Annotated in this window: 57 protein-coding genes and 2 tRNA genes (1 of these 59 cut by a window edge); 29 read left to right on the forward strand and 30 right to left on the reverse strand. The window is 59.9% G+C overall.

Features of this window, described 5'->3' with window-relative positions:
- Positions 1-426: 426 nt before the first annotated feature.
- The 4 genes from ilvC to miaA are packed head-to-tail and all read right to left on the reverse strand — an operon-like array spanning position 427 to position 4,789.
- Entirely contained in the window at positions 427-1,446 is a 1,020-nt protein-coding gene (gene ilvC, locus HKD21_RS09140; protein WP_099285903.1) for a ketol-acid reductoisomerase, read from the reverse strand.
- On the reverse strand, positions 1,446-1,973 hold the full coding sequence (gene ilvN, locus HKD21_RS09145) for an acetolactate synthase small subunit (protein ID WP_194255406.1): 528 nt from the start codon (positions 1,971-1,973) through the stop codon (positions 1,446-1,448). Before ilvN ends, ilvC begins: the two co-directional genes overlap by 1 nt.
- A complete protein-coding gene (gene ilvB, locus HKD21_RS09150) occupies positions 1,973-3,766 on the reverse strand; it encodes a biosynthetic-type acetolactate synthase large subunit (protein WP_194255407.1) in 1,794 nt (597 codons plus the stop codon). Before ilvB ends, ilvN begins: the two co-directional genes overlap by 1 nt.
- Before the next feature lie 30 nt (positions 3,767-3,796).
- Positions 3,797-4,789, reverse strand: coding sequence for a tRNA (adenosine(37)-N6)-dimethylallyltransferase MiaA (gene miaA, locus HKD21_RS09155; RefSeq protein ID WP_194255408.1), 993 nt, complete (start codon positions 4,787-4,789; stop codon positions 3,797-3,799).
- Between the two features lie 41 nt (positions 4,790-4,830).
- Between miaA and serB the strand changes: the two genes are divergently transcribed.
- Positions 4,831-5,724, forward strand: coding sequence for a phosphoserine phosphatase SerB (gene serB, locus HKD21_RS09160; RefSeq protein ID WP_194255409.1), 894 nt, complete (start codon positions 4,831-4,833; stop codon positions 5,722-5,724).
- A gap of 67 nt (positions 5,725-5,791) precedes the next feature.
- Here serB and HKD21_RS09165 read toward each other — a convergent pair whose 3' ends face one another.
- Together HKD21_RS09165 and HKD21_RS09170 are read right to left on the reverse strand one after the other, a co-directional pair.
- Positions 5,792-6,253 (reverse strand): hypothetical protein, encoded by a 462-nt coding sequence (locus tag HKD21_RS09165; RefSeq protein WP_194255410.1) that lies wholly within the window; start codon positions 6,251-6,253, stop codon positions 5,792-5,794.
- A 113-nt stretch (positions 6,254-6,366) separates the two neighbouring features.
- Positions 6,367-6,909, reverse strand: coding sequence for a DUF721 domain-containing protein (locus HKD21_RS09170; protein WP_194255411.1), 543 nt, complete (start codon positions 6,907-6,909; stop codon positions 6,367-6,369).
- A gap of 10 nt (positions 6,910-6,919) precedes the next feature.
- On the opposite strand from HKD21_RS09170, the gene mutY reads away from it, so the two are divergent.
- From mutY to HKD21_RS09190, 4 genes are all read left to right on the forward strand, one after another.
- Positions 6,920-7,978, forward strand: coding sequence for an A/G-specific adenine glycosylase (gene mutY, locus HKD21_RS09175; protein WP_194255412.1), 1,059 nt, complete (start codon positions 6,920-6,922; stop codon positions 7,976-7,978).
- Positions 7,975-8,610, forward strand: a complete 636-nt coding sequence (locus HKD21_RS09180) for a hypothetical protein (RefSeq protein WP_194255413.1) — start codon at positions 7,975-7,977, stop codon at positions 8,608-8,610. Before mutY ends, HKD21_RS09180 begins: the two co-directional genes overlap by 4 nt.
- Positions 8,611-8,906: 296 nt before the next feature.
- The gene (locus HKD21_RS09185) at positions 8,907-9,179 is read left to right on the forward strand and encodes a hypothetical protein (protein WP_194255414.1); all 273 of its coding nucleotides are present in this window, start codon (positions 8,907-8,909) and stop codon (positions 9,177-9,179) included.
- A gap of 12 nt (positions 9,180-9,191) precedes the next feature.
- Positions 9,192-10,883, forward strand: coding sequence for an alpha-keto acid decarboxylase family protein (locus HKD21_RS09190; RefSeq protein ID WP_194255415.1), 1,692 nt, complete (start codon positions 9,192-9,194; stop codon positions 10,881-10,883).
- Between the two features lie 81 nt (positions 10,884-10,964).
- On the opposite strand, the gene HKD21_RS09195 is transcribed toward HKD21_RS09190, so the two are convergent.
- Entirely contained in the window at positions 10,965-12,029 is a 1,065-nt protein-coding gene (locus HKD21_RS09195; protein ID WP_194255416.1) for a transporter, read from the reverse strand.
- 241 nt (positions 12,030-12,270) lie between these two features.
- Here HKD21_RS09195 and HKD21_RS09200 point away from each other — a divergent pair, with 241 nt between their 5' ends.
- The 3 genes from HKD21_RS09200 (at position 12,271) to HKD21_RS09210 (ending at position 14,509) form a co-directional block, all read left to right on the forward strand.
- Entirely contained in the window at positions 12,271-12,648 is a 378-nt protein-coding gene (locus HKD21_RS09200; protein ID WP_194255417.1) for a hypothetical protein, read from the forward strand.
- Positions 12,649-12,757: 109 nt separating this feature from the next.
- On the forward strand, positions 12,758-14,053 hold the full coding sequence (gene ahcY, locus HKD21_RS09205) for an adenosylhomocysteinase (RefSeq protein ID WP_062107190.1): 1,296 nt from the start codon (positions 12,758-12,760) through the stop codon (positions 14,051-14,053).
- A gap of 75 nt (positions 14,054-14,128) precedes the next feature.
- Positions 14,129-14,509, forward strand: coding sequence for a DUF3597 domain-containing protein (locus tag HKD21_RS09210; RefSeq protein WP_194255418.1), 381 nt, complete (start codon positions 14,129-14,131; stop codon positions 14,507-14,509).
- Positions 14,510-14,596: 87 nt separating this feature from the next.
- Here the strand turns inward: HKD21_RS09210 and HKD21_RS09215 are convergent, their stop codons facing one another.
- From HKD21_RS09215 to sucB, 5 genes are all read right to left on the reverse strand, one after another.
- Entirely contained in the window at positions 14,597-15,772 is a 1,176-nt protein-coding gene (locus HKD21_RS09215) for a histidine-type phosphatase (protein ID WP_194255419.1), read from the reverse strand.
- A complete protein-coding gene (locus tag HKD21_RS09220) occupies positions 15,769-17,352 on the reverse strand; it encodes a TonB-dependent receptor (protein WP_322782925.1) in 1,584 nt (527 codons plus the stop codon). The genes HKD21_RS09215 and HKD21_RS09220 overlap by 4 nt, the downstream gene beginning before the upstream one ends.
- Positions 17,322-17,975 carry a TonB-dependent receptor plug domain-containing protein gene (locus HKD21_RS14390; protein WP_228121255.1) on the reverse strand — a complete coding sequence of 218 codons (654 nt, stop codon included), beginning with the start codon at positions 17,973-17,975 and terminating at the stop codon, positions 17,322-17,324. Before HKD21_RS14390 ends, HKD21_RS09220 begins: the two co-directional genes overlap by 31 nt.
- 203 nt (positions 17,976-18,178) lie before the next feature.
- On the reverse strand, positions 18,179-19,189 hold the full coding sequence (locus tag HKD21_RS09225; RefSeq protein ID WP_194255420.1) for a L,D-transpeptidase: 1,011 nt from the start codon (positions 19,187-19,189) through the stop codon (positions 18,179-18,181).
- A gap of 114 nt (positions 19,190-19,303) precedes the next feature.
- Entirely contained in the window at positions 19,304-20,416 is a 1,113-nt protein-coding gene (gene sucB / locus HKD21_RS09230) for a dihydrolipoyllysine-residue succinyltransferase (RefSeq protein ID WP_194255421.1), read from the reverse strand.
- Positions 20,417-20,583: 167 nt separating this feature from the next.
- Here sucB and HKD21_RS09235 point away from each other — a divergent pair, with 167 nt between their 5' ends.
- From HKD21_RS09235 to rho, 3 genes are all read left to right on the forward strand, one after another.
- The gene (locus HKD21_RS09235; RefSeq protein WP_194255422.1) at positions 20,584-21,231 is read left to right on the forward strand and encodes a gluconate 2-dehydrogenase subunit 3 family protein; all 648 of its coding nucleotides are present in this window, start codon (positions 20,584-20,586) and stop codon (positions 21,229-21,231) included.
- Positions 21,232-21,245: 14 nt separating this feature from the next.
- Positions 21,246-22,775 carry a GMC family oxidoreductase gene (locus HKD21_RS09240; protein WP_194255514.1) on the forward strand — a complete coding sequence of 510 codons (1,530 nt, stop codon included), beginning with the start codon at positions 21,246-21,248 and terminating at the stop codon, positions 22,773-22,775.
- A gap of 281 nt (positions 22,776-23,056) precedes the next feature.
- A complete protein-coding gene (gene rho / locus HKD21_RS09245) occupies positions 23,057-24,355 on the forward strand; it encodes a transcription termination factor Rho (protein ID WP_194255423.1) in 1,299 nt (432 codons plus the stop codon).
- Positions 24,356-24,447: 92 nt separating this feature from the next.
- On the opposite strand, the gene HKD21_RS09250 is transcribed toward rho, so the two are convergent.
- A complete protein-coding gene (locus tag HKD21_RS09250; RefSeq protein WP_194255424.1) occupies positions 24,448-24,894 on the reverse strand; it encodes a methylated-DNA--[protein]-cysteine S-methyltransferase in 447 nt (148 codons plus the stop codon).
- A gap of 461 nt (positions 24,895-25,355) precedes the next feature.
- Between HKD21_RS09250 and HKD21_RS09255 the strand changes: the two genes are divergently transcribed.
- From HKD21_RS09255 to HKD21_RS09285, 7 genes are all read left to right on the forward strand, one after another.
- Entirely contained in the window at positions 25,356-27,629 is a 2,274-nt protein-coding gene (locus tag HKD21_RS09255) for a PQQ-dependent dehydrogenase, methanol/ethanol family (protein ID WP_194255425.1), read from the forward strand.
- A gap of 34 nt (positions 27,630-27,663) precedes the next feature.
- A complete protein-coding gene (locus tag HKD21_RS09260) occupies positions 27,664-29,100 on the forward strand; it encodes a cytochrome c (RefSeq protein WP_194255426.1) in 1,437 nt (478 codons plus the stop codon).
- Between the two features lie 132 nt (positions 29,101-29,232).
- On the forward strand, positions 29,233-30,537 hold the full coding sequence (gene mnmE / locus HKD21_RS09265) for a tRNA uridine-5-carboxymethylaminomethyl(34) synthesis GTPase MnmE (RefSeq protein ID WP_194255427.1): 1,305 nt from the start codon (positions 29,233-29,235) through the stop codon (positions 30,535-30,537).
- 3 nt (positions 30,538-30,540) lie between these two features.
- Positions 30,541-32,397: a tRNA uridine-5-carboxymethylaminomethyl(34) synthesis enzyme MnmG gene (gene mnmG / locus HKD21_RS09270; protein ID WP_194255428.1), complete on the forward strand. Its 1,857-nt coding sequence runs from the start codon at positions 30,541-30,543 to the stop codon at positions 32,395-32,397.
- The gene (rsmG, locus tag HKD21_RS09275) at positions 32,394-32,975 is read left to right on the forward strand and encodes a 16S rRNA (guanine(527)-N(7))-methyltransferase RsmG (protein ID WP_194255429.1); all 582 of its coding nucleotides are present in this window, start codon (positions 32,394-32,396) and stop codon (positions 32,973-32,975) included. The genes mnmG and rsmG overlap by 4 nt, the downstream gene beginning before the upstream one ends.
- Positions 32,965-33,768, forward strand: coding sequence for an AAA family ATPase (locus tag HKD21_RS09280; protein WP_194255430.1), 804 nt, complete (start codon positions 32,965-32,967; stop codon positions 33,766-33,768). The genes rsmG and HKD21_RS09280 overlap by 11 nt, the downstream gene beginning before the upstream one ends.
- Positions 33,769-33,774: 6 nt before the next feature.
- Complete coding sequence (locus HKD21_RS09285) at positions 33,775-34,650, forward strand: ParB/RepB/Spo0J family partition protein (RefSeq protein WP_194255431.1); 876 nt, start codon at positions 33,775-33,777, stop codon at positions 34,648-34,650.
- Here HKD21_RS09285 and HKD21_RS14495 read toward each other — a convergent pair.
- A complete protein-coding gene (locus HKD21_RS14495; RefSeq protein WP_265588983.1) occupies positions 34,637-34,768 on the reverse strand; it encodes a hypothetical protein in 132 nt (43 codons plus the stop codon). The genes HKD21_RS09285 and HKD21_RS14495 overlap by 14 nt on opposite strands.
- Here HKD21_RS14495 and HKD21_RS09290 point away from each other — a divergent pair.
- Positions 34,769-34,844: transfer RNA gene (locus tag HKD21_RS09290), tRNA-Lys, on the forward strand.
- A gap of 110 nt (positions 34,845-34,954) precedes the next feature.
- On the opposite strand, the gene HKD21_RS09295 is transcribed toward HKD21_RS09290, so the two are convergent.
- Both HKD21_RS09295 and HKD21_RS09300 read right to left on the reverse strand, forming a co-directional pair.
- The gene (locus HKD21_RS09295; protein ID WP_194255432.1) at positions 34,955-35,641 is read right to left on the reverse strand and encodes a histidine phosphatase family protein; all 687 of its coding nucleotides are present in this window, start codon (positions 35,639-35,641) and stop codon (positions 34,955-34,957) included.
- Positions 35,638-37,686: a hypothetical protein gene (locus HKD21_RS09300; RefSeq protein ID WP_194255433.1), complete on the reverse strand. Its 2,049-nt coding sequence runs from the start codon at positions 37,684-37,686 to the stop codon at positions 35,638-35,640. The genes HKD21_RS09295 and HKD21_RS09300 overlap by 4 nt, the downstream gene beginning before the upstream one ends.
- A 196-nt stretch (positions 37,687-37,882) precedes the next feature.
- Between HKD21_RS09300 and rfbB the strand changes: the two genes are divergently transcribed.
- The 5 genes from rfbB to HKD21_RS09325 all read left to right on the forward strand — a co-directional run bounded on the left by rfbB (position 37,883) and on the right by HKD21_RS09325 (position 42,431).
- A complete protein-coding gene (gene rfbB / locus HKD21_RS09305; RefSeq protein WP_194255434.1) occupies positions 37,883-38,938 on the forward strand; it encodes a dTDP-glucose 4,6-dehydratase in 1,056 nt (351 codons plus the stop codon).
- 20 nt (positions 38,939-38,958) lie between these two features.
- Positions 38,959-39,825 (forward strand): glucose-1-phosphate thymidylyltransferase RfbA, encoded by an 867-nt coding sequence (gene rfbA, locus HKD21_RS09310; protein ID WP_174694242.1) that lies wholly within the window; start codon positions 38,959-38,961, stop codon positions 39,823-39,825.
- Between the two features lie 81 nt (positions 39,826-39,906).
- Positions 39,907-40,470 (forward strand): dTDP-4-dehydrorhamnose 3,5-epimerase, encoded by a 564-nt coding sequence (rfbC, locus tag HKD21_RS09315; protein WP_194255435.1) that lies wholly within the window; start codon positions 39,907-39,909, stop codon positions 40,468-40,470.
- An 8-nt stretch (positions 40,471-40,478) separates the two neighbouring features.
- Complete coding sequence (gene rfbD / locus HKD21_RS09320) at positions 40,479-41,369, forward strand: dTDP-4-dehydrorhamnose reductase (RefSeq protein ID WP_194255436.1); 891 nt, start codon at positions 40,479-40,481, stop codon at positions 41,367-41,369.
- A 111-nt stretch (positions 41,370-41,480) separates the two neighbouring features.
- Entirely contained in the window at positions 41,481-42,431 is a 951-nt protein-coding gene (locus tag HKD21_RS09325) for a glycosyltransferase (RefSeq protein ID WP_194255437.1), read from the forward strand.
- Positions 42,432-42,576: 145 nt separating this feature from the next.
- Here HKD21_RS09325 and HKD21_RS09330 read toward each other — a convergent pair whose 3' ends face one another.
- The 3 genes from HKD21_RS09330 to HKD21_RS09340 form a co-directional block, all read right to left on the reverse strand.
- Positions 42,577-43,473, reverse strand: coding sequence for a GNAT family N-acetyltransferase (locus tag HKD21_RS09330; protein WP_194255438.1), 897 nt, complete (start codon positions 43,471-43,473; stop codon positions 42,577-42,579).
- A 299-nt stretch (positions 43,474-43,772) separates the two neighbouring features.
- A complete protein-coding gene (locus HKD21_RS09335) occupies positions 43,773-44,216 on the reverse strand; it encodes an HIT family protein (protein WP_194255439.1) in 444 nt (147 codons plus the stop codon).
- A gap of 35 nt (positions 44,217-44,251) precedes the next feature.
- Complete coding sequence (locus tag HKD21_RS09340; RefSeq protein WP_194255440.1) at positions 44,252-45,736, reverse strand: sugar porter family MFS transporter; 1,485 nt, start codon at positions 45,734-45,736, stop codon at positions 44,252-44,254.
- A 120-nt stretch (positions 45,737-45,856) separates the two neighbouring features.
- On the opposite strand from HKD21_RS09340, the gene HKD21_RS14500 reads away from it, so the two are divergent.
- The gene (locus HKD21_RS14500; protein WP_265588984.1) at positions 45,857-45,985 is read left to right on the forward strand and encodes a hypothetical protein; all 129 of its coding nucleotides are present in this window, start codon (positions 45,857-45,859) and stop codon (positions 45,983-45,985) included.
- Here the strand turns inward: HKD21_RS14500 and HKD21_RS09345 are convergent.
- The 4 genes from HKD21_RS09345 to HKD21_RS09360 form a co-directional block, all read right to left on the reverse strand.
- A complete protein-coding gene (locus HKD21_RS09345) occupies positions 45,972-46,778 on the reverse strand; it encodes a metal ABC transporter permease (protein WP_194255441.1) in 807 nt (268 codons plus the stop codon). The two genes, HKD21_RS14500 and HKD21_RS09345, sit on opposite strands and share 14 nt — an antisense overlap.
- Positions 46,765-47,454 (reverse strand): ATP-binding cassette domain-containing protein, encoded by a 690-nt coding sequence (locus tag HKD21_RS09350; protein ID WP_194255442.1) that lies wholly within the window; start codon positions 47,452-47,454, stop codon positions 46,765-46,767. The genes HKD21_RS09345 and HKD21_RS09350 overlap by 14 nt, the downstream gene beginning before the upstream one ends.
- Complete coding sequence (locus HKD21_RS09355) at positions 47,441-48,316, reverse strand: metal ABC transporter solute-binding protein, Zn/Mn family (protein ID WP_228121268.1); 876 nt, start codon at positions 48,314-48,316, stop codon at positions 47,441-47,443. Before HKD21_RS09355 ends, HKD21_RS09350 begins: the two co-directional genes overlap by 14 nt.
- Before the next feature lie 75 nt (positions 48,317-48,391).
- On the reverse strand, positions 48,392-48,799 hold the full coding sequence (locus HKD21_RS09360; protein WP_194255443.1) for a lytic transglycosylase domain-containing protein: 408 nt from the start codon (positions 48,797-48,799) through the stop codon (positions 48,392-48,394).
- A gap of 105 nt (positions 48,800-48,904) precedes the next feature.
- Here HKD21_RS09360 and HKD21_RS09365 point away from each other — a divergent pair, with 105 nt between their 5' ends.
- Positions 48,905-49,381, forward strand: coding sequence for a YbaK/EbsC family protein (locus HKD21_RS09365; protein WP_194255444.1), 477 nt, complete (start codon positions 48,905-48,907; stop codon positions 49,379-49,381).
- Here HKD21_RS09365 and galE read toward each other — a convergent pair.
- The 5 genes from galE to HKD21_RS09390 form a co-directional block, all read right to left on the reverse strand.
- Entirely contained in the window at positions 49,378-50,367 is a 990-nt protein-coding gene (galE, locus tag HKD21_RS09370; RefSeq protein ID WP_194255445.1) for a UDP-glucose 4-epimerase GalE, read from the reverse strand. The genes HKD21_RS09365 and galE overlap by 4 nt on opposite strands.
- 83 nt (positions 50,368-50,450) lie before the next feature.
- Positions 50,451-50,888 (reverse strand): DUF2501 domain-containing protein, encoded by a 438-nt coding sequence (locus tag HKD21_RS09375; RefSeq protein ID WP_194255446.1) that lies wholly within the window; start codon positions 50,886-50,888, stop codon positions 50,451-50,453.
- Positions 50,889-50,999: 111 nt separating this feature from the next.
- A complete protein-coding gene (locus tag HKD21_RS09380; RefSeq protein WP_322782923.1) occupies positions 51,000-52,214 on the reverse strand; it encodes an AGE family epimerase/isomerase in 1,215 nt (404 codons plus the stop codon).
- A 57-nt stretch (positions 52,215-52,271) separates the two neighbouring features.
- A tRNA-Ala gene (locus HKD21_RS09385) sits at positions 52,272-52,347 on the reverse strand.
- 104 nt (positions 52,348-52,451) lie between these two features.
- A complete protein-coding gene (locus HKD21_RS09390; protein ID WP_194255447.1) occupies positions 52,452-53,063 on the reverse strand; it encodes a Maf family protein in 612 nt (203 codons plus the stop codon).
- A 353-nt stretch (positions 53,064-53,416) separates the two neighbouring features.
- Here HKD21_RS09390 and hemE point away from each other — a divergent pair, with 353 nt between their 5' ends.
- Genes hemE through hemJ form a run of 3 tightly spaced genes read left to right on the forward strand, consistent with a single transcriptional unit; the run spans position 53,417 to position 55,634 of the window.
- The gene (hemE, locus tag HKD21_RS09395; protein WP_194255448.1) at positions 53,417-54,490 is read left to right on the forward strand and encodes a uroporphyrinogen decarboxylase; all 1,074 of its coding nucleotides are present in this window, start codon (positions 53,417-53,419) and stop codon (positions 54,488-54,490) included.
- Entirely contained in the window at positions 54,487-55,191 is a 705-nt protein-coding gene (locus HKD21_RS09400) for an HAD family hydrolase (protein WP_194255449.1), read from the forward strand. The genes hemE and HKD21_RS09400 overlap by 4 nt, the downstream gene beginning before the upstream one ends.
- Positions 55,188-55,634 (forward strand): protoporphyrinogen oxidase HemJ, encoded by a 447-nt coding sequence (hemJ, locus tag HKD21_RS09405; RefSeq protein WP_194255450.1) that lies wholly within the window; start codon positions 55,188-55,190, stop codon positions 55,632-55,634. The genes HKD21_RS09400 and hemJ overlap by 4 nt, the downstream gene beginning before the upstream one ends.
- A 100-nt stretch (positions 55,635-55,734) precedes the next feature.
- Here the strand turns inward: hemJ and HKD21_RS09410 are convergent, their stop codons facing one another.
- Both HKD21_RS09410 and HKD21_RS09415 read right to left on the reverse strand, forming a co-directional pair.
- Positions 55,735-56,706 (reverse strand): SDR family oxidoreductase, encoded by a 972-nt coding sequence (locus HKD21_RS09410; protein ID WP_194255451.1) that lies wholly within the window; start codon positions 56,704-56,706, stop codon positions 55,735-55,737.
- A gap of 23 nt (positions 56,707-56,729) precedes the next feature.
- Positions 56,730-56,761, reverse strand: the final stretch of a protein-coding gene (locus HKD21_RS09415) for a DedA family protein (RefSeq protein WP_228121270.1). It continues 610 nt past the right edge of the window; the window shows 32 of its 642 coding nt (coding positions 611-642); the start codon falls outside the window, past its right edge; its stop codon occupies positions 56,730-56,732.

Below are 56,761 nucleotides of genomic sequence, written 5' to 3' on the forward strand. Positions count from 1 at the left end.
GAGGACCAGTTCGTCGTACGGTATCGCGTGGCTTTCGGCTTGCTCATCACTCCCAGCTACCAGTCTGGATTCATTCCGTGAATCCACTCCGAGCATTTACGCAACAAAGCCCCTGTTGGGCAAAAAATGCCCCCTTGGGCCAGGAAGCGCGCTAGTTACCGGCCCCTCCCCCCCGATGCAAGCACTTTATGGGGCAGTTCCTCAATATGTCATATATCTCCCCCGCCCCATGTTCCCATTGCATGAGAAAGAGGTTTTCCCTTTCCTGTACACAGGGCTGAGACACGGAAAAGCCACGTTCCACCCACTCCACACACAATTCGGGCGCCGGACCTCCGGGAAACGAATCCCGGATATCCTGACGCCCGACTGACGCTGATTCTGTATATTCCGAAAGAACGAATCCGCCCTTTCGGAACAGCCTGATCAGTTCTTGGTCTTGTCGACCAGCTTGCCCTTGGCAATCCACGGCATCATCGCACGCAGCTTCTCACCGGTCTTCTCGATCTGGTGAGCATCGTTGCGAGCGCGAATGGCCTTGAAGCCAACGCCACCGGACTGGTTCTCAAGGATGAAGTTGCGCACGAACGTGCCGTCCTGAATGTCCGTCAGGACGCGCTTCATTTCAGCCTTGGTTTCCGCCGTGATGATGCGCGGACCCGTCACGTACTCACCATACTCCGCAGTGTTGGAGATGGAGTAGTTCATGTTGGAAATGCCGCCTTCGTAGATCAGATCCACGATCAGCTTCATTTCGTGCAGACACTCGAAATACGCCATTTCCGGCGCATATCCGCCTTCAACCAGCGTCTCGAAACCAGCGCGGATCAGGTCAACGACGCCACCGCACAGGACAGCCTGTTCGCCAAACAGATCGGTTTCGACTTCTTCCTTGAAGGTCGTCTCGATGATGCCTGCACGGCCGCCACCATTGGCGCTGGCATAGGACAAGGCGATTTCGAGCGCATTGCCCGAAGCATTCTGCGCCACGGCCACGAGGGACGGAACGCCACCGCCACGCTGGTACTCGGAGCGAACCGTGTGGCCCGGGCCCTTCGGCGCGATCAGGAACACGTCCAGATCCGGACGGGCTTCAATGATGCGGAAATGGATGGACAGACCATGCGCGAAGGCAAGGGCTGCGCCCTGCTTCAGGTTCTTCTCAAGGCTGTCCTTGTACAGGGCGCCCTGGCCTTCATCCGGCGTCAGAACCATGACCACATCGGCCCACGCGGCTGCGTCTTCCGGGGACATGACCTTGAAACCAGCTTCTTCAGCCTTCTTGACGGCAGAAGACGTCGGACGCAGGCCGATGACGATGTCCGTCAGGCCGCTGTCCTTGAGGTTGTTGGCATGAGCGTGACCCTGGCTGCCATAGCCAATGATCGCGACTTTCTTGCTCTTGATCAGATTCAGATCGGCATCGCGATCATAATATACCCGCATCAGACAGGCTCCTTTTTAAGATGAAAGACAGAAGGACCGCGCCCGATGGCGGCAATCCCGGTGCGCGAAACCTCGGCCAGACCAAGGGGGCGCATCAACTCGATGAAAGCGTCGATCTTCTCGGGCGAGCCCGTCAGTTCGAACACGAAACTCGTAGCCGTCGTATCCACGGGCCGCGCACGGAACGAATCCGCAATGCGGAGGGCCTCCGTCCGACGCTCGCCGGACGAGACAACCTTCACCAGCGCAAGCTCACGGCCCACATACGGACCCTCTTCCGTCAGGTCACAGACATCATGTACCGGAATCAGGCGCTTGAGCTGCGCCTTGATCTGCCGGATCACCATCGGCGTACCCGACGTCAGCACCGTGATGCGCGAGAGCTTCTGCTCCGCATCCACCACCGCCACCGTCAGGCTCTCAATGTTGTACCCACGGCCAGAAAACAGACCGACCACACGGGCCAGCGCGCCACTCTCGTCCTCGATCAGGACCGAGATGACCGAATGTTGGATAATCTCCGTCATCAGACCAGCATCTTTCCTTCTTCGGTCAGTCCCGCCGCTTCGGAATCCTGATCCGGACCCAGCAGCATCTGGTTATGCGCCGCACCCGATGGGATCATCGGATAGCAGTTCTCGCCCTCCGCCACACAGATATCGGCCACGACCGGCCCATCATGCGCCAGCATCCGACGGATCACGTCATCCAACTCGCCCACATGCGTCGCCCGCATCCCGGTTGCATGGAACGCCTCGGCCAGCTTCACGAAATCCGGCAGCGCCTCGCTGTAGGACTGCGAATAGCGCGAGCCGTGAAGCAGTTCCTGCCACTGACGGACCATGCCCATATAGTGGTTGTTCAGGATAAAGATCTTCACCGGCAGACGGTACTGCGCGATCGTCCCCAGTTCCTGGATGTTCATGAGCGTGGATGCCTCACCGGCAATGTCGATCACCAGCGCATCCGGGTGCGCCACCTGCGCGCCCACGGCGGCTGGTAGACCATAGCCCATCGTCCCCAGACCACCCGACGTCAGCCAGCGGTTCGGCTTGTCGAACTGGAAATGCTGGGCCGCCCACATCTGGTGCTGCCCGACTTCGGTGGACACGAACGTATCGCGCCCCGTTTCCTTCGCCAGCTCATACAGACGGCGAACCGCATGCTGCGGACGGATGATGGCAGACGGCGTCATGTCCTGCGTGAAGCCGAATCCGTCCACACTCCGCCAGGACGCGATCTGGTTCCACCAGGTCGACAGATCCGGCGCAGGCGTCTCCCCCCAGCCTTCGAGCAGCGCCTCAAGCGTATCGCGCACATCGCCTTCGATCCGCACATCCACCGGCACGATCTTGTCGATCTGGCTCGGGTCGATATCGGCATGAACCTTGAACGAATTGGGCGAGAACGCATCCACACGCCCCGTCACGCGGTCATCGAAACGCGATCCCAGAGCGATCAACAGATCACAGCCATGCGTGGCCATGTTCGCCTCGACCGAACCGTGCATGCCCAGCATGCCCAGAAACTGCGGATCGGGAGACGGAAACGCCCCCAGCCCCATCAGCGTGGACGTCACCGGGAAACCGGTCTTGCGCGCCAGACGACGCAGAAGGTCCGACGCTTCCGGCCCGGAATTGATGATGCCACCGCCCGTGTAGAAGAGCGGACGTTTCGCCGTCTTCATGGCTTCGAGGGTCCGGGCGATCGCGATCGCATCCGGTCCACCCTGATGACGCAGCCGCTGCAACCGCGACAGTGCAGGCTTCGTCAGAGGTGCCTTGCCGACCGTGATATCCTTGGGCAGATCCACCAGAACCGGCCCCGGACGTCCCGAGCGCGCAACCTCGAACGCCTCACGCACGATCTGTGCCAGCGTTCCGGGCTCCCGGACGAGATAATTGTGCTTGGTCGCAGGGCGCGTGATGCCCGTCGTGTCGGCTTCCTGAAACGCATCATTGCCGATCAGCTTCGTCGGCACCTGACCCGCCAGACAGACGAGCGGAATGGAATCCATCAGCGCGTCCACAAGCCCGGTCACGGCATTGGTCGCCCCCGGCCCCGACGTCACCAGAACCACGCCAACCTTGCCCGTCGAGCGCGCATAGGCTTCCGCCGCATGAACGGCGGCCTGCTCGTGACGCACAAGAATGTGTCGAATCCGGTCCTGCTTGAAAAGAGCATCGTAAATCGGAAGGACAGCCCCACCCGGATATCCGAATATGACCTCCACACCTTCTTCATCGAGAACGCGCAGAAGCACTTCCGCGCCATTCAGCGCCTCGTTGCCTGTTCCTGCGTCTCTTTCAGCAGCCGTCACCGTTTCCTCCCAAGGTATGAGCGGCGGGATTTAGGACGACAACGCGGCGGCGTCAACTCGTTCCGATATAAAGTTCTCTATTTTTTCATAATCACTTTCCGAATCTTGCGCAAAATGGGTATATCTACGCAACGAAATCATCGCGCCACCCTCTTTCCCCAACGCATGATGCCGGAACCACGTCGCCTGCCGCCGCGTATAGCGCCCGATGGCAAGGACCGCGGATTTCCGCGCTTCCTCAAGCGTTTCTTCTCCTCGCAGAACGGAGGCCAGTTCAGGCACGCCATGAGCACGCATGGCAGGTAGAACCGGATCAAGCCCTCTCTCCAGCAGACGGGACACTTCCTCCAGAGCCCCGGCCTCCAGCATCTGCCCGAATCTGACATCAATCGCCCGGCGCAACCCCTCCCGCTCAGGGTCAAGCTGCACGGACACAAACCGGCACGGCGCAGGTGGCAAACCCGGCTGCGACCGCCACCAGGCCAGCCCATGCCCTGTCCCCGTCCAGACCTCCCAAGCCCGCGAAATCCGCTGCGTATCGTTCGGACGCAGACCAGACGCCGTTTCAGGGTCAACCTGCATCAGACGCCCATGCAGCGCCTCCGGCCCGATCCCTTCCGCCAGCCCCCGTGCTTCGGTCCGCGCAGCCTCTCCGGGGTCCGGCACCTCCACCAGCCCATCCGTCAGCGCCCGTAGATACATCCCCGTGCCGCCACACAGGATCGGCATACGCCCCACGGCCCACGCCTCGTCCATTTCCCGCAAGGCTTCTGACCGCCACCAGGCCACACTGCCCGGCACCGCCGCATCCAGAACCCCGTAAAGCCGGTGCGGGACAGCAGCCTCATCCGCGTCATCAGGCCGGGCCGTCAGAATCCGCAGATCGCGGTAAACCTGCATGGAATCCGCGTTGATAACCGTACCGTCAAAGCGTCGCGCAAGATCGAGCGCCAGTGCTGACTTGCCGGAGCACGTCGGTCCGGCCACAATGATCGCAGTTTTTGTTGTCTTCGGGGCGTTCATTCTCCCCTCCTGCCACACGTGCCGGACCGTTACGAGATCTCATGTCCCTTCCTGCCGTCCTGACCCTTATCGCTGACCGGAAATCCGGTCCCCTCAAACCCGAAGCCATCGACGTGGCCCGCACGCTCGTCAAAGGCAGCGCACCCATCGTCCTGTCTCCGGGCGAAGCAGTGGACATTCCCTGCCCGCCGCCGCGCCCCGGATCGGCCAGCATCGCCACGATCCGGGCGACGCTTGCGCCCTACCGCGTCGATGCACTGCTCCTCAAAACGCGTGGCCGCCGCCGCGCCGTCCTCGTCGCGGACATGGACAGCACCATCGTCACGGGCGAAACGCTGGACGAAATGGCCGCCCTGCTGGGCTGCGGCGAAGAAGTCGCAGCCATTACCCGCGCGTCGATGAGCGGCGAACTGGATTTTGATGCGGCCCTTGAACAGCGCGTGGCTCTTCTGGCCGGGAAGCCGGCTTCGGTTCTCGAACAGGTCTGGGAATCCGTCACCCTGACGGAAGGGGCCCGGGAACTCGTGCAGACCATGCGCAAGCATAATGGCCGGACGGCGCTGGTCTCGGGCGGCTTCACATGGTTCACCCAGCGCGTGGCCGAGCTTTGCGGATTCGACGAGAATTACGGCAATGAACTGGAAATCGAGGACGGCAAAATCACCGGCCGTCTCGCGGCCCCGATCCTCGGCCCCGACGCCAAGCGCGACCATCTCGAACGCCTGACTTCAGAGCGCGGCGTGCAGCTTCGTGCCGCCCTGACGACCGGCGACGGCGCCAACGACATCCCCATGCTCGCCAGCGCGGGCCTTGGTCTGGCTTTCCACGCCAAACCCAATGTCCGCCGCATCATTTCCACGCAGATCAACTTCGCTAACCTGCGCGCGCATCTTTTCGCACAGGGCTATCACGCGAAGGATTTCGTCACGGACTGACCGGGCCTCAAACCCGCAGGATACAAAAAAGCCGCCGGAGACTCTACTCCAGCGGCTTTTTTTTCGATCAGTACCCCCAGGTGTAAGGCGGCACGTCCGAATAAGAAGGCTCGGCGTAATAGCCGGGGGCATAACCCGGCGCATATCCATATCCGCCATACCCGCCACCATAACCATAAGGCGAGGCCTCGATTGCCATCCCGGTCGCGACGCCAAGCCCGACACCCAGGCCCCAGCCACCCCAGCCCCAACCGCCGCCCCAGCCCGGCATCCCCCAGCCATAACCGAACCAGCCGGGTCCGCCCCAGCCGTTCCAGCCACCCCAGCCCGGATAACCCCAGCCGCCAAAGCGCGGACCACCCCAACCTCCACGCCAGCCACCACCACGGTAGCCCCAACCGGGACGCCCACCGCCATGGAAGCCGCCGCCACCCGGACCTCCGCCATGCTGGGCAAAAGCGGGAACAGAAATCGTGGACGCCAGCAAGGCCAGCATCAATGCGGCAGCTGATCTGTGGGTGAAGGTCATGGCAAGTCTCCTGCGGGAAAGCCCGATCATGTGTCCCATATCGGCATTACCAGATCGTGTAGAAAGAGGGGCTTTCCATGACGAAACAACTTGTTTCACGTGAAACACTTCCGTCACCTTCGCCTGCGCTGCGCCCCCAGATGCCCACCAAGACTCTCCAGCGCCAGACGAAGCTCCTCGTCCTCGATATCCGGCACGTCGATCTGCAACGGTTTCGGGCGCTTCGGCGTCGGTCGCTCGAACGCCACCAGATCCTGAACGATCTTCAGTCGCTCGATCCCATATTCGCCCCGCAACCCACACGCCACATTGATGCGCTCAATGATCTGCGGCGCCAGATGCTGAAGCTCCATGGCAATCGGCCCCGCACAGGCCAGCGTCAGCGTTCCCGCAGATAAACGACGCGGTTCGGTCTGTTTTGCCAGACGCGGGCCGACAAAATCTGCCCAATCCATCATCAGACGGGCCAGAACCGGCGGCTTCTTTTTGAAAACAGGCTGCGTCAGCGCCTGCACAAAAGACCCGATCTGCTTTGTGCCCGAACGGCGGGGCGTCCAGTTGCGGTCTGCTGGCACCCAGCCATCAGGCTCCTGCGCCGGTTTCTTTCGGGCCGTATTTCGTAACGGGCGCTTGTCCGAACCGCGATCCTTCGTCATATCCGTTCCCGTGACTCCTGATGCATCCGCCCTGCTGCGCTGGTACGACCACCACCGCCGCGCCCTTCCCTGGCGCAGCCTGCCCGGCCAGCGTCCAGACCCGTATGCCGTCTGGCTAAGCGAAATCATGCTCCAGCAGACGACCGTCAAAGCCGTCATATCCTATTACGAGCGCTTTCTCACGCATTACCCTACCGTACAGGATCTCGCGGCAGCCCCGCTTGAAGACGTCCTGCATCTCTGGGCTGGCCTCGGTTACTATGCCCGTGCCCGCAATCTCCACGCCTGCGCGAAACGGGTCTCCGAACGCGGCGGTTTCCCCGATACGGTCGAAGACCTACTGACCCTTCCCGGAATCGGCGCCTACACAGCCCGCGCCATCGCCGCCATCGCCTTCGGACGCCCCGTTGTCCCCGTTGACGGTAATGTCGAACGCGTCACGGCCCGCCTGAACGCCACAGAAGAGCCGCTTCCCGGCGCACGCCCCCTTCTGGCGAAACAGGCCGCACGCCTGAACGCCGATCCTGTTGCAAAAAGCCGTCCGTCAGACTTCGCTCAGGCCCTGTTCGACCTCGGCGCAACGATCTGCACACCCCGCAATCCCGCCTGCCTGACCTGCCCCTGGCAGACCTCCTGCATCGCCCACGCCCGCGGAGTCGCAGCCCAGCTTCCGGCCAAACAACCCAAACAGGCACGCCCGACACGCTACGGCGCACATTTCCTCCTGCATGATACCAACGGTCAGATCCTGCTGCGGACCCGTCCCCCAACCGGCCTGCTCGGCAGCATGGACGAACTCCCCGGAACCGACTGGCGCAGTACACCCTGGAGCGAAGACGAAGCCCTCGCTCATGCACCCTGCCTGACCGACTGGGCGCACAGAGGCGAAATCCGCCATGTCTTCACCCATTTCACCCTGTACCTCACGGTTTATGAGGCTTACCTTCCACAGGCTCATAATGCAGGGATCGATTCCTCTTTCGGCACGTTCCGTTCCACGAAGCGCGCCGCCCTGCCCGGCGTCATGAAGAAATGTCTGGCCCTCACCAAACAGCCTTCGGAGACATGATGACTGAGACCACCCCGACACTCCGCCTCTGGTTCATGGACTGGTTCGGCTGGATGCTCGATCATAATTCCGTAAGGGATGCCCTCGACCGCACCCCCTTTCAGGAAGGCCGTCTTCCGGGTCTCAGCATCGCCGTTCCCTTACCTTTCCATCTTCCCTGCCGTCCGCTTCTGGAAAAGCGGATTTCAATGCCCCGCCCATTTCCTGAAATGGAAATGCAGGAATTCCTCCCGAACCGCGTAGTTTTTTTCATTCCGCGAACCAGCACCTATCTGAGAAGCTCTCCTCTTGGGCCTGAACCCGTAGATTTCTTGGCCCTGGAGCCAGGGGGATGGGAAATCTTCTTTCCCATGACGATCGAGATGCTGCGTGGGTTGTCCCTGATCCTCAAGCCCAACACTGTAAAGCTGCAAGACGATGCGGGGCACGACCTTCCTGCACCCACGCTCCAACAGGGATTCATGCTCCAGTTTGGCGACCGGCATCTTCCATTATTCCTGAACACGACAGCTCTGATCCAGATCGGCCAGATCATGCCAGGAGCCACTGCCAAAGTCGCACTGACATGGGAAGACGACGCCCCACCTGCCTATTTTAACGTATCCCGCGAAACCCCGTTCAATCATCAATAGTATAAAAACAGGCCAACTAGAGAAATATGTGAAAACTTTTACCCCATATCTCTGAAATACCACGATGATTTCTGTAATCCGAAATACCTGAAAAAGACTATTCCAGTCCTCATCCTTTTCACGGAAATTGTCTGTCTGTATTCAATTCCCCCTCATGAGAAAGGGTTTTTTCAATTAATTGTAATTTTTGATTGATGTCCTTCACAGACAGGATTTTTGTTCTAAACATTTATGCGTCTGGAGCAGACAGGCATTTAATACGAAGCCGGTCTGTTTTCCGGCTGTCATGGGAAGATATGTCAGCAACAGATTATTTTCTTGCCGCTTCAGGGGGCCGTCTTAACGGAACGGACCGTCTATTCTTTTACGCTCCCGGTTATTTAACGACAGAAAATCGCTATCCCGACTTTCACGATTTTCCGCTCCTCCCTGACGGCACATCGCCCCTCACTACCCTGCTCCAGACACCAGCCCGCAACCTGCCATCCGCCTGTCTCGGGTCGGATGACTGCATGGTCCTGTCAGCACGCCAGACCATCCAGTCATCTGACCGTCACTACGGCTCCTGAGGTATCGAAATCATGACCTACACTGTCGGACATTATCTTGCCGAACGCCTGACACAGATCGGCCTGAAGCATCATTTCGCCGTCGCGGGTGACTACAACCTCGTGCTGCTCGACCAGATGATCGAACAGGGTGGCACCAAGCAGATCTATGACTGCAACGAGCTGAACTGCAGCTTCGCCGCTGAGGGCTATGCCCGCGCCAATGGCGCTGCCGCAGCCATCATCACCTTCAGCGTCGGCGCGATTTCCGCCATGAACGGTCTGGGCGGCGCTTACGCCGAGAACCTGCCGATCCTCGTGATTTCCGGCGCACCGAACACCAACGATCACGGTTCGGGCCACGTCCTGCACCACACGATCGGCACGACCGAATACAGCTACCAGATGGAAATGGCGAAGCACGTCACCTGTGCCGCCGAAAGCATCACCTCCGCCGAAACGGCTCCGGCAAAGATCGACCACGTCATCCGCACCATGCTGCGCGAAAAGAAGCCGGCCTATCTCGAAATCGCCTGTAACGTCTCGGCCGCGCCCTGCGTCCGTCCGGGCCCGGTCTCGTCCCTGCACGCCCATCCGCGCCCTGACGAAGCCAGCCTCAAGGCCGCTCTGGACGAGAGCCTGAGCTTCCTCGACAAGGCCAGCAAGGTCGCCATCCTCGTCGGCACCAAGCTGCGCGCTGCCGAAGCCCTTAAGGAAACGGTCGAACTGGCCGACAAGCTCGGGTGCCCCGTGACGGTCATGGCCGCCGCCAAGAGCTACTTCCCCGAAACGCATCCCGGCTTCCGTGGCGTGTACTGGGGCGATGTCAGCAGCCCGGGCGCACAGGAAATCATCGAAGGCGCCGATGCCGTGATCTGCCTGGCTCCCGTCTGGAACGATTACTCCTCGGGCGGCTGGCAGAGCATCATCCGTGGCGAGAAGGTTCTTGAGGTCGATCCGGACCGCGTGACCGTCAACGGCAAAACCTTCGACGGCTTCCGCCTCAAGGAATTCGTCAAGGCCCTGAGCGAGAAGGCCCCGAAGAAGTCCGCAGCCCTGACCGGCGAATACAAGCCCGTCATCCTGCCGAAGGCCGATCAGGCAAAGCCGCTGACCAACGACGAAATGACCCGCCAGATCAACGAACTGGTCGACGGCAACACCACCCTTTTCGCCGAGACCGGCGACTCATGGTTCAACGCCATGCGCATGCACCTTCCCGAAGGTGCGAAGCTCGAGACGGAAATGCAGTGGGGCCATATCGGCTGGTCCGTTCCGTCCATGTTCGGTAACGCCACCGGTTCGCCGGAACGTCAGCATGTTCTGATGGTCGGTGACGGTTCTTTCCAGCTCACCGCGCAGGAAGTGGCCCAGATGGTCCGCTACGAACTGCCGGTCATCATCTTCCTCGTGAACAACCACGGCTACGTCATCGAAATCGCCATCCATGACGGCCCGTACAACTACATCCAGAACTGGGACTACGCCGCTCTGATGCAGTGCTTCAACCAGGGCGTCCCCGGCGAAGAAAGCGGCAAGTACGGTCTCGGCCTGCATGCCACGACGGGCGAGGAACTGGCCGAAGCCATCGCCAACGCCAAGAAGAACACCCGCGGCCCGACGCTCATCGAGTGCAAGCTCGACCGGACGGACTGCACCAAGACGCTGGTTCAGTGGGGCAAGGCTGTTGCAGCCGCAAACTCCCGCAAGCCCCAAAACACCTGATCAGAATCAGGTCTCTAACGAAAAACCCCCGTGTCAGACACGGGGGTTTTTTCTTTTGTACCGCATAAAACCTGACAACCGTCAGAGCAGACGCGCCACCTTCATGAACAGAAACGTCACACTCATGAAGACGAAACAGACAATGCCTGCCTCCACCGTCCCCAAAGACCCCTGAGCCAGAAACATCCCGCCGGTATTCATCCCGAAGAACCCGGTCACGAATGTCGCGGGCAGCATCAACGTGGTCCCGACCGAGACGATATACAGCCGCCGGTTGGTCTCTTCCGCCTGATTGGACCCAAGTTCGTCCTGCAACGAGCGAGCACGGTCCTGAAGCGCAATCAGATCGTCCAGAGCCGCATGAACCTGCCGCTCCGCACGGTCCCGCAGTTCATCCTCCGCCCAGTCCGGAAGATCCAGATCCTCATCTTTCAGAACACGGTCAATTGGCGTCACCACCCGGCGCAATTCGGTCGCACGACGCCGCACCTTGCCCACGATACTACCCAGATGCCCCAGATCGGAGCGATGCTCGATCAGCAGAAGCACATCTTCCGCCCGATCCAGCTCATCATCCAGATGCCCAAGCTGCCGCCGCACCGTCCCGGTAAATTCCCGCAAGGCACGATCAATAATCCCTGCAGGCGTCTTGGGAATCTGATCCGGCCTCAGAGAACGATAGGCCGCCCCCAGCACCGGAATAGGATTGCGCCGCGTCGTAATCAGCAGATCCGGGCGCATCGCAAAGCGCCAGGCACAGATCTCCCTGTCATCTTCGGACAGCGCATCGTCAAAGGCGGGTAACGCTCCCCAGATCAGATCCTCGAAAGCCTCAAGCGCAATGCCGTATTCCGTCTCGGCCAGCATGGCGCAAACGTCGTCGGGCAGATCCGGCAGATGCGCGACATAGCCGCGAGCAGAACTGTGTACCGTATCGAAATGCAGCCAGTACCAGCCTTCGTTCTCAAGCGGACGCCCCGGCGCCAGGAGCGCCTCGACCTCAGCCGATCCCAGCGTGCGCAGTTCCTGCCCCGGAACGGCATGAACGGCCCAGACAAGCCCGTTCGCGAATGCGGGCGCACCGGTTTCCTGATGCTGTGGGTCCAGAACCGTGAAGGGGAAGTTGTAGGCAGTGCTGTCTGACACGACATCCTCCTGTTTTCAGGGGGTTCAGGACCGGCAGAACCGGCATGCAGGTTCAACAGAAACGACGGGGCAACGCGCCCTCTCCGGCTTCTCGCATGCCCTGCATACAGACGCAATATACCCGTCTTTCCGCATCCAAACCGTCACGAAAATGCAACTCCGCCCCAAACAGACAGTTAAAACTCCATATCGCAATGAGTCAGCCCCATACACGGGCGCTCTCTTTTGGGAAGGAATATCCATGTCCATCCGCACAGCATTCTTCGCCACAAGCCTTCTGCTCGGCACCGCCATCGCCGCTCCTGCCGCAATGGCTCAGGCTGTCAGCGCGCCCAGCAACGACCAGCCGCAGACTTCGACCTCCGCGATCCAGAAAGCGCAGAACTCCACGATCAGCCAGCCGAATAACGCCCTGCCGACCAATCCGCGCACCGTAACGGAACAGCCGGACCAGCCTGCGCCCGCCGCCCCCGGTCCCATGACCCACAGCCCGAACGAAACCGGCCCCGTCCCGTCAAACCAGAAGGACGTCCACAGGCTTCCCGGCAAACATCATCACGCCCACAAGAAAACCTCCGCACCAACCGACGCGACACCGCAGACCACAGCGCCGGAATAACGCGTCCGAACAGACATACAGAGAGCCGATTGCCGGGCCCGCCCTTTCCGCGGGTCCGCCAAGCCTTTATACAGGCAGCCATCCAAAGATGGGCAGCAAGGGCCACTTCATGACGACGCAGGATTACAAGGTTCGCGATATCACTCTCGCAGACTGGGGCCGCAAGGAAATCTCCATCGCCGAAGGCGAAATGCCAGGCCTGATGGCTCTTCGCGAAGAGTACAAAGACACACAGCCGCTCAAGGGCGCCCGCATCGCCGGCTGTCTGCACATGACCATCCAGACCGCCGTTCTGATCGAGACGCTGATCGACCTCGGCGCCACGGTCCGCTGGTCCTCTTGCAACATCTTCTCTACGCAGGATCACGCTGCAGCAGCCATCGCCGCAGCAAACATCCCCGTTTTCGCCTGGAAGGGCCTGACGGAAGAAGAGTTCAACTGGTGCATCGAGCAGACCATCCATGGTCCCGATGGCTGGACGCCGAACATGATCCTCGATGATGGCGGCGACCTCACCATCATGATGCACGACAAGTACCCCGAAATGCTCAAGGACGTGCGCGGCATCTCCGAAGAGACGACAACGGGCGTGCATCGTCTGTGGGAAATGTCCAAGAAGGGCACGCTGAAGGTTCCGGCCATCAACGTGAACGACAGCGTCACGAAGTCCAAGTTCGACAACCTGTATGGCTGCCGTGAGAGCCTCGTGGACGCAATCCGTCGCGGCACGGATGTCATGATGGCTGGCAAGGTCGCCGTGGTTGCCGGTTATGGTGACGTGGGCAAGGGCTCCGCTGCCTCCCTGCGCAACGCAGGCTGCCGCGTGCTCGTGACCGAAGTTGATCCGATCTGCGCCCTTCAGGCCGCCATGGAAGGCTATGAAGTCGTTACGATGGAAAACGCAGCACCGCGCGGCGACATCTTCGTCACCTGCACGGGCAACGTGGACATCATTACGATCGACCATGTGCGCGAGATGAAGGACCGTGCGATCGTCTGCAACATCGGTCACTTCGACAGCGAAATCCAGGTCGAAGCCCTGCGCAACTATCGCTGGAACAACATCAAGCCGCAGGTCGACGAGATCGAACTGGCTCCGAACCGCCGCATCATCCTTCTGTCCGAAGGCCGTCTGGTGAATCTGGGCAACGCAACGGGCCACCCGTCCTTCGTGATGTCCGCATCCTTCACCAACCAGACGCTCGCGCAGATCGAACTGTGGACGGCAAAGCCGGGCCAGTACGAGGTCAAGGTTTATACCCTGCCGAAGTCTCTGGACGAGAAGGTCGCTGCCCTGCACCTCGCAAAGGTCGGCGCAGAACTTTCCAAAATGTCACAGAAACAGGCGGACTACATCGACGTTCCCGTCAATGGTCCGTTCAAGCACGAAGAATACCGCTACTAAGACGAGGCCGGTCTGGAAGGGCGAAACCCCGGTTGCGCCCTTTCCCGATTTCCTTAACCAGAAGGAGTTACACCCATGGGTCTTTTCAGCACGATCATGTCCAAGATCTTCGGACATGCAGAAGCCGCAACACCGTCCACCAGCGCAGCCCCGGCTGACGCAGCCGCTCCGGCCGCAGCAGCAACTCCGGCAGCAGCGCCCGTGGATGTAGACGCCGTCCTGTCCGGTCTGGCCGCAAATGCTGGTCAGCCGCTGAACTACAAGACTTCCATCGTGGATCTCCTGAAGCTGCTCGGTCTCGACAGCTCGCTCCAGTCCCGCAAGGAACTGGCCAGCGAACTGCATTATTCGGGCAGCACGGACGACACCGCGACGATGAACGTCTGGCTCATCAAGCAGGTCTATGCCGAGCTGGCCAAGAATGGCGGCAAGGTTCCGGCTGACTGGACGCACTGATCCGCGCCCCGTCCACACGGACACCATAAAAAAAGCTCGGCTGGTAACAGCCGGGCTTTTTTTACGTCTGATCGCAGAAGCTGCCGCTCAGGGAAGGACGGGGTTTCGCGGCTCCAGCGTCTGCATAGAACGCTCAACACCAGACGCCTGCCCCGCACGCAGCTCTTCCAGAGACTGATGGAATATCCGTACTTTCACTTCCACATGCCGGTCCGGATAACGCCACCGCTCGAACGCCAGGACCGTATCCGGAGCCGTGCTGTCCGGCTGATCGGCAAACGCCCATGACAGCCCGAAGATCGCCGCCAGCGCGTCCTGATTCGTATCGTGCCCCGCCAGAACCAGCAGACGCGTGGACGCCGTTACACCCGGAATCTCCGTCACCGGACGGTCCACCAGAAACGCCCGGATGCTTTCGGCCATCACCCCATTACGCGCCGCCGCTACAACAGGCAGACGCCGCAACATCCGGCTCTCTGCTTCATGAACCGGCAGAACGGTTTTCAGCAGCCCCGGAACGTCCGCTTTGGCAGACCCGAAAACATCCAGCGGAAAGCCCTCGGAATAGAGCAGCAGCAGACTTTCCGCCGCCATGCCACCCGTCGCCACCCCTCCAGAGAGACGCGGCGCGCCTTTCTTCCATTCAAGCACCACATCATCACGCAGACACCACGCCGTATGCGCAACACCATCATACGCGCCGGGCGCCAACACGGTCTGCAAAGCGTGCAAACCATGCTGAACATCCGCACTCTTTGAGACGGGCAACATGGAAGCAAACGCCTGCTCGGTCTCATGCTTCGACGGCACCGCGCGACCAGCCGAAATGGCATTGAACACTGGGTCCGGCCCATGTGCCTGCCATTGCGCAGAAACATGGCAGTCCGGAGCCAGACCCCGCGCCCAAACCTGACCGGTCTGCTGCGTCCGATGATCCACGCCATCCGCCCAGATCCGCACGCCATCGGAACAGGATCGTAACGGATTAAATCCGAGATCCACATAATGCGTCCGGACAGCCTGAACCATGGCCCCAAGCGCCACAGCCCCATGCGACGTCATTTCTCCGGGCGCAACAGACCATTCCGGCCAGTCAAAACCGGTCTTCTCCCGCAAAGCCGCCGCAGAAGCCGTCGGACTGCGGATCCCGTGCCGCGACAGCAGCACAACTTTTTCCAGAACAGGCCCTGACGGCACAGAGGCACCGCCCGAACATCCCGTCAGGAAAAAAGCCAACAGAACGACAGAGTGCGTCTTTTTCACGGGAAAGTCGCCGTCATGTTGAAGAAGACGCTGCGCCCTGCCAGACGCCAGTAAAGCGGCGCATCACCATAAGACTGATTGCCCGCAAAATCGCTGATGGAGCGGTTGTTGAAGAGGTTGGAAATCTTGAGGCTCGGCGTCACGTCGCGCATGAAACCACCGATATTATGAATGCGCCACCCCAGCGCCAGATCCGCAGTCACGTTACTGTGGATTTTATACTGGTTTTCAAACGCCGCATTTCCAGCCGCATTCGTGGTGCTGTCCAGCCCCCAGTGATGCCCGACATATTTTCCCATCAGCGAGAAATACGGCCCCTTCGGATTTTCATAAAGCAGACCGAACGACGCCAGTGAATCCGGCGTCGTCGCAACGCGCACGGTGCTATGTTTGTAGCGCGCATCATTGACGCTGTAATTGCCGTAAAGCGAGAATCCATATCCAATGACATACTGCCCCTCAAGCTCGATCCCCTTATAAATCGCACCGCCACTGTTCACGTATGTAGACGTGGTTCCGATACCATCAACCTTGATCTGTGCGGATGCGATATAATTGGAAAAATCGATATAATATCCATCCAACGACAGCATCCAGTTTTTGCCGTGATAAACCGATCCAACCTGATAATTCAGCGTCGTTTCAGGCTTCACGTTTCCAACCGACTTCACCTGAAAAACCGACATCGGAGGCGCTAGAAAACCCCGCGCGATCTGCGCATAAGCGCTCCAGTTTTTCATGATACGTTGATTGATCGCAATGGATGGCTGCCATGATCCATAATGCTGTGTATCATTCAGCGGCACTTTTGTGGACTTGTTAATGGCCGCATCATAATCCCGTGTGAACATGGAATATTTCATACCCGGCTTGATAACCACCCCCTTCCAGGGATGAATATCCAGTTCAAGGTAGGGCTGAATGGTCGTGTTCAGATCGGAAATATCATAGCTGTAAGCCGACCCTGTTTTGGACGGAACCGGTATCGCATTTTTACTCAGATCTAGCGCATAGGTGTACCGACGGTCCTTCTGCACATCCGCCCACACACCGAACAGAACATCCCCGTAAGACGTATGCGCCTTGAACCGTAATGTATCACCATAAGAACGGAATTTGGCGTCCGCATATTTTCCGGGAATATCATGAGCATAGGTCGCCACCTTTTTCCCAGCCGTATTATAGAACGTCACACCATTCGCAGCCGTACTCGTCTGACTGGCATCCGTGCTCTCCGTATAATCATGCTCAAACCCGCTCGTATAAAGCTGGTTTTCCATCGTCAGCCATGATGCAAGACGACTTTTCAGGCTGACATAATCGAAATCAGACGTGTAGGTGCTAGGATTATATCCATAATAACACTGCGCGGCCGGGTCGTTGCACAGCCCGTAATTCTTCCCATATTTTGCATATTCTGCGAGCGTCGCGCCCTGCGTCGTAAACTGCCATTCCTTGTTATAGGTCGTCTCAAATGTCAGCGTCGTCTCGGGCGCAAGATCAATCACATCCTTGAACATCAGATTGCTCCGGCGCTCTGCCGAATTGGTCAGATAGCCATTCGTTTCCTCGTGCTGCATATCAAGGAATGCACGACCAAAACGCGTCTTACCACTATCGAACTCGATCCCTCCAGCCCGCGTATTAAAACTGCCGTAGGTCCCATACAACGACACCCCCCCCTCTTGGCCGGCGGCGTCTTGGACGTGAAACCCATCGTGCCACCAAACGTGGCATTTCCAATCGTCGAGCCCGTTCCAGGGCCGCGATCAATCTGCGCCTCCCCCAGAAAATGCGAAATAAACAAAGACGACGTCGTGTGATGCAGATCGGTGGCATCGCCAAACGGAATGCCATCAAACGTCATGTTGTACTGGCCGTCCTGAAACCCGCGCAGGCTCATCGCCTCTGCCTTACCCATTCCGGGTCCGTTAGGATTTTGCGAATAAACGCTCGGCTGGAAGCGGATAATATCGTCGATGCTGGCAAGCGGAATAATGTTGTTGCTCAAAAACCCTGACTGAATTTTTGATGTCGGCTCCGTAATGTCCAGCGGGACCGTGGCAGGCGCAATCCGCGCCGCATGACCAAGTACGGTCAGGTTTTCCACACCGGGCGTCGCGTCTTTTTCTTTTCTGGTTTTATGCTCCTCATGCTTTTTCTGTTTTGCATCAGGAACATCAGCCTGCGCGCCTCCTCCCAAAAACAGGGCACCGGCAAAGCACCCGGAAAGCAGGATATGGTTACGCATCTTGAACATCATGGGGAGTGGGCTCCAGTGATTGGCGCGCACTCCATACGGAAGGCTTCAGATCAGGAAAACTGCTTTACCGTTCCTGAAATAAAACATTCACACGTTTTACTTCAAATTTTCATACTTATTTTGAAATATTTCTTATTCTATATTTACGGCAACGGTCTTTTATCTGCAATAGGGTCAATTTTCGGCTCGGTCAGTGGTCCTGAATCCACCACAACCACCAGATCTCCCGCAATCGGCGTGGGCTGACGATCTTTCGGAAGCAGCGCCTGAAAGCGCGGATCGTAGCTCGCCGCCTGTTCATAGAGAGCATCAATCAGCCCGTAATGATCCATGAACTTGTTCATGGTCGCCGGAATACGAATGCATCCTTCCGAAGCCGGGTGACCCAGACGCCATTCCAGAAACTGCGGGTCCGTCGCATGGATCTCCAGCCGGATCTGCCCGGTTTCGTGACGTGGCAGCCACCCCTTCATCGCCGTCTGCCATCCCATGTCCCACACGCGCGATCCCTTGGCGCCGATACCACGGATTCCGTTCTTGTTCTTCGTCCCTTCCGCCCGATACCCCAGACGATCCGCCGTGTTCTGAAAAACACCAATCGGCGTAATGTAATAATATTTGCGTCCCGTCGTCCCGGTTGAAACCGGCGTCCCGCCAAGAGACTCCCACGGCACATCCGGCAATGCCAGAACGTAATCCAGATGCTGGATCTGCTCGTTGCGATCCACAACCATAATGAGCTGCGGTCGCGAAATCGGCATATTCGCCTGCGTCACCTGCTCTTTCGCCAGCGTCAGGAACGCCCGGCGGCGCTCGGGCGTGTAGGTGCTGAACCCCTTGATAGTGTGCTTCATCAGAACGGCCAGACGGGACGCCTCTTCCTGCGCAGTCTCATCGGAAACAACCGGCAAATCCGGAATATCCAGAGGCGGCGGTGCCAGATCAGGACGTGGCGGCGTATCGGTCGGCGGATTACTGGCTGGCGGCGGGACCGACACTCCCAGAGACGGCGTCGTATCCGGCTGAGGGCCCGACAGTTCCGGCCCCGCGCCATCCGGCCGCGCGCAGGCCGCCAGCGGTGACAATCCCACGACCATCGTGGTGGACGCACATAACAGAACTGCAAACCGCGTCAGTCTGGAAACATCACGCATCTTCAGGGCACCATCCTCGGGTTCGGAACAACAGACAGAACGCGAGGGAACAGGAACCTGTCCGGCGTTCGGCATGACTGGAACGTCTTCAACGCACCAGCCACGCAAAAGACATCACAGATCCAGAAGCAGACGCCTCGGATCTTCCACAAGCTGCTTGATCCGGACGAGGAAGCTTACAGCTTCCCGCCCGTCCACGATCCGGTGATCGTAAGACAGCGCAACATACATCATCGGCCGGATCACAATCTGCCCGTCCCGCACGACCGGCCGGTCCTGAATGGCATGCATCCCCAGAATGCCAGACTGCGGCGTATTCAGGATCGGCGTGGAGAGCAGAGATCCGAAAATCCCGCCATTCGTGATGGAGAACGTCCCATGCGACAGTTCCTCCAGCTTCAGCCCGCCTGTCCGCGCCCGCTTGCCGTAATCGGCGATCCGACGCTCCAGCTCGGCAAAGCTCATCTGATCGGCATCATGCAGCACCGGCACCACAAGCCCACGCTCTGTACCCACCGCAATGCCCAGATTGACGAAATCGCGATAAACGATTTCATCGCCTTCGATCTGCGCATTGATCGCCGGATAATCCTTCAGCGCGCCCACCACGGCCCGCGCGAAAAAGGACATGAAGCCCAGACGCGCACCGTCATGCTTTTTCTCGAACTCGTCCTTGTATTCCGCCCGCAGCGCCTTGGCAGCGGACATGTCGATCTCGTTGAACGTCGTGAGAATGGCCGCCGTATTCTGCGCTGCCTTCAGATTCCGCGCGATCGTCTGACGCAGACGACTCATGGGAACCCGACGCTCCCGTGCTTCATGTGAGGACAGCTTGGGGGCCGGTGGAACGGAGACAGGCTTCGGCGCTTCAGAAGCAGGAGACGTGACTCGCGCAGATGATGCAACAGGCGCTGCGACAGGTTCCGGAGCCGCTGTCTTGGGAGCCGGAGCAGGTTCAGCCGCAGCAGCTTGAGGCACAGCCGGTGCCTCCGCCGTCTCGTCCACAGCCCCGAGCAGGCCGCCGATCTCGACTTCCGTCCCCACTGCCACACAGTCTTCCAGACGCCCGGCGGAAGGCGCGGTCACTTCAACGCTGACCTTGTCCGTCTCCAGCTCCACGATGGTCTCGTCATGCTGCACATAGTCGCCGGAGTTTTTAAGCCACCGCGCGACAGTCGCAGTCGTCAGGCTTTCTCCAAGCGCCGGAACCCTGATTTCGACCGTCATGCTGCTTCCCTGTCTTGCGTCCCGCCGCGAAGCGGGGAAATGTCTGTGCCGTACCCCGGCACTCTGTCCGGAAAAGTTAAGAATGCAGGATACTGCATCTTCGTTCCCAGCGGGAGGCGGAACCATCCCCATCGCCGGACTTTGAAACCAAAACGCAGGAGGCCGCAATGTCCCACCCGCCCGACCGTCCTGAAATTCTGGACTCCGACCATCTTTCCACCCGCACCCGCGAGATCCTGACATCGCGGCTTTCGGTCTCCACCACACAGCCGCGCACCTTGTCCCTTCGGGCCTATGCCGTCCTCGACGCGCTGCTGCCCGTCCTGCTCCCGCTGGACGAAATCCTGCCTCCCGGCACCGACATCTCCATGACAGCACGGATCGACGCCGCGCTCTCCGGCCCGCGTGACGGCTGGCGTTTCGCGGACCTCCCACCAGATGCCGAAGCCTGGGAATCCGCCCTCCTGACGCTCGACGATGCTGCCACCGAACAGCACGGACTCGCCTTCATTCATCTGGCACCGGACCTGCGTGGCTCCCTTCTCGACGCCGTCATGGACGGACAGGTCGGCCTCGACCGTGCAGGACGCCTCACGGCATCCCAGATGAAACGCTGGTCCGGAGACCTGCGTGGCGAGGTCGTGGACTGCATCATGAGTGACCCGCGCATCCAGCAGGCACTCGGCATTTCCTCCAGTCTCACCGGCGGCGACACCGTCTTTCAGGGCTTCACAAACGTCGGCCCCGACAGCCGCGAAGACTTCGAGCCCAAAGCCACCGCCTCCCTTCTCCAGATGACAGACTCCAGCGAATGAGCAGCAGCACCCTCATGAAGACATTCGCCGAAACGGACATCGTCGATACCCTCATCATCGGCAGTGGTGCCGGTGGCGCGCCGCTGGCCGCAGAACTCGCCCGCAACGGCAAAAGCGTCGTGGTTCTGGAAGCTGGGCCCGCTTTCCCCGCCACGGGACACACGCCCGACGAAGTCGCCGCCCGTGAACTGTACTGGCTGCATGAACGCCTTTCCGCTGGCACAAACCCGCAGGCTTTCGGCGGCAACAACAGCGGCACCGGCCTCGGCGGCTCTTTGCTGCACTACGGCGCCTTCATGCCCCGCATGGATGCCCGCGACTTCCACCTGCACACCGAAACCGGCAAAGGCGTGGACTGGCCTTTCGGTCTAAACGAACTGCTCCCCTATATCGAGCGCGTGGAATCCTTCATCGGCGTCTCCGGCCCCGCCCATTACCCGTGGGACCCTGAGCGCCGCTATGCCTATGCACCCCCGCCCGCCAATTCCGCCGCACTCAAGATGCGCGAAGGCTGTGACGCCCTCGGCCTGCGCCACGCAGACGGCCCCGCCGCCCTCATCACCCGCGATATCGAACAGCCGCATTTCGGCACCCGCCATGCCTGTGCCAACTGCGGGGCCTGCCATCAGGGCTGCCGCAACGGCGCCAAGTCAGGCACGGACAACACATGGCTCCCCATGGCCGTCGCCTATGGCGCGGAACTCCGCCCCGGCTGCTTCGCCCATACGATCGAACGCGACAGTTCAGGCCGCGTGACCGGCGTGGTCTATCGCCAGAACGGCGTCGAACACCGCCAGAAATGCGCGACCCTCGTCCTCGCCGCCGGTGCCGTCGAAACCCCGCGCCTGCTCCTGACCAACGGCCTCGCCAACAGCTCCGGCCAGGTCGGCCAGAACTACATGACCCATGTCTCCACACAGGTCTGGGGCGAGTTCGACGAAGATATCCGCCCCAATCGTGGCTATCCGTCCCTCACCATCACCGAAGACATGATGCGCCCCAAAGACGCGGATTTCGTCGGCGGCTACCTCGTGCAGTCACTGGGCATGATGCCCGCAACATGGAGCCAGAACCTCGCCCGCAGTACCACAACACGCGGTCCAGCCTTCGCCCGCGCGCTGGCCGGATACAACCGCTCCGCCGGTATGGGCATCAACGGCGAATGTCTTCCCCGGCCCGAAAACCGTGTCACGCTTTCGAACGAAAAAGATGCTTTCGGCATCCCCAAACCGCTGATCGAACATTCTTACGGCCCAAATGAATGGGCCATGCACCACCACGCCGCCCGTCTGCTGACGCAGATGTGGGAAGCCGTCGGCGCAAAGGATATCCGCGTCATCGACCGCGCCGCCCATATGATCGGCACCTGCCGTATGGGCACGGACGCCGACAGCAATGTCGTCAATCCGGTCGGCCGCAGTTTCGATATCGACAATCTGTGGATCTCCGACCACTCGATCTTCCCCAGCGCCGCCGCCGCCAACCCGGCTCTGGCCATCATGGCGCTCTCCCTGCGCACCGCGGAGGCCATGCTGAAGACCTGACCCGCAGGAAACTGACATAGATCAAAGTGATCCGGAGCATGCTCAGCAGTCTTGACACTGCTTCGCGCGCTCCGGTAAGCGAAGGACGACTTTATCGGTGACGTCCTGTCACCCGGTCTCCCTTTCCTTACGGATGCTTCCTGCTTCCATCGTCCTGCGAAATCCTTACAGATCACCGCCTGACACAAGCAGTCCCCGTCCAGTGGCCCCGCCTTCTGTACGGTCGCGCATCCCTCCCCCTATCAGGTCTGCCACTACCGGCACATCAAGGCGCGTCTTTCATGCATCTTGCCGAACTCAAGAAAAAATCCCCAGCCGACCTTCTGGATTATGCAGAGGAACTGGAGATCGAGAACGTCTCGTCCATGCGCAAGCAGGACATCATGTTCGCCATTCTCAAGACCCTTGCCGAGCGCGATCAGGCGATCTACGGCGAAGGCACGCTCGAAATCCTGCCGGACGGCTTCGGTTTCCTGCGCAGCCCGGAAGCCAATTACCTTCCCGGCCCCGACGACATCTACATCTCCCCCACCCAGGTCCGCCGCTTCGGCCTGCGCCCGGGTGACACGGTTGAAGGCCAGATCCGCGCCCCGCGCGACGGCGAGCGCTATTTCGCGCTGCTGAAGGTCAACACCATCAATTTCGAGGCCCCGGAAACCGTCCGGACCCGCATCAACTTCGACAACCTCACGCCGCTCTACCCCGAGCGTCGCCTGAAGATGGAAGTCGAACAGTCCGAACCCGCACCCACGGAAAACCACCGTAGCAAGGGCAAGAAAGACCAGCGCGACTACACTCCGCGCGTGATCGATCTGGTGACACCGATCGGCATGGGCCAGCGCGCCCTGATTGTCGCCCCGCCCCGCACCGGCAAGACCGTGATGCTCCAGAGCATCGCAGCCTCCATCTCCGCCAACCACCCCGAAGTGTTCCTGATCGTCCTGCTGATCGACGAACGCCCGGAAGAAGTGACGGACATGGCACGCTCGGTTCGCGGCGAAGTCGTTTCCTCCACCTTCGACGAACCGGCAACCCGCCACGTCCAGGTAACGGAAATGGTGCTGGAAAAGGCCAAGCGCCTCGTCGAGCACAAGCGCGACGTGGTCATCCTTCTGGACTCCATCACCCGCCTCGCCCGCGCCTACAACACCGTCGTCCCCTCCTCGGGCAAGGTGCTGACCGGCGGTGTGGACGCCAACGCCCTGCAGCGCCCCAAACGCTTCTTCGGCGCCGCGCGTAACATTGAAGAAGGCGGCTCGCTCACGATCATCGCAACGGCCCTGATCGACACGGGCTCGCGCATGGACGAAGTGATCTTCGAAGAGTTCAAGGGCACCGGCAACGCCGAACTCATCCTCGACCGCAAGCTGGCCGACAAGCGCACCTTCCCCGCCATCGACATCACCAAGTCGGGCACGCGTAAGGAAGAACTGCTGGTCGATCGCGCCGAACTATCCAAGATGTGGGTCCTGCGCCGCATCCTCGCCCCGATGGGCACGATGGACGCCATGGACTTCCTGCTGGACAAGCTGAAATACAGCAAATCCAATCAGGACTTCTTCGACGCCATGAACAACTGATCCCGGATCAGCATGGTCGACATGGAAAAGGGGAGCTCCGGCTCCCCTTTTTTGTTGTCCAGTCTATTCGGAATATCGAAAGAGGCCGTTCGTTACAGCACACCTTCCAGATGCAGCATGGCATGCTTGTCCGCGATGCCTCCCAGCCCCGAATATCCGCCCAGCCCTGCACGCCCGACAACACGGTGGCAGGGGATCAGGATCGGAATCGGATTCGCCCCGACCGCCCCGCCCACAGACCGGGGAGATCCCCCGACCTCGGCCGCAATGTCTGCGTAAGTCCGCGTCTTGCCATAGGGAATCCGACGCAGCGCGTCCCAGACCTTCTGGCGATACGGAGTCCCGTAAGGGCGATAGGGCAGCGTGTCGAAATCGACCGATTCCCCGTCAAAATAGCGCTCCAGAAGGTCGCGGGCTTTCAGAAGGAGTGGAGTCTCCTCCTGATCGCGCCCCCAACCCCAGTCCAGAGCGACGATCTGGCCCTCATCTTCACTGATGGTAAGGGCCCCGAAAGGTGAGTGGCAGGATAGCTGTGGCATGAACGACACGGTGCCCGAGCCGCTCAAAACCGTCAATCCGGCAGTATTGCCATTATGCTGAGACTTTTAAGCTATGCAATTTAAGCATATTGGAGAACTCCGATATGCATAATAAACATACAGGACTGCATCTGTAGGCTTTCAGCAATATTCTGTAATGTGTTGGAAAACTGCCCTTTTTTGTATCAGAAACGAGACAGGAAGTTTTCCGAAACGCCTGTGTAATTATCCAGTGAGCCACATCGCAGCCTGTTTTGCAGCTTTCCCCTCCCTCCCTCACGGAAACGTCAGAAGCCGTGTTTGTCTTAAGCAATAAAATAGGGTCAGTAAGTTCTCATGCTAACGGTGTCTGGTACTGATCGTTGGGTTGAGAGGGCGGGAATGTTTCCTGCACCTTTCAAGACTACAGAGGTCCAGAATATCGCAGTGGAAACAGTCTTTACAAAAAGGACAGTTGGATCATGACTTCTGGTCTACTGACGCCGATCAAGGTTACGAAAAAGCGCCTTCTCAGCTGCGCTGCCGTATTGGCGCTCTCAGCAGCTGTACCTGTCGCTTTTGCGCAGGAAGATACGGGCGCAGCAATTACAAGCGCCGACAGCGGTGGCAATGCCGGAAACTGGATGTCCTACGGACGGACCTATTCCGAGCAGCGTTTCAGCCCGCTCGACCAGATCAACAAGGACAATGTCGGCAAGCTGAAGCTCGCCTGGCACTATGATCTGGATACGAACCGCGGTCAGGAAGGCACTCCCTTGATCGTTAATGGCGTCATGTACGCCACGACCAACTGGAGCAAGATGAAGGCGCTGGATGCAGCGACCGGCAAGCTCCTGTGGGCCTACGATCCCAAGGTTCCGGGCAACATCGCCGATCGCGGCTGCTGTGACTCCGTCAACCGCGGCGCTGCCTACTGGAACGGCAAAGTCTATTTCGGCACGTTCGACGGACGCCTGATCGCCCTCGACGCCAAGACCGGCAAGCTGGTCTGGAGCGTTTACACGATCCCCAAGGAAGCCCAGCTCGGCCACCAGCGCTCCTATACGGTTGACGGCGCACCGCGCATCGCCAAGGGCCGCGTCATCATCGGCAACGGCGGCGCCGAATTTGGTGCCCGTGGCTTCGTGACGGCCTACGACGCCGAAACCGGCAAGGTGGACTGGCGCTTCTTCACGGTTCCAAACCCCGACAACAAGCCCGACGGCGCAGCCTCCGACGACGTCCTGATGTCCAAGGCCTATCCGACCTGGGGCAAGGGCGGAGCCTGGAAGCAGCAGGGCGGCGGCGGTACCGTCTGGGATTCGCTCGTTTATGACCCCGTGACGGACCTCGTCTATCTCGGCGTCGGCAACGGCTCGCCCTGGAACTACAAGTTCCGCTCCGAAGGCAAGGGTAACAACCTCTTCCTCGGCAGCATCGTCGCGATCAACCCGGATACCGGCAAATACGTCTGGCATTTCCAGGAAACGCCGATGGACCAGTGGGATTACACCTCGGTCCAGCAGATCATGACGCTCGACATGCCGGTCAACGGCGAAATGCGCCATGTGATCGTCCATGCCCCGAAGAACGGCTTCTTCTACATCATCGATGCGAAGACCGGAAAATTCATCTCCGGCAAGCCCTACACCTACGAAAACTGGGCAACAGGTCTGGACCCCGTCACCGGCCGTCCGAACTATGTGCCTGACGCCCTGTGGACCCTGACCGGCAAGCCCTGGTACGGCATTCCGGGCGATCTGGGTGGCCACAACTTCGCCTCCATGGCCTACAGCCCCCAGACGAAGCTGGTCTATATCCCCGCACAGCAGGTTCCGTTCGTCTACGATCCGCAGAAGGGTGGCTTCAAAGCCCACCACGACAGCTGGAATCTCGGGCTGGACATGAACAAGATCGGCCTGATTGACGATTCCGATCCGCAGCACAAAGCCGACAAGGCCCAGTTCCTGAAGGACCTGAAGGGCTGGCTCCTGGCCTGGGATCCGGTAAAGCAGCAGGCAGCCTTCACGGTTGACCATAAGGGTCCGTGGAACGGCGGTCTGCTCGCAACGGGTGGCGGCCTTCTCTTCCAGGGTCTCGCAACCGGTGATTTCCATGCCTATGACGCGACGAACGGCAAGGATCTCTTCAGCTTCCCGGCACAGAGCGCCATCATCGCGCCTCCTGTGACCTACACCGCCAACGGCAAGCAGTATGTTGCAGTTGAAGTGGGCTGGGGTGGCATCTATCCGTTCTTCCTCGGTGGCGTGGCCCGGACATCCGGCTGGACCGTCAACCACTCCCGCGTGATCGCTTTCTCGCTGGATGGCACGGACAAGCTCCCGCCGAAGAACGAACTTGGCTTCCTGCCGGTCAAACCGCCAGTGAAGTGGGATGAAGCCCGTACGAAGAACGGCTATTTCCAGTTCCAGACGTATTGCGCTGCCTGCCACGGCGACAACGGCATCTCGGGTGGCGTTCTGCCTGACCTGCGGTGGTCCGGTGCAATCCGCGGAGATGAGAAGTTCTACAAGCTCGTCGCCAAGGGCGCTCTGACCGCCTACGGCATGGATCGCTTCGACACGTCCATGTCTGCGGCCGAGATTGAAGACATCCGCAACTACCTCGTGAAGCGGTCCAACGAGTCCTATGAGGACGAAGTGAAAGCCCGCGACAACAAGCAGGGCGTCCCCAACGACCAGTTCCTCAACGTACCCCAGGGTCCGGTTGAGCCTGCAACGGCGGACCATCCGTAACGGGCAACCGTTACGGTAAAAGGAGGCACGTGACATGCTCAATGCATCAATTCGCGACAGGCTGGTATCTGAGATGAAACAGGGATGGAAATTCGCGGCCGCTATCGGCCTCATGGCGGTGTCGTTCGGCGCCGCCCATGCCCAGGACGCTGATGAAGCGCTGATGAAGCGTGGCGAATATGTCGCCCGCCTGTCAGACTGCATCGCCTGCCATACGGCTCTGCACGGACAGCCCTACGCGGGCGGTCTGGAAATCAAGAGCCCGATCGGCACGATCTATTCGACCAACATCACGCCAGACCCGGAACACGGGATCGGCAACTACACCCTTGAGGACTTCACGAAGGCCATCCGCAAGGGCATCCGCAAGGATGGTGCAACGCTTTACCCGGCGATGCCCTATCCCGAATTCGCGCGTCTGTCCGACGAAGATATCCGTTCGATGTATGCGTATTTCATGCATGGCGTGAAGCCCGTTGCCGTTGCCAACAAAGCACCGGACATCAGCTGGCCACTCTCCATGCGCTGGCCGCTGGCAGTCTGGCGCGCCATGTTCGTTCCGAGCATGACGCCGGGCGAAGACAAGAGCATCAGCAACCCCGAAGTCGCCCGTGGTGAATACCTCGTCGATGGCCCGGGCCATTGCGGCGAATGTCATACGCCCCGCGGTTTCGCCATGCAGCTCAAGGCTTACGGAACGAGCGGCGGAAACGTCTATCTGTCCGGCGGTGCACCGATCGACAACTGGATTGCTCCGAGCCTGCGCAGCAACAGCGACACGGGTCTGGGTCGCTGGTCTGAAGATGACATCGTCACCTTCCTCAAGAGCGGCCGTATCGACCACTCCGCCGTCTTCGGTGGCATGGCCGACGTGGTGGCCTACAGCACGCAGCATTGGACAGACGACGATCTGCGCGCCACAGCGAAGTACCTCAAGAGCATGCCGGCCGTTCCGGAAGGCAATAACCTCGGCCAGGATGACGGTCAGACGACCGCCCTGCTGGACAAGGGTGCGCAGGGCAATGCCGGTGCGGAAGTCTATCTGCACAACTGCGCCATCTGCCACATGAACGATGGTTCGGGCGTCAACCGCATGTTCCCGCCGCTGGCTGGCAACCCGGTCGTCATCACTGATGATCCGACATCGCTCGCCAATGTCGTGGCCTTCGGCGGCATCCTGCCTCCGACCAACACGGCACCTTCCGCTGTCGCGATGCCCGGCTTCAAGGAGCACCTCTCCGACCAGCAGATGGCGGATGTCGTGAACTTCATGCGCAAGGGCTGGGGCAACAAGGCACCGGGAACCGTGTCCGCTGCCGACATCCAGAAGCTGCGCACGACCGGAGCACCGGTTTCCACAGCTGGTTGGAACGTCTCCAGCCGCGGATGGATGGCCTACATGCCGCAGCCTTACGGCGAAGGCTGGACCTTCTCTCCCCAGACCCACACGGGCGTGGACAACGCACAGTAAGCGTTTCCCACTCTCTGAAAGTCTGAACAAAAGGGCGGATCGGAAACGATCCGCCCTTTTTTCATGCCCGCACGCCGCTCATTGCAGCCTAGCCATTTTCACCACAGGGCCTCCTGCACTACATAGAACCTCATGATGCGCTCCTCCCTCCCGGACCACACCCCGCAGGTCATTTTCGCACTGGCAACCGGCCCCTCCCGCGCCGCCATCGCGATCATGCGCGCCAGCGGCCCCGGCAGCGATACAATCCTGCGCGTCCTCTGTAACGGACATCTCCCCGAACCCCGCCGCGCCAGCCTGCGCACCCTGCGCCATAACGGAGACGTGCTCGACCATGCCGTCGCCCTCTGGCTCCCCGGCCCGAATTCCTACACCGGGGAAGACGGGCTCGAACTTCACCTCCATGCCGGTCCCGCCATCATCGCCCGCGTCGCCGATGCCCTGACCGATCTCGGAGCACGCCCCGCCGAACCCGGCGAATTCACCCGCCGCGCCGTCCAGAAAGGGCGGCTGGACCTGCTTCAGGCCGAAGCCATCGCGGACCTCGTGGACGCCGAAACCGAAAGCCAGCGCAAACAGGCCCTGCGTCAGGCTGATGGCGCCCTGAGCCGCCTGTACGACAACTGGGCACAACGCCTGCGCCTCGTCCTCGCCCATCAGGAAGCCCTGATTGATTTCCCGGACGAAGACCTACCTCAGGACGTGGAAGACGGACTGGTCGAAGAACTCTCAAAGCTCCAGACCGAAATGTCTGCCCATCTACAGGACAATCGCGGCGAACTCCTGCGTCAGGGCCTCACCGTCGTGATAGCAGGAGCGCCGAATGTCGGAAAATCCAGTCTTCTCAATGCGTTATCCGGAACAGATGCCGCGATCGTCACGCATCGTGCAGGCACGACCCGCGATGCCATCGCACTGGACTGGATTCTGGACGGCGCCCGCCTGCGCCTGATCGACACGGCGGGTCTGCGGGAGACGGAAGACGAAATCGAAGCCGAAGGCATTCGCCGCGCATTGTTTCACGTGAAACAGGCAGATGTCGTGCTGCATCTGATCGGCCCGGGTGAGAGCCTTGAGTCTCTCTCCGGACAGGAAATTCCCATCCGGACGAAAATCGACATCGCACCAGCCCCATCCGGCATGTTAGGGATCAGCACGCAGTCCGGCGAAGGACTTGATGCGCTGCGTCAGGTTCTGTCCGAACGGGTGTCCGAACTCATGGCCGGTTCAGCGGCGCCTCCTCTGACCCGCGCCAGACACCGCGCCGGAATCCAGGAGGCCGCAACCCATCTGGACCGCGCCCGGACCGCGACATGGCCGGAACTCCGGGGCGAGGAACTCCGGCTGTCCATGCTGGCTCTGGGGCGTCTGACCGGACGTGTTGATGTTGAATCCCTGCTCGATGCAATTTTCGGGCAGTTCTGTATCGGGAAGTAGGTTGTGAGCGATTTCGACGTCATCGTGATCGGCGGGGGTCATGCCGGATGTGAAGCTGCAGCGGCATCGGCCCGTTTCGGCGCGCGCACGCTGCTGCTCACCCATCGGCTTGAAACGATCGGCGCCATGTCCTGCAACCCGGCCATCGGCGGGATCGGCAAGGGCCACCTCGTGCGCGAAATCGACGCGCTCGACGGCCTGATGGGCAAAGCCGCAGATCGCGCAGGCATCCACTTCAAACTGCTCAACCGCTCCAAAGGACCGGCCGTTCACGGCCCCCGCGCACAGGCCGACCGCTCGCTCTATCGCGCCGCCATTCAGGATCTGCTGGCCGCAACACCCAACCTGACAATCCGCGAAGGCGCTGCCGGAGACCTGATCGAAGAGAACGGCCACATCACTGGCGTCATCTGCGAAGACGGCCGCGAGTTCCGTTGCGGTGCCGTCGTGCTGACCGCCGGAACCTTCCTGCGCGGCGTCATCCACGTCGGCCACACCCAGACAGACGCCGGACGCATCGGCGAAGCTCCGGCAAAGCGTCTGGGCGAACGGCTCTATGCGCTCGGCCTCCAGATGGGCCGCCTCAAGACCGGCACACCGCCGCGTCTGGCCAAGGACAGCATCGACTGGGAAAACCTCCCGGCCGATCCGGGCGATGCCGAGCCCGAGGCCTTCAGCCCCATGACGACGGCCATCACCAACCCGCAGGTCGTCTGCCGCATCACCCAGACCACCGCCGAAACCCACAGGATCATCAACGAGAACCTGCACCGCTCGGCCATGTATGGCGGCGCCATCGCCGGTCGCGGCCCACGCTACTGCCCGTCCATCGAAGATAAGGTCGTCCGCTTCGCCGATCGCAGCTCGCATCAGGTCTTTCTCGAACCCGAAGCCCTGCCCGGCAATCCGGGCGGCGATCTGGTCTATCCCAACGGCATTAGCACCAGCCTGCCCGCCGACGTACAGGCCGCCCTGATCGCCACCATGCCCGGTCTGGAAAATGCCCGCATCGTCACCGCAGGCTATGCCGTCGAATATGATTACGTGGACCCGCGCGAGCTTCTGCCTTCCCTGCAACTGCGTCGCCTGCCGGGCCTGTACCTTGCCGGACAGATCAACGGCACGACCGGCTATGAAGAAGCCGGCGCACAGGGCCTCCTCGCAGGCCTGAACGCCGCCCGCGCCACAGCTGGAAACGAGGCCCTCACGCTGGATCGCAGTGACGCCTATCTCGGCGTCATGATCGACGACCTGACGCTGCACGGCATCAGCGAACCCTATCGCATGTTTACGTCCCGCGCCGAGTATCGTCTCACCCTGCGCGCCGATAACGCCGACCTGCGCCTGACGCCCAAAGGCATCGCCGCAGGCTGCGTTCTGCCCGAACGCGAAGCCGCTTTCACCGCCCAGAAAACCGAACTCGACGCCGCCATGGCCCGCGCATCCGAGACGACCTTCCTGCCGCAGGCGCTCCGCGACGTCGGTTTTGAAGTCTCTCTGGATGGCCGCCGACGTACGGTTCTGGACGTCCTCGCCAGCAACGGCGACCACACGATTCTGAACGCTCTGGCTCCGTGGTTCGCCGAACTTCCGCTGCGTGTGCGTCGTCATGTCGAGACGGAAGCCCGCTATGGCGGCTATCTTCACCGGCAGGATCGTGAAATTCGACAGCTTGCATCGGAAAGTGCCATCGCCCTTCCGGCCGATCTGGATTACACTGCCATCGGTGGCCTGAGCAGCGAAATGCGCGAGCGTTTTTCCCAGGCCCGCCCGACCAGTTTCGCAGCAGCACAGCGCGTGCGCGGGGTCACTCCTGCCGCGCTAGTCGCCCTGCTGGCCCATGTAAGGACCCCATCATGACCACCGTTTCACGTGAAACACACGAAAGGCTGGAGCGCTTCGCCGACCTGCTCGTGCAGTGGAACGCAAAAATCAATCTCGTCAGCCCGCGGGACATCGCCCAGCTCTGGCCCCGCCATATCGAGGACAGCCTCCAACTCGCCGAGCTGATCCCCGAAGGTGCCAGCATTACAGATCTGGGTTCTGGCGGCGGTTTTCCCGGCATCATTCTGGCCATCGCCACGGGCAACCCGGTCACGCTGATCGAATCGGACCAGCGCAAATGCGCCTTCCTGCGGGAAGCCGGACGCATCTGCGACACGAAGGTCACAGTCATCGCCAAGCGTATCGAAGCCGCCAGCCCCCCTCCTGCCGACATCATCACGGCCCGGGCGCTGGCCCCCCTCAACAGGCTCCTGGACTGGGCGCGGCCATTGCTGAAAGAAGACGGGTTCTGCCTGTTTCTGAAAGGTCAGAAGGCGCAGGCCGAGTTGACCGAGGCAAGCGCCGACTGGCACATGAGCCACACCATTGTTCCCAGCCGCACCGACCCCGGCGGAGCCATCATCAAGGTCAGTGATTTCAAGCGTGTCGTCTAAAACCGAATCCCCCACCACCCGAATCATTGCCGTCACCAACCAGAAGGGAGGCGTCGGCAAGACCACCACCACCATCAATCTGGCCGCAGGTCTGGCCCGTCAGGGGCAACGCGTCCTGCTCGTGGATCTGGACCCGCAGGGTAACGCCTCCACCGGTCTGGGCATCGATTATGACCAGCGCAACACCGGCACTTACGCCGCGCTGATGGTGGAAGCCGAACCCCACGCCCTGCCCCAGCCGACCGCGTTCGAGAATCTCTCGATCATCACGGCCAACAACGAACTGGCTGGCGCAGAACTTGAAATGATCGGGGATGAACGCCGCGAATACCGCCTGCGCGACGCCCTGCATGCCCTGCAAGGCGATTACGACACGATCCTGATCGACTGCCCGCCAAGCCTCGGTCTGCTGACGCTCAACGCACTGGTGGCGTCCGACAGCGTGATCGTGCCGCTACAATGCGAGTTCTTTGCGCTCGAAGGCATCAGCCAGCTCGTCCGCACCATCGACCGCGTCCGCCGCGCCTTCAACGCCGACCTGCATCTCGAAGGCATCATCCTGACGATGTACGACCGGCGCAACAACCTGTCCGAACTCGTGGCGCAGGATGCGCGCGGCTTCTTTGGCGATCAGGTGTTCGAGACGATCATTCCGCGTAACATCCGCATTTCCGAAGCCCAGAGCCATGGCTCTCCGGTGCTGGATTACGACGCCCGCTCCACAGGCGCCATCGCCTATCTGGCACTGGCGGACGAGCTGATCAAACGCAACAAGAACAAGACAAAGGCGTAACCGGCGATGGCCAAAAAGGACAGTTCTCCGCGTCTTGGTCGCGGCCTCGCAGCCCTTCTGGGCGATCAGGCGCCGCAACTGGCCCGCGCCACACGCGCAAACGCCCAGCCGCAGCAGCATTCGTCCCTGCCCGTGGATGTTCTGGCCCCAAGCCCCTTCCAGCCGCGACAGGACATGAACCCCGAGCGCCTGTCCGAACTGGCCGACTCCATCCGCTCACGCGGCGTGCTGCAACCCCTGCTCGTCCGCCCCGATCCGGAAAAACCGGGTCATTACCAGATCATCGCCGGTGAACGCCGCTGGCGCGCCTCACAGCTCGCAGGCCTGCACAGCGTTCCCGTCCATATCCGCGAACTGGACGACACGGACGCGATGGCCGCTGCCTTGGTCGAGAACCTCCAGCGTGCGGATCTCAACCCGATCGAAGAAGCCGAAGGCCTGCAACGCCTCGTCATGGACTATACCCTGACGCAGGAAGAACTGGCCGGTGCCGTCGGCAAGTCCCGCCCGCACATCACCAACACCATGCGCCTGCTGAACCTGCCGCCGGAAGTCCGCGCGTATGTCCGCAACGGCGACCTCACAGCCGGTCACGCCCGCGCCCTGCTCACCCATCCCGACCCGGTCGCTGCCGCCAAGCTCGTTATCGCCCGCGGCCTGAACGTCCGTCAGACAGAAGCCCTCACCAGCGGCAAAGAGACCACCACCCCGGCCAAAAAGGCGCGGGACGCGGAAATCCTCCAGATCGAAAACGACCTCTCCTCCCGCCTCGGCCTGAAAGTCCATATTTCCTATAACGGCAAAAAAGGCGGCTCCCTGAAGATCGACTACACATCTCTGGAGCAGTTCGAAAGCGTCATGCGCCTCCTCAACCGGAAATAAGATACTGAAAAACAAGGTTTTTCTTCTTTTCCAGTTCAGGCAGAAAGAAAAGAAGAAAAACCTCTTGCAGCCTTCCACCAAATCCCGCTATAAGCCGCTCCACCGGTAGACGGGCCATGGGCACATAGCTCAGTTGGTAGAGCAGCTGACTCTTAATCAGCGGGTCCAAGGTTCGAGCCCTTGTGTGCCCACCATGCCCGTCTCCGGTTATTTCCCAAAAATTTCGTACTGAATTTCCAAAGCCCGCCAAGGGTCTTTTCGTGCTTTTCGGCAGCCCCGGAAATCCAGAGACTGCCGCGCAAGTTCAGCCCCGGAAATCCGGCAATTCGTTAACCGTCACGACACGCCACAGACAGTCGATACGCTCTAGAATGGTAATGGACAGGTTCTGGATCGAAAACCGCAGGGCCGTATCGGGATGAACGCCCAGCGCATGCGCCAGCGCCGCGCGGATGGCCCCCCCATGACTGACGACAACCATGTCTTCGCCTTCATGGGCATTCGCCAGATCGTCAAGCCCATGCGCCACACGCGCACAGACATCCAGCATGCTCTCCCCGCCCGGCGGCAGTTCACACGCGGAAATGGACCAGAACGGATTAGGCGGCAGACGCAACAGAGACATGAACTCCGTGTGCGGCGTTCCATGCCATTCCCCGATCGACTGCTCGATAAAGCGACCATCAATCGTCACATTCTGCGAAAATGCTCCCGCCTTACGGATCTCGCTTGCAGTGTCACGCGCGCGCTGGAGCGGCGAACTATACCACAATGCCTCGGTCGGCAGACGCCGCGCCAGCGTGGCATAACCACCCTGCTGGCTTGCCATTGCTTCCCGGCACAGCGGCACATCAAGCGCCCCATACATCGTCTTGCGCGCACTGGCTTCCACGACCGCATGGCGGATCAGCCAGAACCGGGTGACGCCCTTCGGCAGTTCTGGCGTATCAAGAAAATGCCCGTGCGGGACCGCTTTATCTGTCTGGGTCATGCTAATGGGGCGTAACGGGGGACGGGGTTCGCGTCCAGCAGAACATCCCAGTGCTTCAGGATCAGTTCCAGTTTTCCAAGCACCCGGCGCGCATCCGTACATTCACGCTGCAACCGGCGCTCTTCGTCCAGCCCTTCATGCGACGGCTCTCCCGAAACCAGCCGCGCGCCCGCACACAAACGCAGCGCACCCGCTGGCCCCTCCAGCATCGGATGCGGCACCGGCACGGGCTGCCCGAGCACACAGAGCAGACTGCCCTCCCCGTCTGCCACCCAGGGCGACAGATCCGCATTCAGCCAGCGATGCAGCCGTCGCGCATCTTCCAGCGCAAGAGGCTGGCCAAGAGCATGTGGGTCCTGCACCAAAAACGACAGGATGGTCGGAACCGCATCCCAACGCCCGTCATCGAAAGGTGTGCCCATGGGCAGCATGGTCAGCACAGGACGGGCGCGCACCATAGCAACGGCCTCCGTCATGAACCGGGTCAGACGACCGCGAATAACCGGATCGGGCAGTGCAAACAGCGCATCCATTTCGGCCAGCGCCGCATACCAGCGCAGGGCCAGCCCGATATTATGACCGTCATTGAGCGCCGAAACATCCGCACCTTCCGGCCACTCATCGCGGTTGCCATAGGCCCGCAATCCCTTCGGAAGCGACAGGGACGGCAGACGATTACGAATTTCGGGAGGGAGAAGAATGGCCCCGCAGAAAGGTGGGCCAGTAAAGAACTTGGAGCCGGTCACCATGACGATGATCCCCCGCTCCACCCAGTCCGCCACCCGCGACGGACTTAACCGCGCCTGACAGACATCGATAACGACGCTGAGCTGATCGCCCAGCTCGGTACACAATTCCCAGACAAGATCCATGTCAGGTGCCGCAAGCCCGGTCTTGGACTGATCCAGCCGATGCAGCAGCACATGACGCCCCTCAGCCGCTTCGCGTCGCACAAGGGCCGCACATTGCGCGTTGATCTCCGCAACGGGCCGCGCCGTGCCATCAGCCGCACGGATATCGACACCAATCAGCCGCGTTTCCGACGAAAACCCTTCAATCACCTCGCCCTTGCCCACCAGCGTAGAGCAGGCACTGTCCGTCGCGAAATGTCGTCCACAAGCCGCCAGCGGCACGCCACTACCCGTTTCATCGGGGGCCAGAAGAATGGACGTCACCGGACGCTCCGTTCCCGCCGCCACAAGCGCCAGAACCGCCAGTTCGCAATCCGTCCCGGATGCGGACAGCAGAACCGCATCTTCTGACAGACCATAATGCGCACCAATCAATGCACGGGCCCGGCGCACAACACCTTCCTGCACCACATCCGGGTCCTGCTTGGCCAGCAGCGCACTCATCATGGCGCGTCGGGCGGATTCTGCCCCACCAAAACCACGCGCAGACAACGAAGACGCCGTCGATGACCCGAAAGTGATCGCCCAGGGACGGGGACGATGGGAGCTGGAATAACGGTTCAGCCCGGTATGCGGATCAACAGCCAGCCGGGAATCTCCGCCGCCGCTCATCAGGCTCTCGGCCGGTGCCAGAACGTGCCACAACCGGGTCAGAACCCCTTGCAGACGCTCGGCCTCAGGCTGCGTAAAAGGCGGCAGATCCGGCAGAAACGCACTCAGTGTCTCCCAGCTCTGCAACAGGGAAGACACTTCCGGCACACCGTCGCTGAAAACCGCAAGCCAAGACGGAAGCGGCGCGACATCCCCCGTATCGAGCGCATGAAACAGCGCCGCCACACGCGCTGCCGCAAAACTGGCCAGAAACGGATTGGCGCCGGGCTCCAGCAACCGCATGAGTTCAATGGCATGGCGCAGGAAGGTCGGCGCAAGACGCGGCGCTTCAAGACATAATCCACCCAGCTTGAGCGTCGCCGTGGACAGGCAGAAAGGCTGCCCCGGCACCAGTTCTCCCTCAATCCGGAACGGAAGCGGCAGTGACACGTCCAGGATCGGAACCAGTCCGTCCGCAATCACCCGCAGATCGGGCCGCTCCAGAACATCCGTCAGGGAGCGTGTCAAAGTATCAGCCAGCATGCCTGCCTCTCCTGCCTCCGCACGACAGTGGGATTAGACCATCAGCCCTGCCAGCGCGAGAGGCGAAAGCCGTCTTCAAAATCATACATATGATGTTACAGAGAATGTCGCAGCGTTATTTGCGCTGTTCCAACAACACTGTAAGATAAAATTACTCTGCAGGGGTTCAGACCCTGATTTTAACCAAGAGGTTCAAATGCGGATTTTGCTGACAGGCGGTTGCGGCTTCATAGGATCGGCCGTTATACGCCATCTGATCCGGAACACGGACCACTCGGTCCTGAATGTTGACTGCATGACTTATGCAGCCTCGGAAGACACCGTCAGCGAAGTCGCAGACGATCCCCGCTACTCCCACGCCCGTGCAAATATTGTGAACGGCGTGGAAATGCAGCGCCTGTTCGAGGAATACCGCCCCGACGCCGTGATGCATCTCGCGGCCGAAAGCCATGTGGACCGCTCCATCGACGGCCCCGGGATTTTCATCCAGACGAACGTCGTCGGCACCTACTCCCTGCTCGAAGCCGCCCGCAAATACTGGAACACGCTGGGAGACGCCGAAAAGAAGGCCTTCCGCTTCCACCATATTTCCACAGACGAAGTCTTCGGCCATCTGGAGCCGAACGATCCCCCGTTCACGGAAACCACACCTTACGATCCCCGCAGCCCGTATTCGGCCTCCAAGGCGTCGTCCGACCATTTGGTCCGCGCCTGGTTCCACACCTACGGCCTGCCAACCTTCGTCACCAACACCACCAACAATTACGGCATCTGGCATTTCCCGGAAAAGCTGATCCCGCTGGTCACGATCAATGCGATCGAAGGCCGCGACCTTCCGGTTTATGGCAAGGGCGAGAACGTCCGCGACTGGCTGTTCGTCGAAGACCACGCCGAAGCTTTGGTCAAGGCGGTCGAAACCGGCAAACCGGGCGAAACCTATGCCATCGGTGCCCGCCAGCCCCGCACCAATCTTGAAGTCGTCAAGAAGATCTGCGCCGTCCTCGATGAGCTTCAGCCCGATCCGGCTGGCCCGCGCGAGCGTCTGATCCGCTTCGTCACCGACCGCCCCGGCCATGATTTCCGCTACGAGATCGATCCGTCCCACGCCGAGAAGGAACTCGACTGGAAAGCGACGCACGATTTCGAAAGCGGCATCCGCAAGACGGTTCAGTGGTATCTCGACAACCGCGCCTGGTGGGAAGGAATCCGCTCCAAGCGCTATACAGGCCAGAGACTGGGAGCCAGCAAATGAGCACCATCGAGACCAAACCCATGAAGGGCATCATCCTTGCCGGCGGTTCGGGCACACGCCTGTATCCGATGACGATGGCATCCTCCAAGCAGTTGCTGCCGGTCTATGACAAGCCGATGATCTACTATCCCCTTTCCACGCTGATGCTGGCGGGAATCCGGGACATCATGATCATCACCACGCCGCATGACATGCCGCAGTTCCAGCGCCTGCTGGGCGATGGTTCACAGTTCGGCGTCACCTTCGAATACCGCGTCCAGCCCACGCCGGACGGTCTGGCACAGGCGTTTCTGATCGCCGAAGACTGGATTCAGGGTTCACCCTGCGCACTTGCGCTGGGCGACAACCTGATTTTCTCCGAACATCTCGGCGTCCTGCTGCGTGCGGCCTCCAACCGCCCTGAAGGTGCCACCGTCTTCGCCTATCAGGTCCGCGATCCGGAGCGTTACGGCGTGGTCTCCTTCGACGAAAGCGGCATCGCTCTCAAGGTCGAGGAAAAGCCGACCCACCCCGAATCCCACTGGGCCATCACGGGTCTTTATTTCTACGATCACCGCGTCGTGGATTTCGCCAAGAAGGTGAAGCCAAGCCCGCGTGGCGAACTGGAAATCACTGACCTCAACCGCATGTATCTCGAAGAAGGCACCCTTCAGGTGGACCGTCTGGGTCGCGGCTGTGCATGGCTCGACGCCGGTATGCCTGACAGCCTGATGCAGGCCGGAACCTTCGTGCAGACCATCCAGTCCCGTCAGGGTATGCTGGTCGGCTCTCCTGCCGAAGTTGCCTTCCGTAACAAGTTCATCAACGCCGACCAGCTTCGTGATCATGCAAAGAAGATGGGCAAAACCGAACTCGGCCGCCTGCTTCTGGAACTGGCTGACAGCTGATTTTGTTTCTACGGTTCCGGTCTGCTGAAATACGCAGCCGGAACCATTTTTTATAAGAAATTTTTACGGCAGGATTTCAGCATGAAGGTCGAACGTCTTTCCATTCCAGAGGTCATTCTCGTTACGCCTCCCCGTTTTGGTGACAATCGCGGCTTCTTCTCCGAAACATATAATGTGGATCGCATGAACGACGCCGGCATCGCCCTGCCCTTCGTTCAGGACAATCAGAGCCTGTCACGCCAGAAAGGCGTCGTCCGCGGCCTGCACTGCCAGCTGGCTCCCCACGCACAGGGCAAGCTGGTGCGCGTCACGCGCGGTGCGATCTGGGACGTGGCTGTCGACGCCCGCACAGGCTCGCCAACCTATGGCAAATGGGTCGGTGCTGAACTGTCTGCTGAAAACTGGTCGCAGCTCTGGGTTCCGCCCGGCTTCCTGCACGGCTTCGTCACGCTCGAAGAAAATACCGAAGTCCAGTACAAATGCACCGCGCTCTACAGCAAGGTCTCCGAACGCGCGGTTATCTGGAACTGCCCGGAACTGAAGATCGACTGGCCCGTTTCCGAAGCTGATGCCGTCCTGTCCGAGAAGGATCTGGTCGCACCCCATTTCTCGGAATCCAAAGACTGGTTCCAGTACGAAAAGTGAGCATGCCCATGTCAGGCACAGGTCCCATTCTTGTCACGGGCGGCAACGGTCAGCTTGCAACCTCCCTCCAGAATCTTGGAGATGAGCGCATCATCCGGGTTGGGCGGCCGGAGTTCGATTTCGACCATCCGGAAACGATCGCGGCTATCGTTGAAAAATACAATCCGTCGGTCGTCGTGAACGCGGCAGCCTGGACGGCCGTCGATCTGGCCGAAACGGAAAAGGACGGAGCCGAACGCGCAAACAATTCCGGCCCGGCAGCGCTTGCTGCGGCCTGCGCCAAAGCAGATATCCCGTTCATTCATGTCTCAACGGACTATGTCTTCTCCGGTGACAAGGGCACGCCCTACACTGAAGACGACGCTACCTCTCCTGAGACCGTCTATGGCAGCACCAAGGCCGAAGGCGAACAGGCTGTCCTGAGTGCCAACATCAAGAGCATCATCCTGCGCACGTCATGGGTCTATTCCGCCCATGGCAAAAACTTCGTGCGCACCATGATCAATGCGGGTGCCAAAAACCCCGTGCTCAAGGTCGTGGGAGACCAGAGCGGCAACCCGACCAGTTCGGACGATCTGGCAGAAGCCATTCTTGCCATCATCACTCTGATCGAACGCGATGGCTGGAAGCCGCAATATCGAGGCATTTTCCACGCCAGCGGCACCGGCGAAACCACGTGGCACGGCCTCGCCGTCGCCGCTCTGGAAGAAGCCGCGAAACATGGTCAGACCATGCCGCAGGTCAACGCCATCCGCACCGAGGACTGGCCCACTCCTGCCAAACGTCCGCAAGACTCCCGAATGGATAATTCAAAGCTCCATCGCGTTTTCGGCGTAAAGATGCCAGACTGGCGCCACAGCGTGACGCGTACTGTTCACAAGCTGTTTTCTGAAGCCTGACCGGCTGTTGCCCTCTCCCGGCGGGAGGGCAACCGACTGTCTCTCTCCTTGGCGTTGCGTTTGAATGATTCCCTTTCTCCATCTTTCGGCCTTAAGCCCGGGTGCCGAAACATGACACAGAAAAGGACCGAACCTACCCGTCAGGTCGCCATTCTCCTGTCACTGTATAATGGAGAAGCCTATCTGGATGCGCAGCTTGCGAGCATCCTGGCCCAGACCCACCCGGACTGGACACTATACTGGCGAGATGACGCTTCCACTGACTCTTCGAGAAACCGGATGCAGGCTTTTGCCGAAGGCCCCGGACAGGGAAGATGCATCGAGATCACCAGTCGTCACGAACGTCTCGGCGTCGCCGGTTCCTACGCTCATCTGCTCGATACGGTCCCAGTCACGCCGTATATCGCTTTCGCCGATCAGGATGATATCTGGGAACCCCAGAAACTCGAATGGGCCGTGGATACCGCAGAAGAGGCCGCCCGCCGATACTTGGGCGAAATACCGCTTCTGTATTGCGCCCGACAGTATCTGACGAATGCGAACCTCGTCATTTTCCAGAAATCTTCAACCCTGCGGCGCAAACCCGATTTCCCGGCCTCCCTGACGCAGAACATCGCAACCGGCCATACGGTTCTGCTCAATGCGGCGACACACACCCTGTTGCGGAACAACCCACCACCGCCATCAATCCTGCATGACTGGTGGGCCTATCTCCTGACAACGGCAGCCGGTGGAGAAGTCATATTCGACAACCGCTGCGTCAGCTATTATCGGCAACACGCCCATAATACGGTCGGCGCCACAGGCTCGTTCATCAGACGCGCCTGGGCAGCCTGCCGCCGTGGCCCACGGGCGTTCATGACGATCTTCCACTCCAACGTGACACATCTTCTGAGCCAGCCGGAAAACCTGTCGCCCCCAGCCCTGCGTCTGCTGAAGACCATCGCCGCTGCCCGGACATTCCCCGCCCGGCTCCGTATCCTTTTCAGATACTCGTCCCTCCGACGACAGCGCTTCTCCGAAACTGTAGTTTTCCGGCTCTGGTTCCTGTTCTCACGTTAGATGTCTATTTCCGAAATTTAATAGCGAGTATCTTCGCTTGAAGGGCATGCGGCCTGCTTCCAAAATAACAGGCATATTGAATAATAAATACTACCAATCAAACACAATAATTATAATTCACATATAAAATATTTTATTTTTAATTCTACCCAGGAAATAATCTTCTTATTTCTTTCATTATTCCATAACAAGGGGTGTATTTGTAAATTACAGGCCTAGAGATGGGACATAGGCCAAATCCAGCCAAAAATTTAGCGCTTGAAACACTTCCATAGCAATCAAAGTCCAAAATTTTCCCCATTGAAGAAGCCAGTTTCATACATTCCCACAGCAATAATGAATTTGCTCCTGCATAAGAAAAACTCGTATCTCTTGCTGACTGCCAGAAGTACATAATATTTTCTCCCCATATTACAATTGATGCCGCAACCGGGATATGTCCTTTATACGCAACAACCGTTACCAATTGATCTCTAAGCAGACATTGCCTGCAAATTTCTTCCAATAATTTATAATTATGTGTACTCTCTTCATTTCTTTGTTTTTTTGATAAAAAAATGAAGGAATCTATTGAACTCTCAATTCGAATTTCCAACAATTTATCAGTAGTTCGAATTAGATTTCGAGTTTTTTGATCGAGATTATTCCACGCATCTTCTAAATCAACATTAAAATCATACTGGAATGTAGATTGATTGGATATGTTAAATCCTTCCAGTTCAAATGCAAAAAGAGTTTCATCGTGAGGATCAAATGATAATCTAAAATTACTGTAGCTCGGTATATTTTGAACCAACCCTTCCACCAGACGTCGTATGTTCTGTCCTTTTTTAAAGGGCTTTGATTCTGGAATATCGAACTGTGGGGAGAAAGTCCTTGTATATGGAGGCATCGAAATACTTGTCATACCCAGATTTTTTATTTTATATATTGGAAGGTTTATATTCAATTTATTGCTATGAGTATAATTTATAAACTCTATTTTTCCTTCCGTTACACAATCAAGCCACCACTCCTCCATAAAAATACTGTCCTTTTTCATTGTCCTGTTCCCGAAATGCATTCTTCCTCGTCTCTAGATATTGGCACAAAATTCTAACCAAAGAATAGTATGATAATTTTCATATTTGCCGTTAAAAATAAGTTATTATAATACCTGTGCCATCTATTCAATATTTTTCAGATCGATAAAGATACATCTCCTAACCAGAAAATTGGATACATCGGCTATATTTTCATTTCTCTCCGATGAGAAATTTTCCAGAGTGAATTTTGAGAAGATGGCTGCAGACTGCCCTGTCCCTTCATCCGCCAGCCGATGTGATTTCTATTTTATTAATCTCAGACCTTTAACTTCAAATACTGACGGAGGATTTCCATAAACGGGCCGTCGTGCTCCACACTGGACGGTCGTGCCGCATCGTAATCATAAACCGTCCCAGCCGGACGCATGGCTTTTTCAGGATCTTCCGACGCATAGCGCGGCACGATATGGGTATGCAGGGATGGCGCCAGATTGCACCATGTCTCGTAATTGATTCGCACCGCATTGGTTACCGCCAGCAGCGCATCCCCGACCGCCGCCATATCGGCCAGATACTGTGCCCGTGCCTCGCCGTGCAGGTCATTGATCGTCGGCACAACCGGGTCGGCCAGGAGCTGACAATATCCCGGCAAAGGCTGCGTTTCTCCGATCACCAGCCAGCCCGATTTCATCCGCCCGATAACAGAAGGGTTGCTGCCACATCGTGCGGCAGCAACCCTCTGTGCAATAACATCCGTCATGGTTGGTTCCCCTTCTGCGTGAAGGGGAAAGCGTATCATGCAGCGGCTTCGACGTCCTCGTCCTCACGTTCCACGATCCGCGTATTTCCGCGCGTGGGACGGAAGCGCTTTTCAACCAGCGCCTCTTCAATGTCTTCCAGAGACGCACCCGCCGTTTCCGGCACAAAGAAGAACACGAAGATCACGGACGCCAGATTGACGAACGCATAAAACCACATCGTCCAGCTCAGCCCGATGGCTTCCGCCATGCTCAGCGCCGTACTGGTCACCAGCAGATCAGCCCCCCACAGCGTCGCAGCATGAAGCGACGTTGCCTGTCCGCGCATCGACAGCGGGAACATCTCCGCCCCCAGCAGCCAGCCACACACCTGAATCCCGCCGGAATTGAACATCATGAACAGCAGCAGGAACACCACGATCAGATAGGCCCCCGTGCTGCCCGGAGTCGGATGGCTCAGGAACATCACACCAAGCCCCACAAGCGACAACGCAGCTCCCGGTCCCATGATAAGCATCAGACGACGACGACCGATCCGGTCCACGAACATGCAGCCCAGAAACGTCATGATGCAGTAAATCACCGCCACACCCAGCGACGCCAGAAGGGCGGAAGACGTGCCGAAACCCGCATCATTCAGGAAGGTCGGGGTATAATAGATCATCATTTCCAGCCCGCCGCACTGCGTGAAGAACGCAACGCCGAGCGCCGCCACGAGCGCAGGACGCACCCAAGGCTGGAACAGACCGCGCCAGCCGCGGTTCTTCGGCTCGATCCCTTCCGCATTTTCGCGGATGGTCTGAACTTCCCGACGAATGGCCCGCTTGGTCGTACGGATGCGCCCAAGCTGGATGATGGCACTCTTCATGCCTTCATTCTCAGCCGCCCAGCGCGGGCTCTTTGGCATGAAGAACATGGAAACAAACACGATCGCTGCCGGAATGGCTGCAATCCCCACCATTGGACGCCAGCCCCAGGCCACACGCTGGGTAAAGCCGATGATGTTGGCAATCAGAATGCCCAGACCAATCGCCACATTGAACAGCGTCACCAGCGTGCCACGACGTTCCTGCGGCGCCAGTTCGGAAATATACATCGGCACGACCTGCGTCGAACCACCAACCGCCAGCCCCAGCACGAAACGCGCCGCAATCAGGCTCCAGACATCCGGCGCCAGCGAACACGCCGTCGCCCCCGCGACAAACAGACCACTCACCATACAGGTGGTGTTCCGTCGACCGAATTTCTCCGACAGGCTACCCGCGCCGAAGGCTCCGAATATCGCCCCAAGAAGGATCGCGGACGCAACCCATTCCTTCATGGTGGCATTCAGATGGAAATCATCCCCGATCAGAGGCAACGTGCCCGAGATGATGCCGGTGTCATAGCCATACAGACCGCCGCAAATCGCAGCAACCACAGCGGCCAGAATCAGCATCAGCTTGGCATTGGGAGAAACTTCGATGGACGCGGGATCAATATGCTCCCGTCCGGTTCGGACTGTTTTCGTATCGTTTTCCATAGGGGGATAACATACCACGAAACGATTGGTTTTTCAGGTTCGGCAGAAAACAGCCACAAAATACATCAGAGACACGTTCAGGATTGACTATTCCCCCCCAATATCGTCAGGATACTCGCCATGCAGACACCTGATACAACCAACGATGTTCCCGTTATCGGTACGAAAGCGCTGATCATCATGCATGTGGTGCTGGCTGCATTCATCGCTCTGGTGCATTTCAAGCTGACGAGCGCTACGGACTTCTGAACCGCCGCCACAGATCGGCCAGCGCATAAGACAGGGCAGCACCAAGCCCGATCCAGAACGGGACCGGCGCATCCGTCACCCAGGACAGCATCAGCCCACCCCACGATAATCCCAGCGCCAGCCCGACCGAAACGGCAATCCCTGCCAGCGGTCCAAGCCCGAGCTTCAGCGCTGTCGCGGCAGGCCCGATCATCAGGCTGAACGCCAGAAGCGCCCCGGCTACTTCCGCACAGGCCGCACAGGCCAGCGCAGCCACCGCCATGAACACCACAGAGACTAACCGCGCCGGAACACCCCGCGCTCGCGCCACTTCCGGCGCCAGACTGGCAAACAGCAGCTTGCGCCCCAGAAACGCCAGCAGTCCAAGACACAGCACGGCGACCCCACACAGCGCCTCCAGCGTCGGCACATCAATGCCCAGAACATCCCCAAACAGTAGCGTAGTCGCAAGGCTGGAGCCCCGGTTGCTCATATGCAGGAACCACGCCCCAAGCCCCAGACTGGCCGCCAGCACAAGCCCGATCGTGCTGTCCCGCTGGGCGGGAACACCGCGCTCCCCTTCGCGCTCAGCCCCGATAACGAACCCCGCCATCAGACTGAACACCACCATTCCCGAAAGCGGAGGAAAGCCAAGCCAAACCGCCCCGGCCGCACCGCTGAATCCGATATGCGACAGCGCATGGGCCGCAAACGCCTGACGCCGCAGCATCAGGAACCAGCCCACCGTCCCCGCCAGAACAGAAACAACCGCCGCGCCCACAAAGGCATGGCGCATGAAATCAAACTCGAACATGCAGCCCCCCGTCCGCAAGCTGCACACCCCGCGTCACGGCCCCGGACAGAGCCTCGGTTTCATGAGACGTCAGAACAATCCCAATCCCCAGACGCTCCGTCAGATCCCGCAACAGACGCACCGTCCGCTCCTGCCCCGCCTGATCGAGCGCCGCCAGCGGTTCATCCAGCAACAGCAGATCCGGACTGCCCGCCAGAGCCTGCGCCAGCCCAACCCGCTGACGCTCCCCGCCGGACAGCAGTCCCAAAGGACGGTGCGCAAATGATGCAGCCCCCGTCAGCGCCAGAAGCCGGTCCGCTTCCTCCCGCCGAGCCCGCAGACGCAACGGGAGTCCCCAACGCACACCGTCCACCGCCGCGCGCACATGACTGACCGCCGGAAGTAGCAACGCCGCATCCGTCACACTCTGGGGCATATAACCAATATGCTGACGCGCCTGCGTCGGCGGCAAACCATGTGTGAGAATTTCGCCAGCCTGAAGCGGGATCAGACCCAGCATGGCCCGCAGCAGCGTGGACTTCCCCGCTCCGTTCCGCCCCGACAAAAGCGTGATGCCCGAAAGCGGCACCGTCAGGGACGCATCCCGCAACACGCAGGTCGATCCCGCCGTCAGCGTCACGTCCCGCAGAACCAGCCCGCGCTCCGGCTGACAGCAGACCCGCTTATTTTCCGCCATCACCCAGCGCCTGCTCCACCGTCTGAAGAATGCCATGAACCCAGCCCTGCCAGGACTGACCCGGTGGCAAAGTCTCCCCAATCGCCACGATCGGCAAGCCCACAGCCTGCGCCCGGTCCACCAGCCGGTCGATCTGCGGCGAATGAATCGCCGGATTGGTCATCAGCATCCGCACCTTACGACCGTCAATCAACATATCGACCTGCGCCACATCGCGCGGCGACGGCTCCGCATGGTTCATGATCGAGAGCGCAAAATTCTCATCCAGAACAGCCAGCCCTGCATCCCGGAGCAACGTCTCCCCGACCGGCTCCACCGCCGCCACGGGCACAGCCTCATGACGGGCCTTCATCGCCGCCAACCGATCCGTCACGCCATCCAGTTGCTTGCGGAACGCCGCCAGCCGCTCTGCCACGGCCGGTGCGGAAATTCCCGGCTGATGCGACAGCCTGTCCGCAAAGACCTGTGCGACTTTCCCCACCGCGGCCGGATCGAGAAAGAGATGCGGATTATCGCCAGGCCGCCACCCCGCCAGAGACGCCACCACGATCCGCTCCGGCACGGAAGCCGTAAAGGGAAGCGCCCAGTCGTCATAGGTCGCACCATTCACGACCGCGATGGTCGCCCCCGCCATGGCGCGCGCCATGGAGGGCGAGGGCGTCAGATCATGCGGATCGATTCCCGGTGTCGCCAGAAGGGCCTGCGTCTGCACATCCGTCCCCCCAATCTGCGCCGCCACATCGCACCAGGCTGCTTCAACGCACACCACACGCACGGGAGCGGGCGACGGCTCGGCCTGAGCGACGGCTACAGATCCTGAAATCAGTGCAGCCAGCAACAAAGCTGGAAAAAAACGCATCATGGTCCTCAGGGCAGGGGTCAAGGCTCAGGTGTTATAAAGTAACATTTGCGGCCTGACCATCCTCACCGGATCGTCTTATCCCTGACGCAGATAAAGTGCCGCCGCCGCGGCCACAACCTTGCGCTGGTAATTCAGATTGAGCGGCAGCGTGCGGGAATGGTAATCCCCGATCGCCTTCATCAGATTGCCATGCTCCTCATTCAGCGCCCTGCGCAGGATCATCGCCGCCGCCGCGATATTAAAACACGGCTCCAGCGCCAGACGCGCCGCAACCTGCGACACCGGCTGATGCGTCATGGACGCGATCGGCAAAATCCAGCGCGAATTGATCTGCATGAGCCCGATATCAACCGAGCCGTCCGTATTGCTGCTGACATGCCCCATCGTCCCGCCCTCAACCCGCTGGATTGCAGGCAGGATGCGCGGCGGCAGATGGTAATGCAAAGCCGAAGCCAGCATGCAGGCCAGCAGACCGCCAGCCATGATTATGAACAAACCACAGGGTTAATCATGCCCCAACCCTAGCATCGGACGCGGCCGCCTGCCATCCTGAACCCCTCATGATGACCGCAAAGGACAGGAGGACACGTGCAGGACACATCCGCGACCCTGACATTGGACGCTCTCGGCATTTCCTATGAACGCCATGTCTATGAGTATGACCCCTCAGCAGGAAAACTTGGCGTGGCCGCCGCCGCAGCGCTGGGCCTGTCGCCGGATCACGTCCTCAAGACCCTGATGGTTCAGATCGACGGACGCCCCGCCTGCGTGGTGCTGCCTGCGGATCGCGAACTGGATTTCGCCCGCGTGGCACAGGCCTTTGGAGGCCGGAAAGCCAAGATGCTCTCCCGCCCCGATGCCGAACAGCGCACCGGCTACCGCATCGGCGGCGTGAGCCCTTTCGGACAACGCAGCGCCGTCCCCACGGCCTTTGAGCAATGCGGCATGGACGGCCCGCCCGTCGTCATCAATGGCGGAAGTCAAGGCCTTCTGATCGCGTTATCCCCGCAGGATGCCCTGACCGCCACTGATGGCCTCGTGGCCGATCTGGTCAAACCCCTTTAAGCGGCGCCATATCCGTCCGGATGGTCCACACGCCAGCGCAGGGCCGTCTCGACGATATCATCAAGCTGGCTAAACTTCGGGTCCCAGCCCGTTTCCTTGCGGATCTGCGAAGAATCCGCCACCAGAACCGCCGGATCTCCCCCACGGCGCGGCGCCCATTCCCAGGGCACTTTCCGGCCGCTGACGCGCTCGACACTCTGAACGACTTCCAGATTGGTAAAGCCCAGACCATTGCCCAGATTATACGTCACGGACCGCTCATCGAGCTGCCCCATCGCGCGGATATGTGCATCGGCCAGATCCGTCACATGGATATAGTCGCGCACACAGGTGCCATCGCGCGTCGGATAGTCATTCCCGAACAGCTTCAGCCCGGCACGACGACCCAGGGCCGCGTCGATCGTCAACGGAATGAGATGCGTCTCCGGCCGGTGATCCTCACCCAGACGTCCCTGTGCATCCGCACCCGCCGCATTGAAATAGCGCAGGCACGCGCTCTTCATACCGCAAATCCGGTCCGCCCAGACCAGCGCACGCTCGATCAGATACTTACTCTCGCCATAAGGCGATCCCGGATCAACCGGCGCATCCGCCGAAATCAGCGGCGGACGATCATCGCCACCAAACAAAGCCGCCGTAGAGGAAAACACGAAGCGCTTCACGCCATGCCGCGTGCAGGCCTCGATCAGGTTCAGAGCCGTAATGTAGTTCCGGCGCAGATAGAGGAAAGGCTGGCTCATGCTTTCGCCCACAAGCGACAGTGCAGCAAAATGCAGAACCGCATCCCACTGCCCCGAAGCCACCGCCCGGTCCGTCGCCTCGGCATCTGCCAGATCGACATGAATAAACTGTGCGCCCTGCGGCACGGCCGCCCGATGGCCTGTGCTCAGATTGTCGAGAACGACAACCTCATGTCCGGCATCCACCAGAGCCTGTGCCAGATGACTTCCGACAAACCCGGCCCCACCCGTAACGAGATACTTCACTGATCCAGCAGTCCTTTTTCCGGAAATACCCGGCCCGTCACAAATGATCCATGACGGGCCGGATCAAATAAGAGCAGAACAGATCAGAGAAGATTCTGGGCGCGGCTGAGGATCATGCTGCACAGCTTCTGCTTCATCTGCCCCTTGAGGCTCGACAGCGACAGCGGATTGCTGCCCCCCGTCAGAAGCTGCCCCTGCTGCCCGGCGGCATAATCGCTGGAGGACGTCACGTCCTGCTTGCCCGTCAGGCTGCTCAGAGCCGATGTGGCGCTGCTGCCGCTCAGATAGTTGTTCTGCACACAATAGCTCAGAACACCCGCGACATTCCCCGTGCTGGCGGAAGACACGTTCGGCAGTACACTGCTCATGAGGCCACTGCCTCCCGTCATGCCACTCATGCCTGACATGCCGCTCATGGCATTGCCCGCATTGCCAACACCCGGAATGGACTGGGCCTGGGCTGAAGACGCAATCAGAGCAGTGGCCACCAGACCTGCGAAGAGACCGTTTAAGTAACGCATCCTATTTCTCCTTCAGAAGACGCTCAGGGCAGCACCTGTCAGAAGTCATCGTCGCTGCCGACATGTTTACCGAAAGTGACGCTAACATAGGATTGCAACGGGTTCACCCGTCTAGCGTCCGCAGAACTCCCGCGCCGCACCATAAATATGATAGAGCGAACTGGCCGGCACGTCCGAGACTGTCGCGTTTCCGAAGGCGTCGAAACGATCGACCCACAAAGCACTGCTCTGATCGGAACTGAACGTTCCAAAGAATTGATCTGTCAGCCCCCGCAGGATATCGGGCCTCTCGTTACGACACACCAGCAGACGGCAAAGCTCGGTCTGTGGCCAGATACGCGTTGCATTTTCAACGGTCTGCCCCCCATCCGTCACGGCATCCCGCACGACGGTGCCTTCCCAGACACGCGCTACGCCATGCGCCATTCCGAACGCAAACAGCCCTTCCGCCGCCCGGCCAATCGCCTCGGCCTCGGACGCCCCCGGCTCGAGACGCAGATAATCGCGCAGCAGCCAGGACCATTCGAAAAGATGCCCCGGCTCCACACGATTACTCCCCGCGGGGGCCGTCGGACGCCAGTCTGTCATGAAATCTTCAAGGAGCGCCCCCGATCCGGGCTGGATGAGCTTCCCCAACGCCAGCCTCACCAGAGACCGCGCCTCGTCCAGATAAAAGCTGTCCCCCGAAACCTCGAACAGCACCAGAAACGCCTCAAGCAGATGCATATGAGGATTCTGATGTCGCACCGCCCCCGTCAGCGGCACCTCGTCCAGAAACCCACCATGCTCCGCCCGGAAAATCTGATGCAGTTCCAGCACGGTCTGCCGCGCCACCGCCAGAAAATCCGGATTGCCGCTCAGGCGATACGCCCAGCCATAAGCAAACAGAATGAAGGCATGCGCATACAGGTCCCGCTTCGTCCCGACCGGAGTTCCATCCGGTGCGACGGAAAAGATCCACCCCGCCTGTCCGTCCCGATGGCGATAAAGCCGCTCGACCTCTTCCAGACAGACCAGCGCCTGCCCGGACGCCTCATGCAGCCCGTCCAGCGCCGCCCGACAGAATGTCGAAATCTGCCGCGCCTGCACCATCAGCCGCGACGCCTCCAGAACCAGAGGCTCCCCGGAAAACGTCAGACGCTCATGATAGAGGCGCTTTGTGCGATCAAACCCCGCATCGCTCCAGAACGGCAGCACCGTCCGCGTCAGCCAGCCGCCCCAGAGCGACCGCTGGTCAGCATCCATGAGGGTCGGCAAAGAGGCGTAAGGCGTTCCGGTCTGCATCCGACTGCCGTATGAGAGCTGAACGTCCGCGTCAACAGACACAGATCAACCGTGGCAGAACCGGACCAGAAATTCCAGATTTTTAAGAGGGAAGGAAACTGGTGGAGCCAATCGGGATCGAACCGACGACCTCCTGAATGCCATTCAGGCGCTCTCCCAACTGAGCTATGGCCCCACATGTTTCATCTGCGGCCCCTTTGGGACGGAGCCGGATGAGGGCGGTATATCGTCATGATTTCGCCCTGACAAGCCTGAAAAACAGATTTTGACAGCAGTTTTTCAAGCGTCAAGCGCCTTCAGCCTGCGCAGTTCCTCCAATAAGGGAAGCAGCGGCAGCCCCAGCACAGCGTCCTGCGCCCCTTCAACCGCCGAAAAAAGCTGTATTCCGGGGCCCTCCAGCCGATACGCCCCCACACAGGACAGGATCGCCGCTCCTTCCCGCTCCAGATAGGCCTCAAGAAACGCCTCCGAAAACTCCCGCATCGTCAGACGCGGCGATGCCAGATGCTCCCAGATTTTCTCGCCCCCCTTATAAAGAACGACCGCCGTGCGCAGAACATGCGTCCGCCCCCGCAGCCGACGCAGATGCTCCCCCGCCTCCGCCACGGAACCCGGCTTGGCAAACGCTACCCCGTCCAGATCGAGAATCTGGTCCGCCGCAACCGTCAGGTCCTCAAACCCCGCCTCCCGTGTCGCAAGGTTTGCTTTCGCATCCGCCAGAGCAATCGCCGTTTCCGAAAGCGTCTGCCCCTGCGCCTCGCAGGATTGCCGCAGCGCCTCCTCATCGAGATCGACCGGTCTGGCCTGCACCGTAAGACCCGCATTTTCGAGAAGCATCCGCCGGGCTAATGAGCCGCTGGCAAGAATCAGGGAAGTACTGAAAGACATCATAATGTACGACTCCGTACTATCGACTGTAAGAACGAGGGCGAGTACTGCAAAAAACCCTGTGAAGGCATTGCGTCAGTACTGGGGTACATGGGGATAGTACCTGCCCTCCCGAAAAGAGTACCGAGTACCGTGGATTGTACGGTACACCAGCCATAACTGGGGGTTGTACACAGCCTCTCTGTGGGCAATTCGGGATAGAATCAACGACTCCCTTGCAGACTGCGGCTTCCAGAGTTGTACACAGTGTGAACAAGACGGGGTACATTTTCAGAAAGCCGGGTACCCCGGTATCCACAGGGATCATCTTAACCTCCAGCATTTCTTTCTTTTTTCTTTTATGATTAGTGGGCGGCATGATTTCGGAAAACGCACCTTCCTCACCCTCGTCGAAACCGCTTTCGAAGCCCCTTCTGCGGGCCCTCCGTGGTGAAGCCATCTGGCCGCCTCCGGTCTGGCTCATGCGTCAGGCAGGCCGCTATCTCCCCGAATTCCGCGCCATGCGCGACAAGGCCGACTTCCTGACCCGGTGCATGACCCCGGACATGGCCACCGAACTGACGATCCAGCCCATCCGCCGCTACGGCATGGACGGCGCGATCCTGTTTTCCGACATCCTGATCCTGCCCTGGGCCATGGGTCAGTCCCTGGACTTCATCGACGGCCGTGGCCCGGTCCTCAGCGCCATCCGTTCAGAAGCCGACCTCGCCCGGCTTGATCCCAAGCGCGTACAGGACGCCGTCGCACCCGTGCGCGAGACCTTGTCCCGCCTCGCAAAAGAGCTTCCCGACGTCACGACACTTCTGGGCTTCGCAGGCAGCCCGTTCACGGTCGCCTGCTACATGGTCGAGGGCGGTGGATCGCGGGATTTCGCCGAAACCCGCCGCATGATGCAGACCAACCCGGCCCTATTCGATCGCCTGATCGACACCCTGATCTCGAGTACAGCCGAGATGCTCTGCGGCCAGATCGAAGCGGGCGCGGAAGCGGTGATGCTGTTCGATTCCTGGGCCGGAATTCTGCCCCCTTCGGCATTCCGCCGCTATGTGATCGAACCGACGCGCCAGATCGTCGCGTACATCCGCGCCCGTCACCCCAACACCCCACTCATCGGCTTTCCGCGTCTCGGCGGCATCATGGTCCGTGAATACGCGCAGAAAACCGGCATCAACACGCTGGCGCTCGACACGGTCGCCGACCCCGCTCAGATTTCCGAACTGCTGTCCAAAGACGTTCCGGGCCTCACCCTTCAGGGCAACATGGACCCGATGATCCTGTTCTCCGGCGGTGAGGCAATGATCCGCGAAGCCCAGGCCATCCGCGACGCAATGCGCGGAAAGCCCCATGTTTTCAATCTCGGACACGGCGTCATGCAGCATACGCCCCCTGAAAACGTGGCGGCCCTCGTTGAGGCGGTACGGTCTGTATGACAACCGTCCTGGATCCAGCAGGCCAGCTGAAACTGGTCATTTTCGACTGTGACGGCGTTCTCGTGGACAGCGAAGGCCCGTCCTGCCGGGCCACGGCGGAATTCGCCCGATCCAAGGGCATGTCCATCTCCGACGAAGAGGCGCATGAGCGTTTCGCAGGCATGGCTCTGCCGCAGATCGTAACCAAACTCGAACACGAAATTGGTCATCCGCTCCCGCCAGAAACGGCAGTCATGTTGCGCGAAAATCTCGTACAGATGATGCAGAAAATCGCAGAACCTGTAGGCGGTGCGCCTGAAATGCTGGCAGGTGTGCGGTCTTTGGGACTGCCGGTTCGCGTCGGTTCGAATTCTTCCGTCCGTGAGATGGAAATCAAGTTCGAAAAAACCGGAATGTCGCAGTATTTCCCCGAAAAACGCGTCCATTCCGCCAATGACATGGGCTGCCCCAAACCCGATCCGGACGTCTATCTGTACGCGGCAAAAGCAGAGGGCATTCTGCCAGAAAGCTGTGTCGTCATCGAAGACAGCGATACTGGAGCAGAAGCCGCTTGGAAGGCCGGAATGGCCTGTGTGCTTCTTCGCCCTGAAGACATGCCTGCACCGCCTTTCTGGCCCGTCGAAGGCTCGGTCCGCATCGCCCATCTGGACGAGCTGGTACCGCTGCTGCACCGGACGCTTGAAAGTCAGAAACCCGCATGACCGATTTTCTCGCGACGTATCAGAGCTGGATCCTATCCCTGCACATCATGGCGTTCATCGCCTGGATGGCCGGGACGTTCTATCTCCCGCGCTTGTATGTCTATCACTGTCAGGTGGTACCGGGCTCGGCCGAAAGCGAGCGGTTCAAGGTCATGGAGCGCAAACTCCTGCGCCAGATCATGACCCCCGCCATGATCGTGACCTTCCTCGCAGGCGGCGCTCTGGCCTCCATCCCCGGTTTGATCGACTGGAACGCAGGCTGGTGGTGGACGAAGCTGATCTGCGTCCTCGGTCTCGCCGGATTTCACGGCGCCTGCGGAACATGGCGTCGTGGTTTCGCCGAAGACCGCAACCAGCATCCGGAAAAATTCTACCGGACCGCCAATGAAGTCCCCACAATCCTGATGATGGTCATCGTCATCATGATCATCGTCCGCCCCTGAGAGACGTCTTTGATAAAAGTTTTTGGGTGTCGCCTTTTTTAAAAAGGTGACGGTCTTTGAAGCTTTTTGAAAAAAGCTTCACCAAAAACTTTTATGACTTTCAGATCAGGCCGTATTTTACGCCGGTCATCTGTTCCGAGACGGTCCACAGACGCGCGGCCAGTTCGGGTACATGCGCCAGAGCTGGCAGCCCCGCGATCCCCGGCACGCCACGGCGTTCTCCCGGCCCTTGCGGACCATAATAGCTGCCGTCATGCGCCTGCGGACTGGCAAGAGCATAGAGCAGCGGCCACGCCCCCTCCTCGACCGTCTGCCCCATCGCATGAAACACCGGCCCGGCGACACTGCGTGCCAGACTGCGCATGAACCGTGCGGCTTTGTTGGCGGACTGGTCCAGACTGCCGTTATTCGCGACGATATCACTGGCCGCCCAGCCCGGATGCGCCGCACGCGAATGAATGGGCCAGGGCGCTTTTGCGGCCCGGCGGTTCAGTTCGAGCGCAAACAGCAGGTTGGACAGCTTGCTCTGACGATACCGCACCATCGGATTGTAGGAATGCCGCGCATTCAGATCGCCAAACGGGATTTCGCCCTTCAGCGCCGCCAGAGACGCCACTGTCATGACCGTCGCATTCCCCGCCGCCAGCAACGGCAGCAGCCGTCCGGTCAAAGCGAAATGCCCGAGATGGTTGGTCCCGAACTGCAACTCGAACCCATCTTTCGTCGTCAGACGCGTCGCAGGCCCCATGACCCCGGCATTGTTCGCCAAAAGATGGATCGGCTCGCCCCGGCTTCGCATCGCGGACGCAAACGCCTCGATCCCGGCCAGAGACGCCAGATCCAGCAGTTCGAACCGCGCTTTGACGAACGGCACGCGCTCATGAAGCCGTGCCAGCGCCGCCTGTCCCTTGTCATGACTGCGACCGCTCAGCACGATCGCAGCACCCTGCTTTGCCAGCCCGCAGGCGACCTCGAACCCTAGCCCCCCGGTCGATCCGGTGATGAGCGCCGTCTTTCCGTCCAGACGTTCAAGAGAGTCTGTGGACCACTCGGGAGCGGAGGGCTGTGTCATGACGTCTGTCCTTCCAGTCTGTGTCAGCTCGGTTTCTTGTCCACACGCGATTCCT

Origin of the sequence: Gluconobacter cerevisiae, assembly GCF_015244675.1 — a bacterium.
Lineage (GTDB): Bacteria > Pseudomonadota > Alphaproteobacteria > Acetobacterales > Acetobacteraceae > Gluconobacter > Gluconobacter cerevisiae.

What these genes read in the sequence shown, in the direction of transcription:
- HKD21_RS09345 (WP_194255441.1), bottom strand. Translation starts at nt 46,778, where the DNA reads ATGTTCGAGTTTGATTTCATGCGCCATGCCTTTGTGGGCGCGGCGGTT.
- HKD21_RS09295 (WP_194255432.1), bottom strand. Translation starts at nt 35,641, where the DNA reads ATGACCCAGACAGATAAAGCGGTCCCGCACGGGCATTTTCTTGATACG.
- sucB (WP_194255421.1), bottom strand. Translation starts at nt 20,416, where the DNA reads ATGACGGTCGAAATCAGGGTTCCGGCGCTTGGAGAAAGCCTGACGACT.
- HKD21_RS09285 (WP_194255431.1), top strand. Translation starts at nt 33,775, where the DNA reads ATGGCCAAAAAGGACAGTTCTCCGCGTCTTGGTCGCGGCCTCGCAGCC.
- rsmG (WP_194255429.1), top strand. Translation starts at nt 32,394, where the DNA reads ATGACCACCGTTTCACGTGAAACACACGAAAGGCTGGAGCGCTTCGCC.
- HKD21_RS09185 (WP_194255414.1), top strand. Translation starts at nt 8,907, where the DNA reads ATGTCAGCAACAGATTATTTTCTTGCCGCTTCAGGGGGCCGTCTTAAC.
- ahcY (WP_062107190.1), top strand. Translation starts at nt 12,758, where the DNA reads ATGACGACGCAGGATTACAAGGTTCGCGATATCACTCTCGCAGACTGG.
- HKD21_RS14495 (WP_265588983.1), bottom strand. Translation starts at nt 34,768, where the DNA reads ATGGCCCGTCTACCGGTGGAGCGGCTTATAGCGGGATTTGGTGGAAGG.
- rfbD (WP_194255436.1), top strand. Translation starts at nt 40,479, where the DNA reads ATGTCAGGCACAGGTCCCATTCTTGTCACGGGCGGCAACGGTCAGCTT.
- HKD21_RS09400 (WP_194255449.1), top strand. Translation starts at nt 54,487, where the DNA reads ATGACAACCGTCCTGGATCCAGCAGGCCAGCTGAAACTGGTCATTTTC.
- HKD21_RS09180 (WP_194255413.1), top strand. Translation starts at nt 7,975, where the DNA reads ATGATGACTGAGACCACCCCGACACTCCGCCTCTGGTTCATGGACTGG.
- HKD21_RS09260 (WP_194255426.1), top strand. Translation starts at nt 27,664, where the DNA reads ATGCTCAATGCATCAATTCGCGACAGGCTGGTATCTGAGATGAAACAG.
- serB (WP_194255409.1), top strand. Translation starts at nt 4,831, where the DNA reads ATGTCCCTTCCTGCCGTCCTGACCCTTATCGCTGACCGGAAATCCGGT.
- ilvC (WP_099285903.1), bottom strand. Translation starts at nt 1,446, where the DNA reads ATGCGGGTATATTATGATCGCGATGCCGATCTGAATCTGATCAAGAGC.
- HKD21_RS09220 (WP_322782925.1), bottom strand. Translation starts at nt 17,352, where the DNA reads ATGCAGCACGAGGAAACGAATGGCTATCTGACCAATTCGGCAGAGCGC.
- HKD21_RS14500 (WP_265588984.1), top strand. Translation starts at nt 45,857, where the DNA reads ATGCAGACACCTGATACAACCAACGATGTTCCCGTTATCGGTACGAAA.
- mnmE (WP_194255427.1), top strand. Translation starts at nt 29,233, where the DNA reads ATGATGCGCTCCTCCCTCCCGGACCACACCCCGCAGGTCATTTTCGCA.
- HKD21_RS09170 (WP_194255411.1), bottom strand. Translation starts at nt 6,909, where the DNA reads ATGACGAAGGATCGCGGTTCGGACAAGCGCCCGTTACGAAATACGGCC.
- HKD21_RS09165 (WP_194255410.1), bottom strand. Translation starts at nt 6,253, where the DNA reads ATGACCTTCACCCACAGATCAGCTGCCGCATTGATGCTGGCCTTGCTG.
- HKD21_RS09300 (WP_194255433.1), bottom strand. Translation starts at nt 37,686, where the DNA reads ATGCTGGCTGATACTTTGACACGCTCCCTGACGGATGTTCTGGAGCGG.
- HKD21_RS09255 (WP_194255425.1), top strand. Translation starts at nt 25,356, where the DNA reads ATGACTTCTGGTCTACTGACGCCGATCAAGGTTACGAAAAAGCGCCTT.
- rho (WP_194255423.1), top strand. Translation starts at nt 23,057, where the DNA reads ATGCATCTTGCCGAACTCAAGAAAAAATCCCCAGCCGACCTTCTGGAT.
- rfbC (WP_194255435.1), top strand. Translation starts at nt 39,907, where the DNA reads ATGAAGGTCGAACGTCTTTCCATTCCAGAGGTCATTCTCGTTACGCCT.
- HKD21_RS09210 (WP_194255418.1), top strand. Translation starts at nt 14,129, where the DNA reads ATGGGTCTTTTCAGCACGATCATGTCCAAGATCTTCGGACATGCAGAA.
- HKD21_RS09330 (WP_194255438.1), bottom strand. Translation starts at nt 43,473, where the DNA reads ATGAAAAAGGACAGTATTTTTATGGAGGAGTGGTGGCTTGATTGTGTA.
- ilvN (WP_194255406.1), bottom strand. Translation starts at nt 1,973, where the DNA reads ATGACGGAGATTATCCAACATTCGGTCATCTCGGTCCTGATCGAGGAC.
- HKD21_RS09225 (WP_194255420.1), bottom strand. Translation starts at nt 19,189, where the DNA reads ATGCGTGATGTTTCCAGACTGACGCGGTTTGCAGTTCTGTTATGTGCG.
- HKD21_RS09390 (WP_194255447.1), bottom strand. Translation starts at nt 53,063, where the DNA reads ATGATGTCTTTCAGTACTTCCCTGATTCTTGCCAGCGGCTCATTAGCC.
- HKD21_RS09235 (WP_194255422.1), top strand. Translation starts at nt 20,584, where the DNA reads ATGTCCCACCCGCCCGACCGTCCTGAAATTCTGGACTCCGACCATCTT.
- HKD21_RS09190 (WP_194255415.1), top strand. Translation starts at nt 9,192, where the DNA reads ATGACCTACACTGTCGGACATTATCTTGCCGAACGCCTGACACAGATC.
- HKD21_RS09410 (WP_194255451.1), bottom strand. Translation starts at nt 56,706, where the DNA reads ATGACACAGCCCTCCGCTCCCGAGTGGTCCACAGACTCTCTTGAACGT.
- HKD21_RS09375 (WP_194255446.1), bottom strand. Translation starts at nt 50,888, where the DNA reads ATGCGTTACTTAAACGGTCTCTTCGCAGGTCTGGTGGCCACTGCTCTG.
- HKD21_RS09340 (WP_194255440.1), bottom strand. Translation starts at nt 45,736, where the DNA reads ATGGAAAACGATACGAAAACAGTCCGAACCGGACGGGAGCATATTGAT.
- HKD21_RS09200 (WP_194255417.1), top strand. Translation starts at nt 12,271, where the DNA reads ATGTCCATCCGCACAGCATTCTTCGCCACAAGCCTTCTGCTCGGCACC.
- HKD21_RS09240 (WP_194255514.1), top strand. Translation starts at nt 21,246, where the DNA reads ATGAAGACATTCGCCGAAACGGACATCGTCGATACCCTCATCATCGGC.
- HKD21_RS09250 (WP_194255424.1), bottom strand. Translation starts at nt 24,894, where the DNA reads ATGCCACAGCTATCCTGCCACTCACCTTTCGGGGCCCTTACCATCAGT.
- hemE (WP_194255448.1), top strand. Translation starts at nt 53,417, where the DNA reads ATGATTTCGGAAAACGCACCTTCCTCACCCTCGTCGAAACCGCTTTCG.
- HKD21_RS09360 (WP_194255443.1), bottom strand. Translation starts at nt 48,799, where the DNA reads ATGGCTGGCGGTCTGCTGGCCTGCATGCTGGCTTCGGCTTTGCATTAC.
- hemJ (WP_194255450.1), top strand. Translation starts at nt 55,188, where the DNA reads ATGACCGATTTTCTCGCGACGTATCAGAGCTGGATCCTATCCCTGCAC.
- rfbA (WP_174694242.1), top strand. Translation starts at nt 38,959, where the DNA reads ATGAAGGGCATCATCCTTGCCGGCGGTTCGGGCACACGCCTGTATCCG.
- rfbB (WP_194255434.1), top strand. Translation starts at nt 37,883, where the DNA reads ATGCGGATTTTGCTGACAGGCGGTTGCGGCTTCATAGGATCGGCCGTT.
- HKD21_RS09355 (WP_228121268.1), bottom strand. Translation starts at nt 48,316, where the DNA reads ATGATGCGTTTTTTTCCAGCTTTGTTGCTGGCTGCACTGATTTCAGGA.
- HKD21_RS09325 (WP_194255437.1), top strand. Translation starts at nt 41,481, where the DNA reads ATGACACAGAAAAGGACCGAACCTACCCGTCAGGTCGCCATTCTCCTG.
- miaA (WP_194255408.1), bottom strand. Translation starts at nt 4,789, where the DNA reads ATGAACGCCCCGAAGACAACAAAAACTGCGATCATTGTGGCCGGACCG.
- HKD21_RS09335 (WP_194255439.1), bottom strand. Translation starts at nt 44,216, where the DNA reads ATGACGGATGTTATTGCACAGAGGGTTGCTGCCGCACGATGTGGCAGC.
- HKD21_RS09350 (WP_194255442.1), bottom strand. Translation starts at nt 47,454, where the DNA reads ATGGCGGAAAATAAGCGGGTCTGCTGTCAGCCGGAGCGCGGGCTGGTT.